The sequence below is a fragment of the Pseudonocardia nematodicida genome, from assembly GCF_040105385.1.
In the GTDB taxonomy this organism is placed as follows: Bacteria; Actinomycetota; Actinomycetes; order Mycobacteriales; family Pseudonocardiaceae; genus Pseudonocardia; species Pseudonocardia nematodicida.
On record NZ_JBEDNQ010000008.1, the window covers coordinates 286,721 to 344,391 of the forward strand.

Annotated in this window: 51 protein-coding genes and 1 pseudogene (1 of these 52 cut by a window edge); 35 read left to right on the plus strand and 17 right to left on the minus strand. The window is 70.6% G+C overall.

Annotated features, from left to right (window positions below; all coding sequences use genetic code 11):
• Positions 1 to 318 precede the first annotated feature (318 nt).
• A complete protein-coding gene (locus WIS52_RS20335) occupies positions 319 to 522 on the minus strand; it encodes a hypothetical protein (RefSeq protein ID WP_349299890.1) in 204 nt (67 codons plus the stop codon).
• A gap of 127 nt (positions 523 to 649) precedes the next feature.
• Entirely contained in the window at positions 650 to 1,132 is a 483-nt protein-coding gene (locus tag WIS52_RS20340) for an OsmC family protein (RefSeq protein WP_349299891.1), read from the minus strand.
• Between the two features lie 417 nt (positions 1,133 to 1,549).
• On the opposite strand from WIS52_RS20340, the gene WIS52_RS20345 reads away from it, so the two are divergent.
• Together WIS52_RS20345 and WIS52_RS20350 are read left to right on the plus strand one after the other, a co-directional pair.
• Complete coding sequence (locus tag WIS52_RS20345) at positions 1,550 to 2,224, plus strand: hypothetical protein (protein WP_349299892.1); 675 nt, start codon at positions 1,550 to 1,552, stop codon at positions 2,222 to 2,224.
• A gap of 893 nt (positions 2,225 to 3,117) precedes the next feature.
• Positions 3,118 to 3,558: a histone-like nucleoid-structuring protein Lsr2 gene (locus tag WIS52_RS20350; RefSeq protein WP_349299893.1), complete on the plus strand. Its 441-nt coding sequence runs from the start codon at positions 3,118 to 3,120 to the stop codon at positions 3,556 to 3,558.
• Positions 3,559 to 3,596: 38 nt separating this feature from the next.
• Here WIS52_RS20350 and WIS52_RS31760 read toward each other — a convergent pair whose 3' ends face one another.
• Both WIS52_RS31760 and WIS52_RS20355 read right to left on the minus strand, forming a co-directional pair.
• Positions 3,597 to 3,809: an FDXHR family putative zinc-binding protein gene (locus WIS52_RS31760; protein WP_432422475.1), complete on the minus strand. Its 213-nt coding sequence runs from the start codon at positions 3,807 to 3,809 to the stop codon at positions 3,597 to 3,599.
• Between the two features lie 697 nt (positions 3,810 to 4,506).
• Positions 4,507 to 5,544: pseudogene (locus WIS52_RS20355) on the minus strand (IS256 family transposase); the annotation flags it as partial.
• A 466-nt stretch (positions 5,545 to 6,010) separates the two neighbouring features.
• On the opposite strand from WIS52_RS20355, the gene WIS52_RS20360 reads away from it, so the two are divergent.
• The 8 genes from WIS52_RS20360 (at position 6,011) to WIS52_RS20395 (ending at position 13,875) form a co-directional block, all read left to right on the plus strand.
• Positions 6,011 to 6,472, plus strand: coding sequence for a hypothetical protein (locus tag WIS52_RS20360; protein ID WP_349299894.1), 462 nt, complete (start codon positions 6,011 to 6,013; stop codon positions 6,470 to 6,472).
• Between the two features lie 84 nt (positions 6,473 to 6,556).
• Positions 6,557 to 7,231, plus strand: coding sequence for a hypothetical protein (locus WIS52_RS20365; protein ID WP_349299895.1), 675 nt, complete (start codon positions 6,557 to 6,559; stop codon positions 7,229 to 7,231).
• A complete protein-coding gene (locus WIS52_RS20370; RefSeq protein WP_349299896.1) occupies positions 7,228 to 9,927 on the plus strand; it encodes a ThiF family adenylyltransferase in 2,700 nt (899 codons plus the stop codon). The genes WIS52_RS20365 and WIS52_RS20370 overlap by 4 nt, the downstream gene beginning before the upstream one ends.
• Entirely contained in the window at positions 9,909 to 10,130 is a 222-nt protein-coding gene (locus tag WIS52_RS20375) for a patatin-like phospholipase family protein (protein WP_349299897.1), read from the plus strand. Before WIS52_RS20370 ends, WIS52_RS20375 begins: the two co-directional genes overlap by 19 nt.
• 149 nt (positions 10,131 to 10,279) lie before the next feature.
• Positions 10,280 to 11,542: an IS256 family transposase gene (locus tag WIS52_RS20380; RefSeq protein ID WP_432422476.1), complete on the plus strand. Its 1,263-nt coding sequence runs from the start codon at positions 10,280 to 10,282 to the stop codon at positions 11,540 to 11,542.
• A 319-nt stretch (positions 11,543 to 11,861) separates the two neighbouring features.
• The gene (locus WIS52_RS20385; protein ID WP_349299961.1) at positions 11,862 to 12,542 is read left to right on the plus strand and encodes a patatin-like phospholipase family protein; all 681 of its coding nucleotides are present in this window, start codon (positions 11,862 to 11,864) and stop codon (positions 12,540 to 12,542) included.
• A 401-nt stretch (positions 12,543 to 12,943) separates the two neighbouring features.
• A complete protein-coding gene (locus WIS52_RS20390) occupies positions 12,944 to 13,261 on the plus strand; it encodes an antitoxin VbhA family protein (RefSeq protein ID WP_349299898.1) in 318 nt (105 codons plus the stop codon).
• Positions 13,258 to 13,875 (plus strand): Fic/DOC family protein, encoded by a 618-nt coding sequence (locus WIS52_RS20395; RefSeq protein WP_349299899.1) that lies wholly within the window; start codon positions 13,258 to 13,260, stop codon positions 13,873 to 13,875. The genes WIS52_RS20390 and WIS52_RS20395 overlap by 4 nt, the downstream gene beginning before the upstream one ends.
• 57 nt (positions 13,876 to 13,932) lie before the next feature.
• On the opposite strand, the gene WIS52_RS20400 is transcribed toward WIS52_RS20395, so the two are convergent.
• Together WIS52_RS20400 and WIS52_RS20405 are read right to left on the minus strand one after the other, a co-directional pair.
• A complete protein-coding gene (locus WIS52_RS20400; protein ID WP_349299900.1) occupies positions 13,933 to 15,018 on the minus strand; it encodes a site-specific integrase in 1,086 nt (361 codons plus the stop codon).
• Positions 15,015 to 15,788, minus strand: coding sequence for a hypothetical protein (locus WIS52_RS20405; protein ID WP_349299901.1), 774 nt, complete (start codon positions 15,786 to 15,788; stop codon positions 15,015 to 15,017). Before WIS52_RS20405 ends, WIS52_RS20400 begins: the two co-directional genes overlap by 4 nt.
• A gap of 137 nt (positions 15,789 to 15,925) precedes the next feature.
• Between WIS52_RS20405 and WIS52_RS20410 the strand changes: the two genes are divergently transcribed.
• Both WIS52_RS20410 and WIS52_RS20415 read left to right on the plus strand, forming a co-directional pair.
• Positions 15,926 to 17,350, plus strand: a complete 1,425-nt coding sequence (locus WIS52_RS20410; RefSeq protein WP_349299902.1) for a coiled-coil domain-containing protein — start codon at positions 15,926 to 15,928, stop codon at positions 17,348 to 17,350.
• The gene (locus tag WIS52_RS20415) at positions 17,347 to 17,769 is read left to right on the plus strand and encodes a hypothetical protein (RefSeq protein ID WP_349299903.1); all 423 of its coding nucleotides are present in this window, start codon (positions 17,347 to 17,349) and stop codon (positions 17,767 to 17,769) included. The genes WIS52_RS20410 and WIS52_RS20415 overlap by 4 nt, the downstream gene beginning before the upstream one ends.
• 213 nt (positions 17,770 to 17,982) lie before the next feature.
• On the opposite strand, the gene WIS52_RS20420 is transcribed toward WIS52_RS20415, so the two are convergent.
• Together WIS52_RS20420 and WIS52_RS20425 are read right to left on the minus strand one after the other, a co-directional pair.
• Positions 17,983 to 18,927, minus strand: a complete 945-nt coding sequence (locus tag WIS52_RS20420; RefSeq protein WP_349299904.1) for an alpha/beta hydrolase — start codon at positions 18,925 to 18,927, stop codon at positions 17,983 to 17,985.
• A gap of 24 nt (positions 18,928 to 18,951) precedes the next feature.
• Positions 18,952 to 20,220 (minus strand): hypothetical protein, encoded by a 1,269-nt coding sequence (locus WIS52_RS20425; protein WP_349299905.1) that lies wholly within the window; start codon positions 20,218 to 20,220, stop codon positions 18,952 to 18,954.
• Between the two features lie 690 nt (positions 20,221 to 20,910).
• Here WIS52_RS20425 and WIS52_RS20430 point away from each other — a divergent pair.
• The 10 genes from WIS52_RS20430 to WIS52_RS20475 all read left to right on the plus strand — a co-directional run bounded on the left by WIS52_RS20430 (position 20,911) and on the right by WIS52_RS20475 (position 36,562).
• Positions 20,911 to 28,029: an amino acid adenylation domain-containing protein gene (locus tag WIS52_RS20430; protein ID WP_349299906.1), complete on the plus strand. Its 7,119-nt coding sequence runs from the start codon at positions 20,911 to 20,913 to the stop codon at positions 28,027 to 28,029.
• Entirely contained in the window at positions 28,026 to 29,198 is a 1,173-nt protein-coding gene (locus tag WIS52_RS20435) for an FAD-dependent monooxygenase (protein WP_349299907.1), read from the plus strand. The genes WIS52_RS20430 and WIS52_RS20435 overlap by 4 nt, the downstream gene beginning before the upstream one ends.
• A complete protein-coding gene (locus WIS52_RS20440) occupies positions 29,195 to 30,502 on the plus strand; it encodes a phthiocerol/phthiodiolone dimycocerosyl transferase family protein (RefSeq protein ID WP_349299908.1) in 1,308 nt (435 codons plus the stop codon). The genes WIS52_RS20435 and WIS52_RS20440 overlap by 4 nt, the downstream gene beginning before the upstream one ends.
• Positions 30,499 to 31,344 (plus strand): SDR family oxidoreductase, encoded by an 846-nt coding sequence (locus WIS52_RS20445; RefSeq protein WP_349299909.1) that lies wholly within the window; start codon positions 30,499 to 30,501, stop codon positions 31,342 to 31,344. The genes WIS52_RS20440 and WIS52_RS20445 overlap by 4 nt, the downstream gene beginning before the upstream one ends.
• 50 nt (positions 31,345 to 31,394) lie before the next feature.
• Complete coding sequence (locus tag WIS52_RS20450) at positions 31,395 to 31,802, plus strand: cupin (protein ID WP_349299910.1); 408 nt, start codon at positions 31,395 to 31,397, stop codon at positions 31,800 to 31,802.
• On the plus strand, positions 31,799 to 32,977 hold the full coding sequence (locus WIS52_RS20455; RefSeq protein ID WP_349299911.1) for an acyl-CoA dehydrogenase family protein: 1,179 nt from the start codon (positions 31,799 to 31,801) through the stop codon (positions 32,975 to 32,977). Before WIS52_RS20450 ends, WIS52_RS20455 begins: the two co-directional genes overlap by 4 nt.
• Before the next feature lie 67 nt (positions 32,978 to 33,044).
• Positions 33,045 to 34,631, plus strand: coding sequence for an MFS transporter (locus tag WIS52_RS20460; protein WP_349299912.1), 1,587 nt, complete (start codon positions 33,045 to 33,047; stop codon positions 34,629 to 34,631).
• A 110-nt stretch (positions 34,632 to 34,741) separates the two neighbouring features.
• Complete coding sequence (locus tag WIS52_RS20465) at positions 34,742 to 35,338, plus strand: TetR/AcrR family transcriptional regulator (RefSeq protein WP_349299913.1); 597 nt, start codon at positions 34,742 to 34,744, stop codon at positions 35,336 to 35,338.
• Positions 35,339 to 35,465: 127 nt separating this feature from the next.
• Positions 35,466 to 35,813, plus strand: a complete 348-nt coding sequence (locus tag WIS52_RS20470; RefSeq protein WP_349299914.1) for a hypothetical protein — start codon at positions 35,466 to 35,468, stop codon at positions 35,811 to 35,813.
• On the plus strand, positions 35,810 to 36,562 hold the full coding sequence (locus WIS52_RS20475) for a histidine phosphatase family protein (RefSeq protein ID WP_349299915.1): 753 nt from the start codon (positions 35,810 to 35,812) through the stop codon (positions 36,560 to 36,562). Before WIS52_RS20470 ends, WIS52_RS20475 begins: the two co-directional genes overlap by 4 nt.
• Positions 36,563 to 37,480: 918 nt before the next feature.
• Here WIS52_RS20475 and WIS52_RS20480 read toward each other — a convergent pair.
• Positions 37,481 to 37,732 (minus strand): hypothetical protein, encoded by a 252-nt coding sequence (locus WIS52_RS20480; RefSeq protein WP_349299916.1) that lies wholly within the window; start codon positions 37,730 to 37,732, stop codon positions 37,481 to 37,483.
• A gap of 330 nt (positions 37,733 to 38,062) precedes the next feature.
• Positions 38,063 to 38,767: a hypothetical protein gene (locus WIS52_RS20485; RefSeq protein ID WP_349299917.1), complete on the minus strand. Its 705-nt coding sequence runs from the start codon at positions 38,765 to 38,767 to the stop codon at positions 38,063 to 38,065.
• 280 nt (positions 38,768 to 39,047) lie between these two features.
• On the opposite strand from WIS52_RS20485, the gene WIS52_RS20490 reads away from it, so the two are divergent.
• Together WIS52_RS20490 and WIS52_RS20495 are read left to right on the plus strand one after the other, a co-directional pair.
• The gene (locus WIS52_RS20490; RefSeq protein ID WP_349299918.1) at positions 39,048 to 39,251 is read left to right on the plus strand and encodes a hypothetical protein; all 204 of its coding nucleotides are present in this window, start codon (positions 39,048 to 39,050) and stop codon (positions 39,249 to 39,251) included.
• An 88-nt stretch (positions 39,252 to 39,339) separates the two neighbouring features.
• Positions 39,340 to 40,611, plus strand: a complete 1,272-nt coding sequence (locus WIS52_RS20495) for a glucuronyl esterase domain-containing protein (RefSeq protein ID WP_349299919.1) — start codon at positions 39,340 to 39,342, stop codon at positions 40,609 to 40,611.
• A gap of 213 nt (positions 40,612 to 40,824) precedes the next feature.
• On the opposite strand, the gene WIS52_RS20500 is transcribed toward WIS52_RS20495, so the two are convergent.
• Positions 40,825 to 41,241 (minus strand): hypothetical protein, encoded by a 417-nt coding sequence (locus tag WIS52_RS20500; RefSeq protein ID WP_349299920.1) that lies wholly within the window; start codon positions 41,239 to 41,241, stop codon positions 40,825 to 40,827.
• A 167-nt stretch (positions 41,242 to 41,408) separates the two neighbouring features.
• Between WIS52_RS20500 and WIS52_RS20505 the strand changes: the two genes are divergently transcribed.
• On the plus strand, positions 41,409 to 41,888 hold the full coding sequence (locus WIS52_RS20505) for a hypothetical protein (RefSeq protein ID WP_349299921.1): 480 nt from the start codon (positions 41,409 to 41,411) through the stop codon (positions 41,886 to 41,888).
• A gap of 20 nt (positions 41,889 to 41,908) precedes the next feature.
• On the opposite strand, the gene WIS52_RS20510 is transcribed toward WIS52_RS20505, so the two are convergent.
• The 5 genes from WIS52_RS20510 to WIS52_RS20530 all read right to left on the minus strand — a co-directional run bounded on the left by WIS52_RS20510 (position 41,909) and on the right by WIS52_RS20530 (position 46,314).
• Entirely contained in the window at positions 41,909 to 42,352 is a 444-nt protein-coding gene (locus WIS52_RS20510; protein ID WP_349299922.1) for a helix-turn-helix transcriptional regulator, read from the minus strand.
• Between the two features lie 51 nt (positions 42,353 to 42,403).
• Positions 42,404 to 43,687, minus strand: coding sequence for a cytochrome P450 family protein (locus WIS52_RS20515; protein ID WP_349299923.1), 1,284 nt, complete (start codon positions 43,685 to 43,687; stop codon positions 42,404 to 42,406).
• An 84-nt stretch (positions 43,688 to 43,771) separates the two neighbouring features.
• Positions 43,772 to 45,025 carry an MAB_1171c family putative transporter gene (locus WIS52_RS20520; protein ID WP_349299924.1) on the minus strand — a complete coding sequence of 418 codons (1,254 nt, stop codon included), beginning with the start codon at positions 45,023 to 45,025 and terminating at the stop codon, positions 43,772 to 43,774.
• Positions 45,026 to 45,057: 32 nt separating this feature from the next.
• Positions 45,058 to 45,480, minus strand: a complete 423-nt coding sequence (locus tag WIS52_RS20525; RefSeq protein ID WP_349299925.1) for a helix-turn-helix domain-containing protein — start codon at positions 45,478 to 45,480, stop codon at positions 45,058 to 45,060.
• Positions 45,481 to 45,768: 288 nt separating this feature from the next.
• Positions 45,769 to 46,314 (minus strand): hypothetical protein, encoded by a 546-nt coding sequence (locus WIS52_RS20530; RefSeq protein WP_349299926.1) that lies wholly within the window; start codon positions 46,312 to 46,314, stop codon positions 45,769 to 45,771.
• A gap of 685 nt (positions 46,315 to 46,999) precedes the next feature.
• Here WIS52_RS20530 and WIS52_RS20535 point away from each other — a divergent pair.
• Positions 47,000 to 47,485 carry a hypothetical protein gene (locus WIS52_RS20535; RefSeq protein ID WP_349299927.1) on the plus strand — a complete coding sequence of 162 codons (486 nt, stop codon included), beginning with the start codon at positions 47,000 to 47,002 and terminating at the stop codon, positions 47,483 to 47,485.
• On the opposite strand, the gene WIS52_RS20540 is transcribed toward WIS52_RS20535, so the two are convergent.
• A complete protein-coding gene (locus WIS52_RS20540) occupies positions 47,473 to 47,916 on the minus strand; it encodes a hypothetical protein (protein WP_349299928.1) in 444 nt (147 codons plus the stop codon). The genes WIS52_RS20535 and WIS52_RS20540 overlap by 13 nt on opposite strands.
• 441 nt (positions 47,917 to 48,357) lie before the next feature.
• Here WIS52_RS20540 and WIS52_RS20545 point away from each other — a divergent pair, with 441 nt between their 5' ends.
• The 9 genes from WIS52_RS20545 to WIS52_RS20585 all read left to right on the plus strand — a co-directional run.
• The gene (locus tag WIS52_RS20545) at positions 48,358 to 49,191 is read left to right on the plus strand and encodes a hypothetical protein (RefSeq protein WP_349299929.1); all 834 of its coding nucleotides are present in this window, start codon (positions 48,358 to 48,360) and stop codon (positions 49,189 to 49,191) included.
• Positions 49,192 to 49,600: 409 nt separating this feature from the next.
• Complete coding sequence (locus WIS52_RS20550) at positions 49,601 to 50,563, plus strand: MinD/ParA family ATP-binding protein (protein WP_349299930.1); 963 nt, start codon at positions 49,601 to 49,603, stop codon at positions 50,561 to 50,563.
• Positions 50,560 to 51,729, plus strand: coding sequence for a glycoside hydrolase family 16 protein (locus WIS52_RS20555; RefSeq protein WP_349299931.1), 1,170 nt, complete (start codon positions 50,560 to 50,562; stop codon positions 51,727 to 51,729). The genes WIS52_RS20550 and WIS52_RS20555 overlap by 4 nt, the downstream gene beginning before the upstream one ends.
• Positions 51,730 to 51,777: 48 nt before the next feature.
• On the plus strand, positions 51,778 to 54,015 hold the full coding sequence (locus tag WIS52_RS31765; protein WP_379610712.1) for a transglycosylase family protein: 2,238 nt from the start codon (positions 51,778 to 51,780) through the stop codon (positions 54,013 to 54,015).
• Positions 54,016 to 54,020: 5 nt separating this feature from the next.
• Positions 54,021 to 54,968, plus strand: a complete 948-nt coding sequence (locus WIS52_RS20565; RefSeq protein WP_349299932.1) for a trypsin-like serine peptidase — start codon at positions 54,021 to 54,023, stop codon at positions 54,966 to 54,968.
• Positions 54,968 to 55,993 (plus strand): hypothetical protein, encoded by a 1,026-nt coding sequence (locus WIS52_RS20570; RefSeq protein WP_349299933.1) that lies wholly within the window; start codon positions 54,968 to 54,970, stop codon positions 55,991 to 55,993. Before WIS52_RS20565 ends, WIS52_RS20570 begins: the two co-directional genes overlap by 1 nt.
• Positions 55,994 to 56,041: 48 nt before the next feature.
• Complete coding sequence (locus WIS52_RS20575) at positions 56,042 to 56,350, plus strand: hypothetical protein (protein ID WP_349299934.1); 309 nt, start codon at positions 56,042 to 56,044, stop codon at positions 56,348 to 56,350.
• An 11-nt stretch (positions 56,351 to 56,361) separates the two neighbouring features.
• Complete coding sequence (locus WIS52_RS20580; RefSeq protein WP_349299935.1) at positions 56,362 to 57,198, plus strand: hypothetical protein; 837 nt, start codon at positions 56,362 to 56,364, stop codon at positions 57,196 to 57,198.
• Positions 57,195 to 57,671, plus strand: partial view of a TrbL/VirB6 family protein gene (locus WIS52_RS20585; protein ID WP_349299936.1) — the beginning only. It continues 1,299 nt past the right edge of the window; the window shows 477 of its 1,776 coding nt (coding positions 1-477); it begins with the start codon at positions 57,195 to 57,197; its stop codon lies off the right edge, out of view. The genes WIS52_RS20580 and WIS52_RS20585 overlap by 4 nt, the downstream gene beginning before the upstream one ends.

Sequence of the window (57,671 nt, forward strand, 5' to 3'; positions counted from 1 at the left end):
GCGCCTGCCACTCCCGCGGCATCCGACACATCACCGACCTGGACGTCTACGAGGTGAGCGCCGTCCTGCACGGCGCGAACCGGCTTGCAACGCAGCTCTCCGTGAAGCAGGGCGGCGCAGGCGGGCACGAGGTGAAGGCTGCGACCGGGGGCAGCTACATCCGCGGCGTGCTCCTGCCCACGATATGCCTGGTCTGCGGCGGACCCGCGCCCGGCGAGATCGGCCGCCGGTCCCCCGACTCCGGCCTGGGCTGCGCCGGGTGCATGGCCAAGATCGACGACCTCAGCGACCCTGCGCAATGTGCCGGACGGGGGGGTGTCAGGTCGTTCGTGGGAGCCGGCGCAGCGCGGCGCGCGCGACGGCGAGATGTTGCGCGACCTCGGCGGTGATCAGTTCAGCGTGCAGGGCCTCGGGATGGTTGCCTCGCAGCGCGCGATGTCGCCGCACGAGGGCCTCGAGGTTGTCGAGAAGCTGGGTGCCGGGGTCGGTCGAGTGGTTGGTGGCCGGAGCGAGGGCGCTCATCGTGGATCTCCTCGGGAGAGTGGGCTGGTGGGTGGGTTCGAAGGACCCGGCCGGCAGCGCATGGTGTGGGTGGCCCGTAGTCCACGGTGCCGCGCCGGGGTCGTCGAGAATCCGAGGTGCGTCGGGCTCACACGGCGGCCGGGAGCTCGGCCCGCGTCCAGTCGTTGACGAGCTCGAGGCCGCTGCGCTCGAACAGCTGGGTCACCGGGCAGCGTCGCGCGGTCTCCGACACCAGCTGGGCGAACTGCTCGGAGGTGGCATCGGTCTCGACCGTCGCGCGGACCTCGACGCGGTCGAAGTTGGCGTTGCCCTCGGCTCCGCCGACCAGGACCGGGGTGTCGAGGTCGCCCCGGGCGTCGAAGGTCCAGCGACCGAGCCGGATGCCGAGGTCCTTGGCCACCAGGCTCGCTGTGACCTGGTTACACGAGGTCAGGGCCCCGATCGCGTAGAACAGCGGGCTCGGCGCGGAGTCGTTCCCGCCGAAGGCGGGATAGGCGTCGGCCCGGAACACGTGGCCGGCGTCGCCCGCCGCGGTGAGGGTCTGGAGGACGCCGGTGCCCTCGCCGTGCACGGCGAACGGGACGACGGTCTCTTTGGGCGCAAGGGTCATGACTGGTCCTCTCGGACGGCGGTCGGCATCGTCGGCGGCGCTCCCGCGACGTGCACGGGACCACCCGGCCGGCGGCAGGGACCGCGGGAGCGGGAAAGGGGGATCTCGGATGCGGGTCGGACGGCCCGCTAGCGGAGTGCGGCCGAGCGGCGACAGCCGCTCGCCGTGACGCGGGCGAGATCGATGTGCATCCTGCGCACGAGCATCGATCCCGCCGGGGTCATGGTCCGATCGTCACACACCCGGCGCCCGGTCACCAGGGCTCCCGCGGCGGACGACGATCGCGGGCGCCGAGGGCGAGGAGGACGTCGCCCGGCTCGGGCGCCGGCTCGTCGCCGGACCTGGACATCGAGCTGGCCCGGCACACCGGCGACCAGTACGGGCCGCCCCGACGCGGCCGCCACCAGCACGGCGCGGGTGATCGTAGCCAGCCAGCACGTCCGCCGGCTGGAGAAGCCCCTCGGACGGCCGCTGGTCCGCCAGGACGGCCGGGCCAGCCGGTTCACACCCGAGGGCGAGGCGTTGGCCGGCGAGGCCCGCCGGATCCTCGCCGCGCACAACGACGCGCTGCGCCGCCTGGGCGTCGGCGACTCCTGCGACTCGCTCGTGCTGGGCTCCACCGATCACGCCGCAGACGAGCTGCTCCCCCGGGTGATGGAACGGCTGCTCGGGGAGGCCGCCTACCTCGCCGGGGTGCTCAACGCCGCCCGCGGCAGGCTCGGCGTCGCACTCGTCGCCGGGCTCGGGGCCCCGCCGGCGGGCTGGAACGGTGCGCCGACCTGCCCGCGGTCCCGCCCGAGCGGCTGCACCTGCGGGTGCGGGCCGGATCCGACCCGCGCCTGCTCGACACCGCCGTCGGCACCCTCGGCCCCCTGCTTACGCCCTGCCCCGGCCCGGCCTGACGCGGCGCTATTAACCCGGAATCGGGGCGAGGCCGAGGTCCTCCCGGAAGGTCCCGGGTGCGTACCCGGTCCGGAACGCCCCGCGCACCTGCAGGATCGGCACAACCTCATCGGTGAACAGGGTGAACCCCTCCGGGAGGTGGGACGGGCGCGGGGGCCCACCCCAGGTCCTCGTGGACGACATAGGTGAGCGGCTGGGGTCACAGGAAGACCAGGTAGGCCTGCTTCCGGAAGTGCGCGGTCGCCTGGTCCACCAGGTCCTGCTGCTCGACGGGCGTACGCGCGCCGGTGACCCGGGTTTGACCAGTTCGTACATGGTGTCCGGCTCGGCATACCGGCTCTGCCCGTTCGCGGAGTTGTAGGTCCGCAGCGGGTCGGCGGGCGCCCGGGTAGCCGGAGCTGTGGCCGATGTAGTTCGACGCCGGGCGTGTCGGCGGCGCTGCGGGTGCGCTCGACCCAGTTCGGGAAGGACCGATTGGTGATATCCACGATGATCCCGACCTCGTCGAGCTGGCGGGCGATCGCCTGCGAGACCGGGTCCTGGGCGACTTAGCTGCCGGTCGACAGGCCGAGCTCCAGGGTGACCCGCCTCGGCGAGCGGCTGCCGGGTCCGCTCCGGGGCACAGCACAGCCGCCGCGGTCACTGAGTTACTCTCGCTGCGAACATCAGGAGACTGGTCTCGGCCAGCGTTATCGACGCAGACCACTCTCCCGTGTGGCCGTTCAGCATCCGTAGTCTGGTAACGAGATTCGCGGCAAGCTGTGACCCATCGTTCGATCAATCGGGGTTCGTGGCTCGCCGGGGACTTGACGCCACCGCCCGCAAACCAAAGCATTTATTATTGGTCCAGCATGTCCGCTGTACACGCTCTCACGCAGGGAGCGGAAATAGCCAGAGACTTAATCTCTCCACACTCCCGAATCCTCGCCGTGTTCACGATTTGTCACAGCGGGAGCCGGGTCGCGCGAGCTCTCGCCCTGGCATGAGGGGGCCCAACCTGGAATCTATGATGGCGATAGCCGAGCGGCTGGGACGCGGGGTATCCTCGCTGCCACTACCCGGTTCTTCAGGAAGTGACTACCGTGGCCCAGCTTCTGACCGTCCGTCTCGTCGATGACCTCACCGGAGAGGAGGCCGCGGAGACCGTTGCCTTCGCCCTCGACGGCAAGAGCTTCGAGATCGACCTCAGCATTGACCACGCTGCGCGGTTGCGAGACGACCTCGCCCCGTTCGTCGGCGCGGCACGCCGCGCGAGCAGCGCCGGAGCCGAGACCCGGACCAGCCGCGGCGGGCCCCCGAAACTCGACGGCGCCGCCTCCAGCCGCCAGCGCAACCAGGGCGTTCGGGCCTGGGCTCGCCAGAACGGTTTCAAAATCTCCGACCGTGGACGCATTCCCGCCGAGATTCTGATCGCCTACCGGAGCAGCTCTTCCACGGCAGAATCTCCCGGGCCCGATCAGACGCACCGGGATAAGCCAGCCGAGCGCGCCCCAGCGTCACATCATCTGCAGTTCAGCGGCTGACTAGATCTAGATATCACCAGGTATCCCGGCTCGAATATTCAGCTGTGGCTTGTTGGGGACATCCAGATTCCGTTCTTTGTGCGATCGAGCCCCAAAGTTGCCGGGTCAAGGCAAGCGCCGGACCGCCGGTGGAAATCCCATACCACCGCGTCGTCGAAAACATGACCGCAGCCAGCGGTACGTCGACAGCAGTGGGCTCGATCAGCGCCTACCCAGCTTCGGCCGCAACACGACAACCGCACGATACTCACTGCACACCGGCTTCCACACAAGTCCTGTCACGGCCCCCTGCTGGGGCCGTGGGCTGGGCGCGACCGCAGGAATTGTCCGCGGCACGCGCTCGGCAACAAGGGGTCATAGTTGCAAACCCCGGACCAGATCGGCGAGCCGCTCCACTCCTCGGCCCGGTGCAGGGCGTGGGCGAGCGCGAAGGCCAGTGCCAAGCCCCGGGTTCGGGCGGAGGCCGGCAGGCCGTCACATCGGGTAGGGCATGGCAGCACGCTGGTCGGCAGCTCGTAGCCCGGCGCGGCAGTGGGCGGAACCAGTCACCGGGACTCGGCCCTCGACGAGCTGTCGGCCGAGTGCCGGTCGACGGCAGTGACGCGGACGATGAAAGTCTGGGCGCGGGCGGGGCCGTTCGGCGCGTGCTTCGTCCAGGTCACCGTCCACCCGCTGCTGGGGCGCCTCGAGTCCGGCGGATCCTTTCGCCAGCGGCTGTGGCCGGATCCTGAACCCGCTGCCGGGCACGAGTCGTGACGTCGGAGGCTCGGTCCGGTGGGCTCGGCGCGGCACTGTTCGAGAAGGTTGTCACCGGGTCGCGAACGGCACTGTCTGCTAGTGGCTGTTCCGATGTACGCCGACGTGCCGGACGCAACGCTTGGCCCACCCCCCGCAGGTGGTGTCCCCTCGGATGGTGTAAGTCGCTCGCGAGGGTCTCTGCAGGTCAGATCATGCCGTGATGAGTTGGGGTCCGGCCACTGTTTCGTCACCGGCCGGTGGCGGGACAAGCAGTGCCATGGTGGCTTCGCCGAGGTGGCGGCGGTCACCGGCCTGCCACTCGTCGTGAGCTTCGACCAGGACGGCGCCGGCCAGGCGCAGCAGCGCTTCGGGGTTGGGGAACACCCCGACCACGTCGGTGCGGCGTTTGACCTCCTTGTTCAGCCGTTCCAGCGGGTTGGTCGACCAGATCTTCTTCCAGTGCGCGGCAGGGAAATCGGCGAAGGCCAGCAGGTCAGGGGCGGCGTCGCGCAGCATCGTCTCGACCTTCGCTGATTGGCGGCCGAGCATCCCGGCGATCACGTTGAGCTGTTCGCGGACCATTTCGGCCTTGGGCTGGGCGAAGATCGTTCGGGTCGCGGCGGCGACCATCTCAGCGTTGGCCTTGGGGACCTGGGCTAGGACGTTGCGCAGGAAATGCACCCGGCAGCGTTGCCAGGCCGCGCCCAGCACCGCCGAGATGGCCTGCTTGAGCCCGGTGTGGGCATCGGAGATCACCAGTTGCACCCCGCCGAGGCCGCGGGCCTTGAGGCTGCGCAGGAACGCAGTCCAGAACGCCCCGTCCTCGGAGTCGCCGATGGCGAACCCGAGAACCTCCCGCCAGCCATCGGCGCGGACGCCGGTGGCGATCACCACCGCCTGGGACACGACCCGGTGATTCACCCGGGCCTTGCAGTAGGTGGCGTCGAGGAACACGTAGGGGAAGCGCTGCTCGGCCAGCGAGCGGTCGCGGAACGCTCCGACTTCGGTGTCGAGATCGGCGCAGATCCGTGAGACCTCGGACTTGGAGATCCCGGAGTCGGCGCCGAGGGCCTTGACCAGATCGTCGACCTTCCTCGTCGAGACGCCGTGTAGGTATGCCTCCATCACCACCGCGAACAACGCCTGGTCGACCCGGCGTCGGCGCTCGAGCAGCGACGGGAAGAAGCTCCCGGTGCGCAGCTTGGGGATCCGCAGCTCCAGATCGCCGGCGGTGGTCGACCTGGTCCTCGTGCTTGGGGCGACTGCGCTTGCGACCAACGGTGTAGGGCTGGCGCAGCTCACCTAGGGGGCATGCTCCTCGCGATGGGGCGACCAACTCGGTCGTGCACCACCCCACACGTCTGTGGCCGGGTCTCGCGGTTCGAGGAGTCGACCTGCCCTTGGGCCGCCTCTTGACCTTTCGCGGGACCGAACACGCTGAGATGCCCGGTCCCGCCCACGGTCACAGCGGGCCAGGTAGGAGCCGCTCGACGAGATCGGAGAGCGTGTGGTCGCGGCCTGCTCTGGGCGGTTCTCAGCTTCGGGCGTCGTTGTCGGACCCTCGATCTACGATGCGTGCGGGGCGCTGCGTCGTGCCTCAGCACAAGCGAGAGGACCATCGTCATGCCCGAGGAGCTGCCCGAGCTGGGCGCGGTGTTCTGGCCGGTGGGCACCCGGGGACAGCACGACGATCGTGGTCAGCGACCAGATCGTCGTGCAGATCGACCTGCACGACATGGCGAAGGCGGACGACGACGTTAACCCCGAAATGCCGGTCGTCGACCGTCTCGTCGAGGTCCTCCCCGAGGTCGACGACGAGCCCTATCTGGCGGTGTTCGCTCTGACCCACGCGGACAAGGATCACTGCCTGGGCTTCGCGGACCTACTTGAGAAGGTCACCATCGGCGAGCTGTGGGCGACGCCGCGGCTGTGGCGCGAGTACCTCGACGCCCCCGATGGCGAGGGACTCTGCGCCGACGCCCAGGCCTTTCAGGAGGAGGCCGAACGGCGAATCGCCGCGGTCAAGGCCGCGCTCGGGCGCAATGAGGCTCCCGCTCGCGGGGACCGGATCATCGTGATCGGCTACGACACCGAGCACGACTCCCACGCCTACGACGAGCTGCCCGCCAAGTTCAAGTCCGGACCGGGGAAACTGATCACCTCGCTGGACGACTAAGACTGCGCCGGCCGCTTCGAGGCCTTCATTCACGCCCCCTTCGCCGACGATTGCGCCGCCGAACGCAACGACACCTCGCTGGCCATGCAGGTCACCCTGACCGCTGACACCGGGCAGAGCGGTCGCGTGCTGCTGCTCGGTGACCTCGCCCACGACACGATCATGAAGATCGTCGACTACAGCGAGGATCACGGCCGGTCCGAGCGGCTGTCCTGGGACGTGCTACTCGCCCCGCACCACTGCTCAAAGAAGGTCATGTACCGCGTCGAGAACGGGCAGGAGGTGCTGCAGCGCGACATCCTCGAGGCCTTCGAGCGCCACGCCACGGACCTGGACAACGCGGTGATCGTGGCCAGCAGCGCCCCGATCCCGGCGTCGAACCCGCCCGGGGCGAACCCGCCGCACCGCCTCGCCGCCGACCGCTACGAGGAGTCCGCCGAGCTGGTGTGCACCATGTCCTGGCCCACCGCGACCGCCCCGAGCCCGGTGGTGTTCACCGTGGACGACCAGGGCCCGGGCCTGCTACGGGAGCAAAAGACGATCGAGCTGGCCCACCTCGCCGAGACCAAGAGCACCGCCGTGTCGGGGGCGGGACGCCTGGCCCGGGTGGCTGGCGCGGCCGCCGGCGTTCTGCATGCCAGATCCGCGGGGCCGTCGTCGGACGCCGCTACTCCCCCGGGGACCGACCGGGTGCGCGCGGCCGTCGAGACCGACCGCGGTGGCCACCGCGCGCCGGAGACCCCGGTGGCCTTCGGGTGACGGGGTCCGACCCGGTCGGAGGACACGAGCTCGCTGCACGGCAACTGCACGCCCTCGCGGCGACGTCCGACGGCGCGATCGAGGTAGTCGAGGACGCCGGACCGTCCACCGGGTTGTCGGTCTCGCTCGACACCAGCGGCGTCGAGCGCGGGGCGGGTATCCGCCTGCGCCAGCGGGAGCGGTTCCGGCTCACGGTACCTGAGACCTTCCCGTTCCAGCCGCCGCGGGTCGCGGTCGAGCACCGCCGCTGGGCCGGGACACCGCACGTCCAGTGGGGGCGGACCCTGTGCCTCTACGGGTCGATCTCAGTGGAGTGGGTGTCTGGCGACGGCATCCGCGGGTTGATCGGCCGGCTGGCTACCTGGCTCGACCGCGCCGCGGCCGGCGAGCTCGACCCGCAGGACCAGCCCCTGCACCCACCGGTGGCCTACACCAGCAGGGAGGGCGGCACGGTGATCGTCCACCCGGACCTCGCCGCTCACGTGCCCTGGCCCGAGTCCACCCGCTCCCCCGCCTGCTCGGCGGCGACCACCGCGACGCCTGACATCGACCCGGCCGCCGACCCACCCGCGCCAGCGAGCCCGCCGCTGCGGCTGGTGCTCGGCTGGTCGCGCTACCGCCCCGGGCCCGACGGCGGACGGATCGACGTCCTCGACTGGCTTACCGCCGACGAGGCGGTGGATCGGGTGCTCGCCCCTGTCCCGGAGGACCAGCAACGTCATCTGCTGGTGCTGGCGGTCCTGCTCGACACCGACCTGGGCTGGGAGTACCCCGCGCACGCTCGTGATCTCTCCGCCGGGCTGGCCGAGGCGGGACTCGCCCGCGATCGTCTCCTCGGGGCGCTCATGGCTACGGCCCGGCTCAACCGCGCGTTGAGTCACGCAACCGAGCACGATCCCGACCCTGTGCTGGTGTTACTCGGCACCCCGGCGCGACGCGTTGACGGCCGCCGCCTCGCCCACCTGGCCGCGTGGCGGTTCGACGACCTCGGCTCCGACATCACCTCCGCGCTAAGCAGCACCCGGCGGCTCCACGACCAAGGCGACGCCGAGATGGGGGAACTGCACGAGGAGATCCGCGAGATCGCCCACCGATGGCTGGACTCCGCGCAGGTGTGCTGGTCACGGGTCCACGAGAAGCGACCCGAGGTGACCCGCCGCCGCGACCGGCGTACCTCCGCGACCTGGCTGGCCGGCCGTCGTGTGCTGCTCTTGGGAGCCGGAGCGATCGGTGCCCCGGTAGCCGAGCAGGTGGTTCGCGCCGGCGTCTCCGAGCTCGTGGTCCTCGACAACGGCGCGGTGACCCCCGGCATCCTGGTCCGCCAGCCCTACACCGACGCCGACATCGGTACTGCGAAGGCCACCGCGCTCGCCGCCCACCTCAACGCCCTCGACACCACGCACCCAGTCCTCGGGCTGGTGCGTGATGCCACCAGGCTCTTCGTCAGCAGCGGGTCCGACCCGCTGCTGGAGCCTTCTCGCTTCGACCTTGTCATCGACGCCACCGCCGATGTCGCCACCCGCGCCGCGCTCGAGCTCGCTCGCCGCACCCGTCGCGCGGCCTGGCCGCCGACCGCGACCATGCTCGTCGGACACCGCGCCACCCTCGGCGTCAGCACCCTGTGCTTGCGCGGCGCGTCGGGCTCGGGCCACGACATCCTGCGCCGGCTGGCACTTCATGGCCGCGGTCCCGGCGCCGGCACCTGGGGAGACGTCGTCAATGACCTGTTTCCCAACCCGCCGCGCACCGAGGTGTTCCTCCCCGAGCCAGGCTGCTCGGCGCCCACGTTCGTAGGCTCGGCCACCCAGCTCGCCGCCCTGAGCGCCGGGATGCTCGAGGCCACCACCCAGCTGCTGGGCGCTGCGTACGACCCGGACACCCAATCCGACGACGCCCGCGCCACCGACGCCACTTCTGATTCCGCCCCCGGCGCGGTCCTCCCGATGACCGCAGTCGCGGTCCGAACGCCGGAGGTGGTGCGCGACGGAGGTCATCGTCGCGGCGGGACCACCGTGATCGGGTGGCCGAATGACCTGCACACCCGTGACGTGCACAGCGGGTTCGAGGTCCGCATCGCCGCGGCGGCCGCGGCGGCCATGCGTACCGAGACTCGCCGCGGCAACCGGGTCCGCGGGTCGCACATCGAGACAGGGGGCATGCTCCTCGGGTCCTTCGACGACGCCACCAGAGTGATCTCGGTCGATCTGGCCACGGGCCCGTCGCCCGACAGCAGACTCTCGGCGTCGTTCTTCGATCACGGCGTCGAGGGCACGCAGGAGGTCCTCGACGAGCACCTGGCCCGCAGCGGGGGTCTGATCGGCTACGTCGGGCTCTGGCACACCCACCCCGAGGGCCCGGCCTTACCCAGCGCCGTCGACGAGGCAGCCATCGCCACCCTGACCTCGCTGGCCCCTCGTGCACTGATGCTCATCCTGGGCGGCCCCGCCCCGACATGGCGACAGTGGCGCGACGGCGACGGGGCTCCGGAGCTATACGGGCGTCTCGAGCACGCCGGCAACCATCGCGGGCCGAGGGAAATTCGGCGCCCCGACCGGCGCGCTCTGCTGGATCCCGGCGGCGGACCGACCTTCCTGGGGGGACTTCGCGAGCAGGCCGCGGTGGCATCTCCGTTGGGCCCGGGCCCGCAGTCAGGTCGCTCTCGACGCTGGGGGTGGCCGTGGCTGCAGCGCCGGTGATCCGGCCGCGGGTCGGCATCGCGTTCTCGGGCGGTGGCTTCCGCGCCACTGCGTTCGGTCTCGGGGCGCTGCGCGCGCTGCACGATGTCGGGCTGCTCGAGCACGTCGAGGTCGTATCCGGAATCAGTGGTGGTTCGCTGCTGACCGCGATGTGGGCCTACGGACCGAGCGAGTTCTCAGAGGGTGTCAGATGGTCTGTGTAACAAGATCCTCTTGAGCTGAGGAGTACACAGTGACCGTGACCGGTGATCAGCAGTCCAGTCATCCGCTCGGTGTCGGGGATGGGGCGGGGCCGGCCACGGCGCGTGACGCGGTCAACGCGATGGTCGAGGCCGGTCTGTTGGATCAGGTCATGTCCCAGGTCGATGCCGGTGAACTCGTCCTGACCGGAGAGGGCGGCTTCCTTCCGGAGATGATCAAGGCGGTGCTCGAACGCGGCCTGGCCGCCGAGCAGACCGCGCACCTGGGCTACGAGAAGGGCGATCCCGGCGGGCGCGGCACCCCGAACTCGCGCAACGGGTCGAGCCCGAAGACCCTGCACACCGAGGCCGGCGAGGTCGCGCTCGAGGTTCCGCGCGATCGCGCCGGCACCTTCGAACCGCGACTGGTGCCCAAGGGCTCGCGCCGGACCGGCGGCCTGGACGAGATGATCATCTCGCTCTACGCGGGTGGGATGACGGTGCGCGACATCGCCGCTCATCTGCATCGCACGCTGGGCACCGAGCTGTCTCACGAGACGATCTCGAAGGTCACCGACAGCGTGCTCGAAGAGGTCCGGGCCTGGCAGTCGCGGCCGCTGGAGGAGATCTACCCGATCGTCTACCTCGACGCGTTGGTGATCAAGGTCCGCGACGGCCATCAGGTCCGTAACAGGGCCGCGCACATCGCCGTCGGCGTCGACCTCGACGGGATCAAGCACGTCCTGGGAATCTGGGTTCAAGCTACCGAGGGAGCGAAGTTCTGGGCCGGTGTCTGCGCCGAGCTGCGCAACCGCGGGGTCCGTGACGTGTTGATCGTGTGCTGCGACGGCCTGACCGGGTTCCCGGAGGCGATCGAGGCGACCTGGCCCCAAAGCGTCGTGCAGACCTGCACAGTGCACCTGATCCGGGCCGCAATGCGATTCGTGCCCTATAACGACCGCAAGAAGGTCGCCGCCGCACTCCGACCGATCTACACCGCCCCCACCGACGAGGCCGCCCGGCTCGAACTCGACGCCTTCGCCGACTCCGAGCTCGGCCGGCGCTATCCAGCGGCGATCATGACCTGGGAGAACGCCTGGGAGCGGTTCATCCCGTTCCTGGCGTTCCCGCCGGAACTTCGCAAGATCATCTACACCACGAACGCGATCGAGTCGCTGAACTACCAGCTCCGCAAGATCATCAAGAACCGCGGTCACTTCCCGAACGACGACGCGGTGATCAAGCTGTTGTGGCTGGCCATCCGCGACATCGAAGACAAACGCGCCCGCGCGAGGGCGAAGGAGAAGGGCCTACCGCCGAACGCCCGCAAGGCGCCCGGCCGGCTCGTCGAGGGGGCGGTCGTTCAAGGATGGAAGGCCGCCCTCGGGCAGCTCGCGCTGGCCTGTCCCGAACGCGTCAACCACTACCTGACCTGACGTCTTGGATCTTCTTACACAGAAATCTTGACACCTCCAGTTCTCAGCCTTCGACCTCTCGGTTACCGGCCTGCTCACCACAGGTCTGCAGCTCGAACTCGCCCGGCGAGCAGCTTCCCCCCGCCAGCTGCTTGGGGTTCCAGGACAGACCACACCGCGTCGGCACCTTCCTGGCCACCCCACCGAGGCACTCGCACGCGCCTTCGCCGCCCGCGATTTCGGCGCCCGCGACCTGACCGACCCCAGCCACCCCGGACTCGCAGTACTCATCTCAGCGACCGACCTCGCCAGCGGCAACGCGGTCCGCTACGGCAGTAAGATCAGCTCCTGCTCTGCCTACGGGGAGCTCATCGATCCCGGCACAGTCGCCGAGGCCGTCGCCGCGTCCTGCGCCTATCCGCTGCTGCTGCCTCCGCTGAGACGGGACTACACGTTCCGGTCCTCCGACGGCGCCACCACTCGTCGGTCGCTGCGAGTGACCGACGGCGGGGTCTACGACAACCTGGGCGTCTCGCCGCTGATGCCCGGCCGCTCGCTTGCGCACACCAGCCAAGTCTATGACCTGGACTACCTCATCGCCGTTGACGCCGGCCACGGCCGATGGGACGAGCACTCCCCGCGCGGGCTCCTCCGGATTCCACTCGCGCGCAGCTTCGACATCACCCACGCTAAGAACCAGGACGGCAGCCGCGCGCAGCTGCACACCCTCGCCGCCACCGGCCAGCCTCAGGGCTTCCTGCACGTCTACCTCGGCATGCGCGATCGTCGTCTTCCGGTTCCGATGAGCGACTTCGTCGCCCGTCGAGAGATCGCCGACATCGGGACCAACTTCCGCGCGCTGACCAGCACGCAGCTCGACCTCGTCTCAGTCCGAGCCGAGCAGCTCACCCGCACCCTTATCGACCACTGGCTACCCGAGTTGACGACGCTAAGCACTACCGCCAGAGCGGCCGCTAGGCGATCGCAGCGGGCCCCGGTCAACAGTCGACCAGGCAGGTGAGACAGAGCCCCCTTCGAAAAGGCTGCACTGCGGGCGGTCGCGGCCGGGTCCCGGGGGAATATTCCGGCTCACACACCCTCTGAGCACCGTCTCCGCGAGCCACGAGCTGGTCCTGTGCTTCGCCGACGGCACCTCGACCCCCGGTCACGATCACGACCACCGAGACGCGGACTCTGACGTCCGTGGACACAGTCGCGATCACCGCCCCGCTGATCGTTCTCACGCCCGCAGGCGAGCGATGCTGGCAGGTCACCACTGCCACCCCCGGCAAGCAGATGTCGTCAACCCCTCCCGCCTCCGCAGGTCGGTGACCGCGAGGCAGGGCTTTGTCTGGCCTCTCAGACGCGTGGCCAGGCGTGTACTCGAATGTGTACGCCCCCGGGTATGCTGAGCCTGTGTGGGTGCCTGAGGTGCTGTCGTTCCGTGAGTTTCGTGCGGGCTTGGCGGCAGCGTTGAGGCGTGTGCAGGACCCGGATGCGGAGCCGGTGTTCGTCGGCGCGCACCGCAAGCCCGAGGCGGTGGTGATGTCGGTGGCCCGTTATGAGCAGCTGGTCGGGGCCGCTCAACGACGGGCTGACGTCGACGAGGCACTCGCGTCGGTGCGCGCCGAGGGCCTCGAGCCCAGCGTCGAGGGCCTGGCGTTGCTCGACGGTGTCGCCGCCGGCTCGTGGAGCACGACCGAGGCCCGTGAGCGTGTCCTGGCCCGCTACCGCCGTTGACCGGACCGGACCCCTATCTCGATCTCGATGCCGGAGTCCTGCGTAACCGGCTGCGCATCACCGACCCGGCCGAGCTCGCCCAGGTCGAGGCCGAGCTCACCGCACTGCGTCTGATCGAGCTGCGCCGGCAACCGCTGCCCGGGCGCTACGACCTGGACCACCTGCAGGACTTCCACCACCACATTTTCAGCGACCTCTACGACTGGGCCGGGCAGCTGCGCACCGTGTCCATCGGCAAGGGACAACTGTTCTGCCTGCCCCAGCACCTCGAGACCTTCGCCTCCGACATCTTCGACCGCCTGCACGACCAGCAGATCCTGCGCGGGCGCGATCTCGACGGCTTCATCGACGGCCTGGCCGAGCTGTTGGGCGACATCAACGCACTGCACCCGTTCCGCGAAGGCAACGGTCGCACCCAGCGCGCGTTCCTGGCCCAGCTCGCCGCCGACGCCGGCTACGAGCTGCGCTGGACCGCCATGGACCCCGCCGAGAACAACCGCGCCTCCGCGCTCTCGCTCGCCGGTGACACCTCCGACCTGGGCACCATGCTGGCCCGCCTTGTCCGGCCGCTACCCCGGCTACCCCGGTCACGGCCGGCGTCTAGCGACAGCTGAGCGCTGTCTCCGCAGTGACCGCGCTGCCCTTCCGAGCTCTTCGCCCCGATCAGCTCGTTACCGGCCCAGCTGCAGGACGGCGTTGTCGGTGAAAACGTCGTCGAGGCGGATGTAGGTGGTGATGCTGTCGATGGAGCGGTGGCGGGTCTGGTGGGCGATGGCGCGGTCGGTGGCGCCGCGTAGGTGGGCGTAGGTGACGAATCCGGCGCGCAGGCTGTGCGCGGTGTAGGGGCCGCCGGGGATGCTGGCGCGGGTGGTCGCGGCCGCGACGAGGTCGTTGATCGACTCGGGGTGCAGGGGTGTGTCGAGGATGCGGTTGCCGGTGGAGACCTTGCGCAGGATCGGGCCGGTGCTGATGTCGGCGAGCTGTAGCCAGTGCTCGAGGGCGGTCAGCGGGCAGTGGGCGGGGTTTTCGGCGCGGGGCAGGCCGACGAGGTCGGGGTGCTCGCCGGTCTGGTTGGTCTTGGAGCGGTGCAGGGTTAGGACGCGGCCGCGGCGTCCGCTGCGCAGCTCGCGTTCGGGGCTGAGCTGCTCGACGGTGAGCTCGGCGAGCTCGGCGCGGCGCAGCGCTCCCCAGAATCCGATCAGTAGCAGGGCGCGGTCGCGGGCGCCAGTCAGCGCGGGCTCGGTGGGGCGGGCCTTCCAGGTGCGGGTGGTGGGGCAGGCGGCGATGACCTGGTCGAGTAGGGGCGGCATCAGCGGTGGGGCCTGCTCGGGCGGGGCGCCGTGGGTGCGGCGGATGCCCTCCCAGACGGTGGAGACCCGGGCGGTGACCGCGGGGTCGGGCAGGTCGGCGGTGCGGTGGGCGGTGCGGATCCCGGACAGGTGTTTGGCGATGGTGCGGATCTTGGCGCCGCCCTGGGCGAGCGCGATCAGGTAGGCGCTGACGGTGGCCGGGGTGGCCGGTAGTGCGTCGAGGTCGTGGGCGGTGCAGAACGCGGTGAAGCTGGTCCAGACCGAGCGGTAGCCGCGGCGGGTGTTGTGCGCGCGGGCCGCGGCGACGTAGCCGGCCTCGTCGGGGCTCAGCGGGGTGTCCGTGCCGGCGTGCGGCCAGCCCGGCGCGGCGGCGAGGTGGTCGAGGGCGCGGGCGGGCGGCGCCGGTGCGGGGGCCGCGGTCGGGTCGTGCGGCGTCGGGGCGGTCATGGGCAGTTCGCCGCAGGTAGGTGCTGGTCGGCCCAGGCCAGGATGAGCCGGTCCAGCTCGTGGGCGACGTCGTGGACGAATCCGATCCAGGCGCGCACGCCGTCGGTGCGCAGCAGTCCGGGGGTCTCGCCGCGGTGCACGCTGGCGTTGCGGACCTCGACCAGCACCTCAAGCCAGTCCGCGACGTAGTCGCGGTGGCACCTGGGCAGTCGGACCAGCTTGATCAGCCGCTCGCCGTGAATCGTCTTCTGGTAGTCCGCGACGACGTGGAGCCGGGGCGCGCCCATCGCGCCGCGCGGATCTGAGCCGGAGTTGTCCCAGTAAGGCACCCCGACGACCCGGCGGTACAGCTCCGCCTCGAGGAGTTCGGGCCACGGGCCCGTCAGCATCTTCTCGTCGCGCGCCCGCGACCGGTCGAACCTCTTCGACCGGGAGGGGGCGGCCGGTCTCAGGCTCTCGTCGCAGCGCGTCGGCTCGTACGCGGCCTTGAGCTTCTGCGGTGCGGCCTTGGCCAGCGCGGCTAGGCGGGTCGTGCCGGGCGGGGCGAGCTGGCGGCCCGCCCGTCGCGCGGAGGAGCCGGCGCGCCCGGCCAGCCAGACCAGGCTGTCCTCGGCGTAGGCCTCCCACGCCAACGCGCACAACACGAGGCACGCCCGGCGCAGCGGCCGCTCGCGGTCGGTCTTCCCGCCCGGCTCGGGCAGGTGCGTGTCCGCGATCGTCGTCGCGGCGTCGAGGGTGGCGTCCAGGGCCCCCAGGGCGGTCTGCGGCACCGGCGGAGCCTAGCCGCTGCTACCCGGGATCTTGTGGATGATCCCGCCAAACACGAAAGCGTTTCGTTGCGTTTCGTTGTTACGAAACAAAAACAGAACAGTTGACACAACAGAACTAAACACGTATCGTGACTTTCGTGAGCGAGCAGCCCTTCACCGACGAGCCGGTCGCCAACGATGCCGCGGCCGCGCGGTCCGACGGCGGCGACGGTGTCGTGATGGACGTGACCGGGCCATCCAGGCCGGGGCCGTCCTGGGCGGCGCGGCGGGGACCGGAGCTGGAGCGGTGTCAGTTCCCCGGAGGCTGCGCGCACACGATGGAGTACGCCGGGTCCGGGCGACGGCCGAAGTACTGCTATCAGGTCGTCGGCGGGGTGATGCACGACCGCAGCAACGCCAAGCGCATCGCCGACGGCGCCACCCCCGCCCGCCGGCGCGGCGAGACCGACGACGCCCAGGCCCGCCCGATCGCCCGCGCCGGGCAGACCGTGACCGACCAGGTCGCCGCGCTCACCGCGTTCCTCGAGGAGCGGACCGGGGACCTGCGCGAGGCGCTGGTGACCCTGGCCGACCCGGACGCGGTCGCCGCCGAGATCGCCGCCGCGCAGCGCGCCGCGCGCGCCCAGGTCGACCAGGCCCAGGCCGCCACCGACGACGCCCGCGCCCAGGCCCGCACCGCGCAGACCGCCGCCGAGGCCGCCCGCCGCTCCGCGGCCGCCTCCGACGATGAGGCGGCCGAGGCCGTCTACGCCCGGGCGGCCGCCGAGCAGGCCCGCGACGAGGCCCTGGCCGCCCGCGAGCAAGCCGAGACACAGCTAGCGCAGCTCAGCACCGACCTCGAGGAGCAGTCCGGCGAGCTGGACACGGCCCGGGCCGAGACCGACCGGGTCACCACCGAGCTCGCCGCCGCGCGCGCGGAACTGGAGGAGGCGACCGCCGCGCGCGACACCGCACGGGCCGAGCGCGACACCGCGACCGGCGACCGGGACCAGGTCGCCGCCGAGCTGGCCGCAGCCACCCGCGACCACACCCGAGCCCACACCGAGCTCACCGAGGCGCGCGCCCGGGTCGAGGCGCTGGCCACCGACCGCGACACCGCCACCGCGGACCTGGCCGGGCTCCGCCGCGACCTCGACCGCGCCGAGACCGACCGGGCCCGGCTGGCCGATGACCTCGACGCCGCCCGCGAGCAGGCCGCCGAGCACCGAGCCGCCCGGGCTGGCGCGGAGAGCACTCTGACCGCGCTGCGCGCCCAGCTCACCCACGACGTCGACCGCGAACGCGCCTACGGCCACCAGCGCCTCGACGACGCCGAACTCCGCCACGCCGCCCAGCTCGCCGACCTGCGCGCCGAGCTCGACCGCCTCCGCGGCCAGGCCGCCGGCCACTCCCCCATGCCCGATCGAGCCCCGGCCGAGGACGGGGAGCCGGACAGTGACGTCCCCGCGACCGACCCGACGCGCACGGCCGCGGCCCGACGAGCCCGGCCTCGCGCGGCCCGGCGCCGGCCCGGGCCCGACTCCCCCGACGACACCACCGACGAGCAGGAGCAGGACCTATGAGCTCTTCGTCCCCCACCCCTGATCAGGCCACCCCTGCTCCGTCGCGCCAGCGGACGGAGTCGGCGCGGCCGGTGATGGCGGGTCCCACCGCCGGCGCCCCGGGTGACCGGTCGCGGTGCTGCGACCGGTGCGGGCAGGCCCCGGCCGACCCGATGCAGCAGATCCTGATGAGCGCGGTGTGGCTCGTCGCGGGCCCCGCCGGACCGATCCAGGCGTGCTACTGCCGCGCCTGCCCGCCCGACGCGGCGATCACCGACCTGACCTGCCTACGCTGCGGCGACGGTCCGCTGCTGGCCGGCGAGCTGGCCGCCGACCCGCACGGGCAGCTCCCCGCCCCGGCTCAGGAGTGGCTCCTCGCCGCGGGGTGGCGCCTCGACGGGCCGCTGTGCCCTGGCTGTCAGCCGAGACAGACTCGCTGATCTGCCCCGCTCATCCGGGCCCAGAGCCAGCCGCGGCAGGAGCATATACAGATCGAACTGCCCGCTGGCCTCGGTTCTGCCCGGGCTTCCGCTCCGCCATACGCCGGACCAGAATGGGTAGATCAACGGTCACCGGGGACGACACCCGCTACCACATCCTAGGAGAGACGCTGGTCCGGTGCCCGTCGCGATCGAGGTGGGGTGGAGCAGCCACTACAGTGCGCGCAGCACCCGGACGCGGTCGGCCACCGCCCGCCGGGCGATGTCGGAGTGCGGGGCCCAGAGATCGAACAGGTGCGGTACGCCTGCGTGCAGGTGGAACTCGACTTCCACTCCTGCGCGCCCCAGCCGTTCGACGTACTCGACAGTCTCTGCGCGGAAGAGATCGAGCTGGCCGATCTCGATGTAGGCGGGCGCGAGACCGACAAGGTCCGGCTCACGGGCGGGCGACGCGTAGCCCGGAACGTCCGGGCCACCCGCGGCATCCCCGAGCAGGCAACCCCAGCCGGTGCGGTTATCGACACCCGTCCAGACCAGCCACGGCTCGAGGTGGGCGTCGGCACTGGTCGTTCGGTCGTCGAGCATGGGATGGATCAGTATCTGGCGAGCCAGGACGGGCCCGCCCCGGTCACGGACCATCAGTGCCACAGCCGCCGCCATCCCGGCGCCCGCACTGTCGCCCATGATGGCGATCCGGGACGGGTCGACGCCGAGTTCGCCAGCGTGTTCGACCGCCCAGCACAACGCCGCGTAACTGTCTTCGACCGCCGTCGGGAACGGGTGCTCGGGTGCCAGCCGGAACGCGGCCGCGAGGACCGGTACCCCGGACGACGTGGCGTAGCGCCGGCACACCGCACCGTGAGTGTCCAGGCTGCCGGAGAACATCCCTCCACCGTGCAGGTATACGGCGAGGGGACCCCGCGTGGTCTCGATGCTGCGATAGAAGCGCAGCTCGATCGGAGTCCCGTCGAGGGCAGCGGCGGTGTGTCGGGTGGCTTCGGTTCCCGTCTGACCGGGCAGCGCGCGGGCGAAGTCTGCGAGCAGTGCATCTCCCGTCTCGCGACGCGTGCGCCAGTCCCCGGCTGGAGGGATGGTGGTAACGGCGACCGCGAGCGGTGCGAGCGCGTCGGCGACCTGGGCGTCCATCTGTAGGGCCATCCGATCTCCTCCTGCGTGGATAAGTCAGTACTGGTCGATGAGGCGCGCCAGCGCGTCGCGCGCTGGGCCCAACATCTCCGCGACTCGGTCGGTCGCGTTCTCCGGGCTGGCGATGAGGATCGAGATGCGCTCGGCCGCGGCGAGCGGCATCACGGCCACCTCCGTGCCCGGCGCGAAGACCCGACCGATGAGATCGTCGGATCTGAATGCCTGTCCGTCGGCGACCTGGAATCGCACGGTGTCGCGGGCGTGCAGAGCCTGGCGAATCGCGGCGGTCAACGGATAAGAACCCGCGACGATCCGGTAGGCACGCTGGACCGGGGCGAGCACAGGGTCGTCGGTGAGGTGCGCCCGCCGTAGTACCCGCGTGACGACGTCGTGGTCCACCGGCAGGCAGACGCGCTGGCGGGTCACGAGCAGCAACCACGCGTCGTTCCCGGCCAGGGCGCCGAGCGGGCCCCGCAACTTCCCGTACAGAGCCCGATCGAACGACGACTCCATGGCGACGAGCGCGGCGCCGGCCCGGCGTTGCAGCACGGCATACCCCGTCTCGAGGGTCACCAGGAGTGGGGCGCGAACAGCGTCCAGCATGTCGGCTTCCAGCTCGCGTGGCAGGGTAAGGCAGATCTGGTCGAAACGTCCGACGCTGCCGTTGATCTTGCAGGTGTGGTTGACGTAGAGGTCCGGCGCCGTCAGATCTGGCGACGCGACGTCCTGAAGACTTGTCCGCAGTGTGCGCTCGCGCTCCAGATCCGGGCGGAGCTTGAGTGCGAGCACACGCCCGGCAACGTGCAGCAGATGCACCCCCGGCCCCGCAGGTTCGGCACGTTCCCCGAGCACATCGAGGACGGCCTGAACACACAGCGCGAGCAGCACCTGCTCGAAGCGATCGAGCTGAGCTCCGATGTCGCCGTACGACGCGCTTCCGAGCGGTTGGTCGAGGCTCCGGGTTACGCGCCTGCGCAGCGTGTTGGCCAGCGATGGCGGGAGCCGTGGCGCCATCAGGGGTTCCGCCGCCGCCTGCGACCGGGAGACGACGTGTGCGTGGCCAGGCCGGTGCCTGTCCAGGGGCCCGTTGCCTCGTCCACCCCGGACGCGCGACGGCGGGTCGGCTGGTGCGGTGGGCGTACCGGTATCTGCCGTTTGCGCATGCCCGGAGGCCTCGCCCACGAGTGACGGGCCGCCGCCGGTGGCGCCGATCCACAGCTGGCGAAACTGCTCGACATCCCCGCGCAAGAATTGCACGACGCGTTGAATGCTATCCCAGGCCGGCACGTCCGGCGAACAGAACACTCGAGACAGGGTGGTGTGGCTGCAGCCGACTCCCCGTGCCATTCGGCGCAGGCTCGGCCACCCCGCCCTGTGGTGGAGTTCATGAAGTGCCTCGTGCAGATCTCGGGCTGGTCCGTACGGTAGATGCGGTCGAGTTAAGGCTTTCATGCAAGTGGACCCCGCACGTGTATCGGATAATCTCTGAAGCGATGTCGGCCATCATCGATCCGAACTGTGATCGGGCAGCGATGCCGCTATTCGGCCCGCGTGACCGGCAGGGGCCACTCGTGCCAGGCATTGCCGTGTCGTCAGTCGAATATTCGGTCAACGAGACACTCACCAGGCAAGCGACATGTAACCACCAACTCGGACGGATGTCCAACTAAACTGCGTGACTGTCGAGAAATAGCTGCTCAGCGTGTCGAGCGATCCGAAGTGGACCGGGATCGCCGGCGATCGACATGGCGGCCTCGACCTTCTTCTGACGGTCGCCGGCGGCCCCGGAAGGCATGGCTGGCGGGGTCGCTTCCGCTCGTGATCCGGACCGGCTGGCACGTGACTGGTCGATCGTGGCAACTCTGTTCTCGATCCGGCCATCGCTGGTGTCCCTTTGGATCGACCTATGCGCCGACCACCACCGCGGTGTGAAGATCTGATTGATGTCGCGGCAATTTCGTCGAAGAAGCCGGACAGCTGGGGAGGGGAGCTCGGTTGAAGAATTCATCACATGACGTCCATGAGCTGTCTGCGCACCAACGGGATATCTGGGTCGCTGCGGCGAGAGATCCGCATCACCCGCAGTTCACCGTGGTCGTCGCGGAACAGCTTGACGGTCCTGTCGACGTCGCCCAGCTGCTGCGTTGCGCACGCGAGCGGCTGCGCTACACCGACGCGCTGTGCCTGCAGGTCGGCGAGGGAGGCGGCGAGCCTGTGCAGTGGGTGGACCGGGATGCCGCGACCGTGCAGGTCCACTCATCGCCGGTCGACTCCGGCGAGCCGGGTGAGGACGCTGATCAGTGGGCAGCCGCCGCCGCAGAGCGAACGTTCGTGCTCGGCGACGGCCCCCTGGCCGAGGTGGTGGTGCTGACCGCCGGACCGGACCGGTGCATCCTCGGGGTGGCCGCACACCACATCGTCGCTGACACCCGGGCCCTGGTTCTGTTTACGGACGCGGTACTGGCTGACTACGCGGGTCGTGGTCCGGAACGCGAGGGGCGGTCATACCTGGAGTCCGTCGCCGACGACGTGGCCTATCGCAGCTCGGAGGCCCACGGACGCGACCGCGCCGCTCTGGCCGGGGAACTCGCCGATGCCGTCCCAGCGCTGTTCGCACGCGGCTCGAAGAGCCCCGGCGAGCGCTGCCGCTTCGTGCTGGACGCCATGTTGGTCAGCCGGATGTTGGCGCTCGGCGAGTCCCCGTTCTCGTTCGTCGCCGCTGGCGTCGCGGCTCATCTGTCGCGCGTGCACAACGTCGGCGAGGTAGTCCTGGGGGTTCCGCTGGCGAACCGACCGGGCTGCGACAGCGCCACCGTCGGGCAGTTCGCCAATACGCTGCCGTTGCGAGTGTGGACCGACGGGGAACGGACTCTGCGCGCCTTGGCGTCGGAGATCCGGGCGTCGACATCCTTCCTGCGGGAACACGGGCGGACCGCGCTCGGCGACCTGGTCCGCGAGCTGGGGCCGAGCGCCGGCCCGCGGATCCCATTCGACGTGACGGTGTCGTCGATGCGTCACCCTAGTCCGGTCACGCTTCCAGATGTGCGTCGCCTGACGGCGCACCGTGCCTCGGCGCACCGCCAGGACGCACTTGCCATCCACATGCACGCGTTCGAGGGACGCGACGAGATCGAGGTGCATCTGCACTTCGGCGACGGCGTCGCGGACAGCGACCTGATCGCCGCGGCGATGACCAGCCACCTGGAAACGCTGCTGCGCGCCGGCATCGAGCAGCCGCTGATGCCGATGGGTCGGCTCACGATGACCGATGCCGGGGAGCGGGAGCGTCTCATCGGATTCGCCACCGGCCCGGACGTCGCGCATCCGGCAGAGCGAACCCTGACCGCCCTGATCGAGCAGTGCGTAGACGCCGCGCCGAGCGCGCGCGCCGTCGTCGGGACGGACCCGCTCACTCGGGTCGAGCTGGACGGGCGCGCGAATCAGGTCGCCCGTGGCCTGCGAGCCCGGGGGGTGCGCCGGGGCGACCGCGTGGCGGTGTTGCTCGAACGCGGCCCGGAACTGCTACCCGCCGTGTTCGGCGTACTCAAGGCGGGCGCGGCGTACGTGCCTGTGGACCCGGCACACCCGCCGGAGCGGATCCGGTTCGTGCTCTCCGACTGCGGCGCGCGCGTGGTGCTGACCGGCGCGGACACGTCCTACACGCCGGAGAACGCGGTGCCGGTGGCGGACCTGCTGCACGGCTCGCGTGAACGGTTGGGCCCACTGGCCGGAGCCGCTGACCTGGCCTACGTCATCTACACCTCCGGCACGACCGGTCGCCCGAAAGGCGCGATGATCGAGCACCGTTCGGTCGTCAACCGGCTCGGCTGGATGCAGCGCGACTACCCGATCGACTCCGACGACGTGCTGCTGCAGAAGACGCCGATCTCCTTCGATGTGTCCGTGTGGGAGTTGTTCTGGTGGGCGGTAGACGGCGCGGCCGTGTCGGTGCCACCGGCCGGAACGCAGCGGGACCCCCACCTGCTCCTGGACGCCGTCGAGCGGGCAGGATGCACGGTCCTGCACTTCGTGCCATCGATGCTCGAGCCGTTCCTCAGCGCCGTGGAGACTTGTCCGGACGGACGGACGCGGGTCGCGTCGCTACGCACAGTATTCTGCAGTGGTGAGGCCCTGCCGCCCGCCCGGGTCGAGCAGTGCGCCCGCGTGCTCGGCCCACACGTGCAGGTGGTGAACCTCTACGGGCCGACCGAGGCGTGCGTCGACGTCTCACACCACGACTGCACCACCGTGCCCGGCAGTACGCCGCAGCAGGTACCGATCGGCCGGCCGGTCGACAACACGTCACTCTTCGTGCTGGACCCGTACGGCAACCTGCAGCCCGCGGGCGTGCCGGGCGAACTGTGTATCGCCGGGCGCCAGCTGGCCCGCGGCTACCTCGACCGGCCGGAGCTGACCGAGGAGAAGTTCGTCGGCTGCACGTTCGCCCCGGGCGGGCGCATCTACCGCACCGGCGATCTCGCCCGCTGGACAGGCGATGGCGAACTACTGTTCCTGGGCCGCCTCGACGACCAGGTCAAGATCCGCGGGAATCGCGTCGAACTCGGCGAAGTCGGGGACGCGGTGCGTCACCTGCCCGACGTCCGCGACGCAGTCGTCGTCGATCGGACCACCGCCGAGCGCGGGACCCACCTGGTGGCCTACGTCATCCCACAGGCCGAGCCGGACCCGGCCCGCTACCGCGCCGGGCTGGCAGCGCGGCTACCCGACTACATGATCCCGTCGCAGTTCGTCCCGGTCGAGCAGATCCCGCTCACCGTCAACGGCAAGACAGACCGGCGTGCACTGCCGTCCCCGGAGACAGCGACGGTATCCGCCGGCGCTGCCGCGCCCTCCGGCCCCGTGGAGACTGCGCTCGCCGACGCCTGGGCCCGGGTGCTGGGCACCGGACCGGTCGGCGCGCACGACGACTTCTTCTTGCTCGGCGGCGACTCCCTGCTGATGCTCCGCGTGCGAGCGGAGGCGGCTGCGGCTGGCGTGCACTTCTCGCTCACCGACCTGCTGCGGCAGCCGACCGTGGCCGCGCTTGCCGCCATCGCGCGTCCCGAGAGCACCGACGGCGCGCCGGTCCAGCCGTTCGAGCTGGTATCGCGCGTCGACCGGGCACGGCTGTCCGGCGTCGAGGACGCCTTCCCAGCGCCGCGGCTGGCGCTCGGCATGCTCTTTCACAGCGACCGCAGTGCCGAGACCGAGCACTACCGCGACGTGTTCCGTTACAGCCTGCGTATGCCGTGGGCAGAGCGGGAGTTCCGGCTCGCGGTCGACGCACTGGTCCGCAGGCACCCTGGTATGCGTGCCTCGTTCGACCTGGCAAGCTTCTCGGAACCACTGCAGCTGATACATCCAAGCGTCCCGCCGGTGGTGGACGTGACGGACCTGCGTGGCCACCCGGACGCAGATGCCGAGGCCGAGATCAACCGGCACGTCGCCGAGCGCCGCAATTACCGATACGCCGTCGATCAGCCGCCGCTCTACCACCTACGCGTATTCGTGCGGGACGGGGCCGTCGAGCTGGTGGTCAGCTTCCATCACGCCGTGTTCGACGGCGGCAGCGTCGCCAATCTCGTGGCAGAGCTGTTCCTCGATTACCGGCACGCACTCGGCGAACCGGTGGCACCGGTCACGACGAGTGAGCTGCCCTCGCCCGCAGAGCACGTGCGGGCCGAGCGGGCAGCGTCGGGCTCCGAAGCGGACCGCCAGTACTGGGCCGGTGTGCTGGACGGCGCACCGCGCACTCGCGTCGAGGCGCTCGCGCTGGCGTTCCCGCCCTCCACCCGGACCCACTTCTCCCGGACGGTCGAGCTGGACGAAGCGCTGGCGGACGCGATTCGTGCGCTCGCCGCGGAACACGGTGTTCCGGTGAAGTCCGTGCTGCTCGGGGCGCACGCGCTCGTCCTCGGGCTGCTCACCGGCCAGAAGGAAGTGGTGACCGGGCTGGTCACACACTGCCGGCCGGAGCGCAGACACGCCGACCGGATGATCGGGCTGTTCCTGAACACGGTGCCGGTACGCCTACCGGTCGACGGGACTGCACTGGAGACCGTCGTCGCGGCGCTGCAACAGGAGCGCGAGGGGCACCCGCATCGGCGCTACCCACTCAGCGCCGTCCAGAGTGACCACGGCGCGACACGAGTGTTCGACACGGCTTTCAACTACGTACACTTCCACGTGCTGCAATCGTTGCACAACGGCGACCGGGTGCGGCTGGAGCGGTTCCGGACCTGGGAGCGCACCGAGTTCGCGCTGCTGGTAAACGCGTTCACTGATCCCGGGCACGGCGGCATATCGCTGCGGCTGGACTACGACGGCGACCTGTTCGCCACGGAACAGGCCGAGCTGGTGGAGATCACGTGGCGCAGCGTGCTGCGTTCGCTCACCGCCCGCCCGCACCGCTCGGCCGAGGGCGCCGAGGTCGCACCGGCGCCGCGCACCGCTCCCGCAGCGTACCCGGCGGAGACCGTCGTGCGGGGGCTCGAGGACCAGGTTCAGGCCGCACCGGACACGCCCGCCATCGTCGACGGCGAACGCACCTGGAGCTACGCCAGGCTCGACCGTGCGGCCCGTGCTGTCGCCCGCGGGCTCATCGCGGCCGGGGTGCGCCCCGGGGCCGCAGTCGGGGTGACCGTCGGGCGGTCGCCGGAGCTGGTCGCGGTGGTCGTCGGCACGGCGTTGGCCGGCGCCGCGTGCCTGCCGCTGGACCCCTCCTACCCGCAGGCCCGGATCGCGATCATGCTCGATCGCGCGCGCCCGGACGCGATCGTCGTGTCGGACGCAGAGGCGCCGGCCGGGACCGACTGCCCGACGCTGCACCTCGCCGACCTGCTGTCCACTCCGGACGTCCCGGGCACCGTGCTGCCCGGACCGTCCGCCCAGGATCCGGCGTACGTCTTGTTCACCTCAGGTTCGACCGGGGAGCCGAAGGGTGTCGTCATGCCGCACCGCGCCCTGGCCAACCTGGTGTGCTGGCAGAACTCACGTGACAGCGGTGCCGTCGGCGGCCGGACACTGCAGTTCGCACCGATGAGTTTCGACGTCTCGTTCCAGGAGGTCTGGTCGACGCTCTGTGGCGGCGGAACGCTCGTGCTGATCGACGACGGGTTACGTCGCGATCCCGGAGGCCTCCTGCGACTGCTGGACGCAGCCCGGGTGGAGCGGGTGTTCCTGCCCTACGTTGCGCTGGAGCAACTCGCCGACGCGGCGGCCCTGCTCGAGATCGTCCCGTCCGCGCTTCGGGTGGTGGTGTCCTCCGGCGAGCAGCTGCGCATCTCGGGATCGGTGCGGGCGCTGTGCGCGGCCCTGCCCTCGCTGGTGCTGGAGAACCAGTATGGCCCGACCGAGACGCATGTCGTGTGCGCGCACCCTCTGTCGGGCGACCCTGACGACATCCCTGCGCTGCCGCCGATCGGGCACCCGGTGGACGGCACGGAGGTTCGCGTGCTGGATCGGCACGGACGGTCCGCGCCGGCCGGCACTCGGGGCGAGATCCATGTCGGAGGAATCTGCCTGGCCGACGGCTACGTCGGGCGGCCCGACCTGACCTCGGAACGCTTCATCGCCCACCCCACCCGTCCCGACGAGCGGCTCTACCGCACAGGGGATGCCGGGCTCGCGCTCGCTGATGGGACGGTCATCTACCTCGGACGGCTCGACGACCAGGTCAAGGTTCGCGGGTACCGGGTCGAGCCTGCCGAAGTCGAGCTGGCGTTGCGCCGGGTGGCCGGCCGGATCGCGCGCGATGTCGCCGTCGTGGCCGTCTCCGGCGACGGCGCCGACGCTCGTCTGGTGGCATTCCTGGTGGCAGCCCCGGGCGGGCCCACCGAGGGAACCGAGGCGCTGGACGGAATTCGGCGTGGGCTACGCGCCGAGCTACCGGAGCACCTGGTGCCCGCCCACCTGCAGTGGATCGAGGCGATACCAGCTACCTCGAGCGGTAAGCGTGACGACGCGGCGCTACGCGCGCTCCCGCTCGCCGGGCCGGCCGACCGGGCCCCGGTCGCGCCGCGCGACGAGACGGAGCGGGTGCTGGTCGCGATGGCGGGCGAGCTACTGCATCGCGACGACCTGGGGGTGGATGACGATCTGTTCGCAGCCGGAGCCACTTCCCTGACCGCCATGCGTCTGGTGGTCCTGATCGAGCAGCGCTTCGGCGTCGCGGTCCCGCTCGCGACGTTCGCCGCCGCCCCGACCATCGCCGATGTCGCCACGGTGCTGCGCGACGGCCTGGCCGAGGCGGAGTACGACCCGCTGGTGCCGCTTCGTATAGGCGGGGACGGACCGCCGCTGTTCCTGGTGCACCCGATGGGCGGCAACGTGCTCTGCTACTTGCCTCTGGTCCGGCATCTGCCACCAGGTTTCCCGGTGTACGGCCTGCAGGCGGCCGGGACCGAACCGGGAAGCGAGCCTGCCGACTCGGTGGAGCGGATCGCCGCGGCCTACATCGCGGCCCTCCGACGGGTCCGGACGCGGGGCCCTTACCGGCTGGCCGGCTGGTCGTTCGGCGGCTTCGTCGCGTTCGAGATGGCGCGAGTGCTGCGCGCCGACGGCGAGGACGTGAGCGAACTGGTTCTGATCGACTCGATCGCGCCGGACCGGCACGGGCAGCGCACGGCAGCCGACCCTGACGCGCTGATGCGCTGGTTCTTCTGGGAGCTGCTGTGGCTGCGCCACGGCAGCGACGCGACCGTCACCGACTTTCCGGTGGACATGGACGAGCACGGGTTGTTCGAGCATCTGGCCGCTCTGGCGGTGGACGCCGGAGTGCTCCCGCCGGGCAGTACGGGAGTGCTGATCCGGCGACTGTTCGCGGTGTTTCGAGCGCACTGGACCGCGCTGGACTCCTATCGCCCCCCGGCCACCGACCAAGATCTCACGCTGTTGCATGCGACCGGGCCGCTGCCGCCCGTGCTGGAGCCGCTGCATGCGTCGCTGGAGACCCAGCACACCGACCCCACCAACGGATGGAACGAGTGGACCTGTGGCCGGCTCGACGTCGTCGACGTCGACGGAGACCACCTCGACCTGATGGAGGAACCTCACGTGCGTCATGTCGCCGACGTTCTCGCCCGCTTGTTGAGCCCGGCGGAGGCGAGTCGATGAGCCGGCCGTCCGTTGCCGTCATCGGCGCCGGCATCGGTGGCCTCACGGCCGCCATCGCTCTGCGACGGGTGGGCATCGACGTGCATGTCTACGAGCGTGCGACGGAGTTGCGCCCCGCTGGAACCGGACTGTCCCTGATGAGTAACGCGATCTCTGCCATGGACGAGCTCGGCATCGACCTCGGCCTCGCGAAGCGAGGTGCGGTCGTGCGGCAGTTCGACATCCGCAGTCGACGCGGCCGGCTGATCCGGCGAATGCCGTTCACCGAGATCTGCGACGATCTGGGCGCGCCGAGCGTGTGCATCAGCCGGTCGGACCTGCAGGCCGCGATGCTGGACGAGCTGGGCGACCCGCCGCTGACCACCGGGGCGGCCGCGACCGGGTTCGAGCACGAGCCGGACGGCCGGGTCCGGGTCGACTTCGCCGATGGTCGCAGCGCACGTGCCGACGTGCTGATCGGTGCCGACGGCTTCGGATCCCGCGTCCGGAACCAGCTGGCCGGGCCGGAACCGTCCCGGGACAGCGGCTACGTGTGCTGGCTCGCCGTCGTCCCGTGTGACCATCCACGTCTGACGCCCGGCTACATCGGACACTACTGGGGCGCCGGCCAGAGATTCGGTCTGATCGACATCGGACACGGACGAGCCTACTGGTGGGGGACCAGAAACATGCCGGAGTCCGCGTCGCGGAACTGGACCGGCGGCAAGGCGGGCGTGCAACGAGCGTTCGCCGGGTGGGCGTCCGAGATCACCGAGATCATCGCCGGGACTCCGGAATCGTCGATCGTTGCCGTGCCCAGCCGCGACCGCAAGTTCCTGGAGCGCTGGTCCTCGGGCCGGGTGACATTGCTGGGCGATGCGGCGCATCCGATGCTGACCAGCCTCGGTCAGGGCGCCGGGATGGCGGTCGAGGACGCCGTCGTCCTAGCGCACAGTCTGTCTCGCGCCCCGGACGTGCCTGCAGGCCTGCGCGCCTACGAGGACGCACGCCGCGACCGCACTCGCGCGATGGTTGCCAACTCGCGGTCGATCAGCGACATGGAGCAGATCGAGCAGCCGATGCGCCGTGTGCTTCGGGACTGGTACATGCGTACTGTCCCGCGCCGGGTGCTCGCCGAGCGGGCCCGCGCGGCACTCGCGTTCCCGGGGTTGGCGGGGGTGCGGGGATGACCACTCGTGCACTGAGCCCTCTGGAACGCTGGTACGACGTCGCCGACCGAATCAGCCCGCTGAACGTCACGGGCCGGCTGACGGTGCACGGTCGGGTCGATGTCGCAGCGCTACGTCGTGGACTGAACGCGATGCAGTGCATCCATCCACTGGCGCGGGTCGCGGTCGCCGGGGACGGTCCCGGGCGGCGGTTCGTATCCACCGCCACGCCCATCCCGTTGCGGGTGGTCACTGCGGCAGACCCGGACGAGATCGTTGCCCGGGAGCTGACCGAGCGAGTCGACGCCGGGACGGGGCCGCTCCTGCGCGCCACAGCCGTTCCGGCGGCCGACGGCACGACCACCGACCTGGTCCTGTCCGTCTCGCACCGCGTCGCGGACGGGACGACGCTGCTGTCGCTGCTGCACGACTGGGTCGAGTGCGCGGCCGGGATCGCGCCCCCGCCGCGGGCGGGCTTGCCGCCGACCGAGGAGCTGTTCCCGACGCTCACGCAGGGCCTGGCCGGCGAGGCCGCGGCCGACCGCAAGGCCCGTGACGATCGCGCGGACCTGGCGCGGTACCGGCCGGGCCGGGTTGTCGCGGACCGGGTCGTATCGCACTCCGATCGGAGGACCGGGCTGGTCCGCCGGGAGATCACGGGAACGCAACTGGCCACGCTGGTCGCCGCGTGCCGGGCGGTAGGCGTCAGCGTGCACGGTCTGCTCGGAGCCGTCCTGGCCCGGGTCGTCGGCCGGGAGTCAGCGGCCGGTTGGGTGACGCTCGGCTCGCCGATCGACTTCCGTGCTGAGCTGGACCCGCCGGTGGACCGCCACGAGATGGGCAGCTTCGTCGCCACGCTGCCGACACTCGTCGACACCACGCAGGACCCCTGGGCCGCCGCCGCGGCTGTCAGCACCGACCTGACCGCGCGCCGAGGGCGCGGCGAGCACTTCTCGATGATCACGGCGCTGGGTCGCGCAGCGCCCGCGACGCCGGAGGAAGCCGGACCGTTCCTGGACGATCTGGACCGGAACGGACCGATCAACCTGTGTCTGACCAACCTCGGTGTGTGCGGCGTGCCGGACCGGATCGGTCCCTGGCCGGTCACCGGTGCGCAGTTCGCGGCCGGGATCTCGGTCGTAGGGCTGCTGGTTGCCGCCGTCACGACGCACGGCGGAGTGCTGTCGGTGAATCTCACGTACGTGCTCGGCGCAGTCGGGACTGCCCGAGTCACCCGACTCGCCGACGAGTGGCTTGCCGAGGTCGCCCTCCTGGTGGCCGGCGTCGTCAGGACTGACGGTGAGCCGTCGGGAGCGGCCCGGTGAGCGCCCGGCATACGGTCCTGGTCACCGGCGCGTCCTCCGGCCTGGGCCGGTGCTGCGCACTCATGCTTGCCCGCTCCGGGTACACGGTGCTCGCCGGCGTCCGCCGCGACGAGGACGGTGAGCAGGTCGCAGCCGCAGCAGCACCGGGAACGGTCCGACCGCTGCGTTTCGACGTCACCGACGCGGACTCAGTGCGAGACGCCGCCGCACAGGCCGACCGTCTGGGCGGTGTCTGGGGGCTGGTGAACAACGCCGGTATCTGTGTCTCCGCGCCGATGGAGTGCCTACCCGTCGACGAGCTGCGCCGCCAGCTCGAGATCAACGTCGTGGGGCAGGTCGCGGTGACCCAGGCACTGCTGCCCCAGCTGCGCGGTCACCGCGGACGGATCGTGAACGTGACCTCCGGCCTGGGCAGTCTGGCCGTGCCCTACATGGGCGCCTACGCGATGGCGCAGTTCGCCAAGGAAGCGATGAGCGACGCCCTGCGACGCGAGCTCGTCCCGCACGGTGTCCGTGTCGCGGTGGTACAGCCCGGCGCGATCCTGACACCGATCTGGGACAAACTCGAGAACACCGCGGACGACGTGCTGGCCCGAAACCCAGACGTCGCAGACACCTACCGCACGGTGTTCACCCGGTTCGTTCGCAGCAACACGCAGGGCGCTCGGGACAGCGCCACCACCCCGGACGACGTCGCCCGCGCGGTCCTGCGCGCGCTGAGTGCGCGGAGGCCGCGGACCCGCTACCCGGTCGGCCCGGATGCCCGGTCCGCCGTGCGCCTGTCCCGGCTGCTGCCGGACAGGCTGCTGGACCGTCGATTCGTCCCCCTCACGCACGCCTGACACCGGCCGGGCACCGTGCTCGGCCTAGTGAGAAGAAGGAAGAGGACACCATGTCGTTCGTCAAGTTCAGCGGCGAGGACGCCACCTGGGTGCGCTTTGCCGACAGCCGCATCTACATCGGCGACGTCGTCGACGAGTCGAAGTCGTCGTCGATGGGCGTCGGACTCGCGCACTTCGGCGCGGGCGAGGAGATGCCCTGGACCCCCAGCTACGACGAGGCGATCGTCGTGCTGAGTGGGGAGTTCACCGTGGAACGTGGCTCCGAACGGATCACGGCTGCCCGCGGCGAGATCGCGTGGGTCCGGCCGGGCCCGGAGGTCATCTTCCGAGCGGGCGATGAGCCCGTGACGCTCGCGTTCGCCTCGCACCCGGTATGGAAGCACTCGGAGGCAGCGGCCGCCGCCTCCTCGGTACTTCACCCCGTGGGGCTCGCCGAGGTCGAAGGGGTGATTCGGTGACGACCGTACAACCGGTTTTCACGTCAGAGCTGGTAGACCGGGCGCGCCGGCTCGGCCCACTGATCGCCAAGGACGCAGTTCAGGGGGACCGGGACCGGCGGCTCACGGATGATGTTGTCGAGGCATTGACCGGCGCCACACTGTTCGACCTATCCGTCCCGCGAGCGTACGGCGGGCCGGAGCTGCCAGTGCGCAGCGTGATCGAAGTGTCCGCCGCTGTCGCCGAGTCCGACGGTGCCGCCGGCTGGGTGACCGCCATCTACAACTCGTGCGCCTGGATGGCCGCGTTGTTCCCGGAGCAGGCTCGACAAGAGGTGTTCGGCGGCGACCCCCGCCGAGTCGCCGGCGTCGTAGCCGGAGATGCTCGGACCTCACCGGTGGACGGCGGCTACCGGGTGAGCGGGCGCTGGCCGTACAACTCCGGCTCCTGGCACGCGGACTGGGCAGTGCTGGGAATCCCGCTAACGGGCGACGACGGCACCGTGCTGGACCAGGCACTGGCGCTGGTCCCCATGTCGCAGTGCCGGATCGAGGACACGTGGGATGTCGCCGGCATGCGCGGCACCGCGAGTAACACGCTGGTCGTCGACGACGTAGTCGTACCGGTGCACCGGACCTTCTCGGTCTCCGGCGCGTTACGCGACGAGCACGTGCTCGGCCCCGGGTCGCCGTACCGCTCGGCGTTCCTACCGTACGTCTCGGTCGTGCTGACCGGGCCGCTGCTCGGCCTCGGCCGGGCCGCGCTGTCCCTGGTCACCGCGAAGGCACAGAGCAAGGCCGTCGCCTACACCACCTACCAGCGGCAGGCAGACTCCGTCGCGTTCCAGCTCGCCGTCGCCGAAGCCGCGACGTCGCTGGACACGGCGAGGCTGCATGCGCTGCGTGCTGCGGACGATGTGCACGTCGCCGCGCAACAGGGTGAGGTGCTCCCGGAACTCGTTCGTATGCGGGTACGAGCGGACATCTCGCGGTGCGTGCAGAGCGTGCTCTCGGCCGTAGACGGGCTCGTGTCGGCCCACGGGTCCGGATCATTCGCCATCCCGAATCGTCTACAGCGAATCTGGCGGGATGTCTCGACCGGTGGTCGGCACGCCGTCCTGGCCCCCGCACTCGGTTATGAGCTCTACGGGAAGGCGCTGTTGGACGTGCCGAACACGACGTCTCCGTTCGCATAGCGTTCTCGGACGATGGTACAACTAGTACCATCGTCCAATTTACCTCGACTGCGAGAGCGAGAACCTCATGACCACCGCCGCCCCGCCGCGGGCCGGAGCACGGGAGTGGGCAGGCCTCGGCGTCCTGGCGCTGCCCACGGTCCTGCTCGGCCTGGACGTCACGGTGATGTATCTGGCGATCCCGGTTCTCTCCGCGGATCTGAACCCCAGTAGCATCGAAACGCTGTGGATCATGGATGCCTACGGCTTCCTGATCGCCGGGCTGCTGATCACGATGGGCACGCTCGGGGATCGCATCGGCAGGCGCCGGCTGCTGATGATCGGCGCCGCCGCGTTCGGTGCCGCCTCGGTCGCCGCGGCGTTCTCGACGAGCGCTGCCATGCTGATCGCCGCTCGGGCCGCGCTCGGGGTGGCCGGCGCAACCCTGATGCCATCCACTCTGGCCCTGATCAGCAACATGTTTGCGGACGTCCGGCAGCGTGCGCTGGCGTTCGGGGTCTGGGCCACCATGTTCGCGCTGGGCATGGCTGCGGGTCCACTGGTCGGCGGGCTGCTGCTGGAACGGTTCTGGTGGGGGTCCGCGTTCCTGATCGCGCTGCCGGTCGTCGCCCTGGTGCTGATCGCCGCACCGGCCATGCTGCCGGAATACCGCGACGCGCGTAGTGGTCGAATAGACCTCGTGAGCGTGGTGCTGTCACTGGCTGCAATCCTGCCCGTGATCTACGCGATCAAGCACGGTGCCGCGGAGGGCGTGGACGCGATCTCGGTGGCAAGCCTGCTCGCCGGGCTCGCGTTCGGCGTCGCGTTCGTCCGGCGCCAACGGCGGCTCACGGACCCGTTGCTGGACCTGCGTCTATTCTCCGCACCGGCGTTCAGCTCAGCGTTGGCGATCCTTCTCGTCGGCTTGATCGGCGTCGGCGGCGCGATGTTCCTGGTGACGCTGCATCTGCAGCTCGTCGAGCAACTCTCGCCGCTGCACGCCGGCCTGTGGATGGGCCCGCCGGCGCTGATGATGTTCGTCGCCGCGATCGGGGCGCCGGTCCTGGCCCGCTGGGTGCGACCCGGCATGATCGTGGCCGGCACACTCGCCCTCTCGGCGATCGGGTACATCTTGCTGCGGTCTGTCGACGGCCCGGGCAGCATCGGAATGGTCGTCGCCGGCTTCGGCCTGGTGTACCTCGGGCTCGGCGCCATCGCTGCGCTCGGGACGGACCTGGTCGTAGGCGGTGCACCCCCGGAGAAGGCCGGGTCGGCCTCGGCGATGTCGGAAACCGTGCAGGAACTCGGGCTCGCCGTGGGGGTCGCCGTGCTCGGGAGCATGGCAGGCGCGGTGTACCGGAGCCAGGTGGTTACTCCGGCCGGATTGTCGGAGCCTCTGGCTGGCGCGCTGCGGGAAAGCATGTCCGGGGCCTCGACCGTAGCCGTGCACCTGCCGCCCGGCGTCCTCGAGCAGGCCATGGCCGCCCAGGTCGCCGGACTGCAGGTTACGGCGACCGTGTCCGCGGTCGCGATCCTCGCGCTCGCCGTGCTGTCCGCCATCGTGCTCCGGCATATCGGTCGGATCGGTGAGGACGACGGGAACGGGGAAGACGACGACGTTCGCACCGCCGCCCCGAAGGCGGACCGGCCGCACTCGGCCGAGTCCGGCTGCTGAGGCCTCCGGCGTGTGGGGGCGGACGGTGAGTGCGGCCGCCCCCGCGACCGCATACGCTCGGTCGCCGGCTCCGGTGGCCGACGACCGGAGCCGGGTTGAAGGGAGGATCGGTGAGCCGAACCAGTGAGCGTGGGTCCCCGCCCACGGACGGACGTCGCGCGCGCGGCGAGCGACGCCGCGCGGAGATCATCGACGCCTGTCTGCGTGTCGTCCAGCGCGACGGTGCGTCCGGGGTCACGCATCGAACGGTTGCCCGGGAGGCGGGCGTGCCGACGAGCCTCACCACTTACTACTTCACGACACTCGACGAGCTGCTAGTCGCTGCGCTGTCCACGGTCACCGAGGACTACGCCATCACACTGCGTGGCATTATCGAACGCGCGGGCGACGAACTCGGCGAACTAGCCGAGCTGATCGCTGCCGCTGGCGTGGATGAGGGACGCGGGCGGGCGCTAGCGGAACGGGAACTGTCGACGCTTGCATCTCGGCGGCCTGCGCTACGGCCGATCGCGCAACACTGGCGGGAGGAAGTCGCTCGGATTGGTCGCCGGCGCACAGACGACCCGGTGGCAGTCGAGGCCCTGGTGGCAGCAGCCGACGGTCTCTGCGCAGCGATTCTGGTGTCCGGGAAGGTGCCCGAGGTACCCCGGATCCGTGCGGTCCTGGCGCACGCGCTCGGCCTCACCACGGAGAGCACGCAGGTCTGACGGCGAGTCGGCTCGACAGGCGACTTAAGCACTGAGTCATGTTCGACCGGCCGCCGGGCACGTCTGGTTCGGCGACTACGCCCGCACTCGTTTCGCCGCCCACACCGCCCCGGGTGCGGTGTCGCAGATGGCGTGGCTGCCCACCACGATCCCACCCGGCACCCGCCCGGCCGCGCACCCCGCCCTGGCCGCGGCGCTCGACACCGACCGGCCGGTGATCAGCCTCTACGGCTACGCCGCCCCGTTGAAGGACGCCGCCCTCTTGCTCGAGGCCCTGCAGCGGGTGCAGCGGCGCGTGCGGGTGGTGCTGGCCGGGGATCCCGTCGCGCTGGCCTCGGCGCTCGACGACATCCTCAACACTGCCACGGCGGCGGCCGCGGCCAGGGAGCGCGCGGCGCGGTTCACCGCGGCCACGCACGCGGACCGCTGCCTGCGCGCCTACCTCGCCGCCACCGGCCAGGCGGTGCCCCGGTGAACGGGACGCGGCTGCTGCTGACCCGCCACAGCCAGGCCCACTGCAACGTCGACGGCGTGAGCGGCGGGCCCCGCGGCTGCACCGGCCTGACTCCGCACGGCCGCACCGAGGCCACGCTGCTCGCCCACCGACTTGCCCACCTGCACACCGCCACGCCGATCGCCGCGGTGTACGCGAGCCCGCTCCGGCGGGTCCGCGAGACCGCGGACCTCATCGAGTACGCCCTGGGCATGCCTGCGATCACGGTCGACGGGCTGCGCGAGCCCGACTACGGCACCGCCGACGGCCTGCCCTGGACCCCAGTCGTCTCCCGCTTCGCCGCGATCCCGGCCCACCACCCCCGACCTGCCGATCGCCGAGGTGCCGAGACCTGGGAGCAGCACTACGACCGCGCCGCGGCCGCCCTCCAGTCGCTGCTGGCGCGCCACCGCGGCGAGAGCATCGCGGTGATCGCGCACGGGGGGACCGTCACCGCGGCCGCGCACCTGTTCCTCGACCTGCCCGCCACCGCCCGCGCCCAGGTGCTGTTCACCGCCCACAACGCCTCGATCACCACCTGGGAACAGCAACCACTGTCCTGGACCCGACCTGACGCCGGCCAGCGCTGGGCCCTGATCGGCCACAACGACACCGCCCATCTGGCCAGCCCTCAAGTGCCCGCCGCCAGCGTCCATGCGGACTCGAACTCCCCCTTCATCAGGCCGCGCTGCTCATCCCACCTGGGCGGCGGTGACACACCCCGGGTGTGAGTATCGAAGTGGAGTGATCACCGCGCGGCCAGAAGATGTCCCGTCGAGGCGACCGCCCCTTACCGGCGGCGCTGTGATCCTCGACGACGCTCGATCAGTTCCGCCTAAACGATCAGGCAGCCGTTCGGGGTAAATGATCTGTTTCATTTAGATATGCCGAACAATACCCGTTCAGGCGAACCACTGAAGTCGCCCACCAGCTAGCGTCGGCCACCCGAAACGTCCGTTATAGGCATTTTGAGGAGAGCGTACGAATGGGTGCGAGGCGTGTATCATCCGTTGCTGCAAAACTGCGACTCTGGCTGGTCGCGGCAGTTTCATCTGTCGCACTGGCCCTCTCTGTCACGCTCCTTGCGGCGCCAGCATCAGCCACCGAGGAGCCTGCGGTACGGCAGGGGTAGTGACCCTGTCGACACCATTCGAGGGCGACGGCGCGCTCTGCTTCCGCGGGACCGCATCGAACAACGTGGCTTCTATCGCTTCGGCTGTAGACGGAATCGTCCCTGGAAACAACAGTGGCTACCTGCTCATCATGGCCAACGAGAGAATCCCGTTCAGTGCTGGGGAAACCGTCACGCTCCCTGCACCTATTGACGTCACTGGAGTCTTTGTCAACTTCAGCGTTCGTTAGTAACGATCCAGAGTAGACGTTCCGGTTACTGCTTTCCACGAGGAGCGTCGCGCGGATCGCAACGATTCTCTACGCACCACCACCGTGTACCGATAGGCTCTTTTCTGAAAGGGACCTTGACAGGCTCCGACGCAATACGCCCGCCACACACACGGCATCTTTCGGGAATCCGCAGCAGATCTTGTAGCTCCTCGCGGTTCACGCCCTCGATGTTCCTCCTGCGAGCGTCAGCGCACTACCCCGGCTGTCCGGTGCGCCAGACATGCCGGCAAGGACTGCCGGCACCGTTACTCGTTGCCGAACCGGGTGGTGGTGTTGGTCTGCAGGCGTCGGGCGAGCTCGGCGGCGATCGTGCGGTCTCCGCGCATGTAGCGGCTCATCAGCCGGGCTGCGACCGGATCGTCGAGACAGCGGACCAGCATCTCACGCAGCGCAGGGTCGTCGTTTCCGCCGGCCTCGAACGCGTCGATCATGAGCTGCAGGGTGTCCGCATCGGACAGCAGGCCGGCGGCGGGGGTGCAGCCGTGTGGGCAGGGCATCGACTCCGCGGCGCCCCAGAGCCGGCACACCATCGGCCGGATCTCGTGTACCCGGCAGTGCCCGGTCCCGCCCAGCGCCCGCGACAGCGCCGGACACGCCCCGTCCGGGTGGCTGCGTCGAGATCGACTCCACGCTCGGCCAGACGGTGTCGCTCCAGCGCCGAGGCGTCGATGTGCTCGCCGCAGGCGACCGGGCCGCACAGCCCGCGGCACTGCAGGATCGGCACCGACCGGTGGAGCGCCTCCAGGGTGGCGAGATCGGTCTCCGCAGCCGGCTGTGCGGTGCGGCGCGAGCGATCAGGCATCGGCTACACGGACTCCGTTCAGCGACTATCGGGTCAGGTACGCGGGCCACTCCTTGAGCACCGCCTGGACCGGGGAGAGATCGGTGAGGTGGTCGCGCAGCGGCACCGCCATCAGGCCGGCGACCGTGAGGACGTCGGCATGACGCCCGGCAAGGTCCATCCGGATCAGCGGCTCGTTGTGGGCAACGCGATTGCGCAGCAGATGCAGCCGCCCCACCGGATGGTCGACATCACGACGGTCGGTCCCGGGCCGAAATGCCGTGCGCAGGTAGGGGATCCGGAGAGCGTCGGTGCGGCGGGCGATCGTGAGGTAGCGCCAGAACCCGAACCGGAGTTCAGCGATGACTTTCCCCGGTGGCGTCGGGGCCCGCCCCTTGGTGTCGCGGCGGGCGGAGCGGATCGCCTGCTCGATCTGGGCGCGCGGCTTGTCGTTGGCGTCGACGACGACGCCGTTGCGGGCTCGCTCCTCCTGGATGGGGAAGTGCCGCGAGGGGTCGAACACCCAGTGCCGAGCCTCGGACTCGTCGCGGTGGCGCAGCGCTCGGTCGTAGGCGTTGCGCAGTGCGACCTCGAGGTGGCCGAGATCGTGGTGGAACGCGGCGGCGGCGCGGGCGTTCCACTCATACAGTGCGAGTGCGCGGCCGCGGTCGCCGCCGGCGGCGTCGAGGTAGACAGCGAACCGGAGCGTCGACAGCCAGCCCTCGATCCACTGGCCGGGGTCGGTCATCATCGCCTTTCGCTGTGTGTCGTTGGTGATCGTCGGAGACTAGTGGTGTAGTCTGAACGAGAATTGCCCCGGATGGCCTCTGACCGCGTAGGTCACGTCGCCGGGGCTTTGTCTTTGAGTAGGCCCGCCTCCCCAGAGGGACCGGCCCTCCACTGGTTTCGGCGATCTCGACTGCGCTGAGCCGGTCGGGGGGCTTCGCCGGCCAGACGGGCGACCTCGGCGTCGCTGTCGGTGCGACCCGGTAGAACGAGGTCTGGCCGTGCCCCGCCCGAGGAGGATGCCTGTGTCCGCCCCGTCATCGATCGACCAGACCTCGGATCCGCTCGTTGCTCAGCTCGCCCGCATCCTGGACCCGGTCGCCTTCGACGACCGCGCCGAAGCGCGGACCCTCGGACAGCTGTGGGACCAGACGTGCCGGCGCATGACCGCCGAGCAGCACGCCCGCCGCGCGATCGCCGCCGGCTGGAGTCCATCAGAGACTCGGTGAACGCTGGCGGGCGACGGCCCGGACCTGAGCCGTGGATCTAGCGAACCGGATCCGATAGCCTCATCCGTATCACAGAATGGAAACCAGGATGAGGGTCGCTCCCCGCCCGCGCGCCCGCGGAGCGGTCGCCGCGCTGGCCGCTGCGTCCGCGTTGGTCGCCACCTCGCTGGCCACCGAGGTCACCGACACCGCGGTATCCCGGGCTGTGCAGGTCGGCCCGGCGCCGGCGGCCGCACCGGTCGTCCCGGCCGCGCAGGTCCCGGCTCCGTTAGCCGATCTGGATGCTCCGGATCCGCTGCGGTCGGACTCGGGGGCGGCGATCACCAGCGTGCGGGAGTGGGAGCAGACGCGCCGCCCCGAGCTGCTGGAGGCCTTCCAGGAGCACATCTACGGCACGAGTTTGCCCGCGCCGTCGAGCATGACCGTCGACGAGTCCGGCGGGAACGGATCGGCCCGGCGGGTCACCATCACCGTGGCCGGGCCGGAGGGCGAGGCCAGCTTCACGTTGCGTCTGTTCGTGCCCGACTCGGGAACCCCGAAGGGCACGTTCCTGCTGATCGATCACCGCGGTTCGGTCGGCGACGATCCGGGCTCGGGTGGGTATGCCCCGGTCTCGGCGATCACCGGCGCCGGGTACGCGCTGGCCGCGCTCGACGCTAGCGAGGTCGCCCCGGACGATGCCAGCTCCTACCGCGACGGCGTCATCGACGCCTTCTACCCCGCCGGCCAGGACCTGCCCGCCGACGCCGGGCGCACCATCAGCGCCTGGGCCTGGGGCGCGAGCCGGGCGATGGACTACCTGCAGACCGACGCCGCGCTCGAGATGGGCATCGACCCGGGCGCGGTCGCGGTGATCGGGCACTCCCGCGGTGGGAAGGCCGCGTTGTGGGCTGGCGCGCAGGACCCCCGCTTCCCGGTGGTCATCTCCAACAACTCCGGCTCGACCGGCGCGAAGCTGGCCCGGCGCGACGGCAGCGGCGAGTCGATCGCGGCGATCAACAACCAGTTCCCGCACTGGTTTCCCGAGACCTATAAGGACTACGCCGGCGACGCCGACGCGCTGCCGGTCGACCAGCACGCGCTGCTCGCGCTGATCGCCCCGGGCCGGGTGGTGGTCGGCTCGGCGACCGACGACGGCACCGCCGACCCCCACGGCGAGTTCCTGTCCTACCTCGGCGCGGCCCCGGTCTATGAGCTCTACGGGCTCGGCGACACCGGCCTGTCCTCGAGCAACTGGCCCCCGGCCACCGGCAAGGGCTACCGGGGCCCGGGCATGAGCTATCACCTGCGCTCGGGAGGACACGGCCTTGAAGACGCCGACTGGGACATCTACCTCGGCAGCGACCTGTTCCTCCGGTAGCCCCCGGCGCCGGACCCGCGCCACCGGCGCGATCGCCCTGATCGCCGCCGTGGCCCTGGCCGGCTGCACCACCCAGCAGCAGGACGACCCGCCTGCTCCTCCCCCGCCCGATCTCATCAGGCCCTCCTTCGACCCGCCGATCGCATTCGGGCCGGCCGAGCTCACCCTCGGCCGCGACAGCGAGCTCCCCACGCCACAGGTCCTCGACGGCATCTACAGCTGGTCGCTGGCCGACAACGGCCTGACCCGCACCGACCTCACCACCGGCGACATGATCACCGCAGGGTTCGCACAGGCACCACTGTTCACCGGGCTCGACCTGACCCGCCCGACCGCGATCGGCGCTCCGTCGGTGCTCGGTGCCCCGGTGCTCGCCGAGCTCCCCGAGGGCCGACGGGTGCTCGCGGCCTGGCCGGTCGAGCAGCCCGGCCAGGGCACCACACCCCCGCAGCGCGGGATCGAGATCGTGCTCGCCGACCCCGACACCGCCCGCATGCTCTCCTCGGCCAAGAGGTGGCTCGACGAGTCGATGGCCGGGGTCAGGGTCGTCGTCGCCGGAGTCCTCGACACCACGGCCATCGTCAGTGCCTCGACCGCCGCCACCGCCCACACCGCTGCCGTCGATCTCATCTCCGGGCAGGTGCAGTGGTCAGCGCCCGATGTCGCCGCCCGCCTCGTGACCCCCGACATCGTGGTCGTCGACGTCCGCGACATCGTCACCAACGAGCTGTGCGGGGGCTGGACCCGGTCGATGGCAGCCCCCGCTGGGCCAGCTCGCCAGCAGGGCTGTCTGGCCGGTGGGGGCCTCCCGGATCCTGGTCGACCTGCGCACCGCATCCCGCCCCGCGGGCGGCAGCCAGGTCATCGACCTGATCACCGGCCGCGAGATCGACAGCCCGCTCAACGGGCAGCCGGGCTGGTCACGCCGCTCGGATCAGCGCGAGCTCACGATCTGCTCGCTGGCCCCCTTCGCCGGGACCGACGCCGTGCTGGGCTTCGACCAGGCCGGCGACGAGCTGTGGCGGATCACCCACGACTCCGGACGCGTCCCGCCGACGATCACCGCGACCTGGCACGGGAAGGTCTACGGCTACACCGACGCCGGACCCCTCATTCTCGACGGTCGTACCGGCGACGACCGCGCCGCATCCACTGTGACCGCGCCGCTGCTGGTCAACGAGTACTTCGCGATCGCCGCAGCGCCCGCAACCACACCCGAGCAGAGCCCCACCTACTCACAGCCCCACGGGCTGGCCGCGCACCCCACCACCGACTGAGCAGCGACCGATCGAGCGGCTCAGCTGCGATCGGACGGGTTCTGTTGCCCGCCGGCCTGCATGGACCAGAGATCGTCGACGATCTTCTCCAGCGCCTGGCGGGTCGCTGGGCGCAATCGTCCGATCGACCGCACCAGCTCGACCATGCCTGTTTCACGCACCAGCACCAGCAGTTCCCGGTCCTCATCGCTGATCTCGGGGTGGGGATCGTCGTGGAGGTAGCTGACCGGCACCTCGAAGAAGCGCGCGATGTCCTCGAGCGTGGCCTTCGACGGGTTGGTGTTGCGACCCAGCCGGATGCTGTTCAGCGTCGCCCGTGACACCGATCCACCGGACTCCCGGATCCCGGCGACGAGCTCGTCGAGGGTGTAGGAGGCCCGCTCCTGGGGGTGAGCGACGCTGACCAGGTAGTTGAGCTTGTCCGCCAGAGATCGCGACGGTGCTCTGGCTCCGCGTTCCGGCACACTCCCCTCCATCTGGCCCTTTGGCCGTGTCCTGCCCTGGTCGAGGGCAGCTCAGCGCGCTGCCAGGCGCCCCACCGGCAGTGACTCCAGTCCGTTCACCAGCATGCTCCGGCGGTAGACCAGAGGCTCGGAGGTGTCGAGGGCGAGATCGGGTACGGCGGTCAGCAGTGTCTCGAAGATCGTCACCGCCTCCATCCTGCCCAGCGCGGCGCCGAGGCAGTGGTGGATGCCGTGGCCGAAGGGGATGGCTCCGCTGGTGTCGCGCCTGATGTCGAGGACATCCGGATTGGGGAAGCGGGCAGGATCCCGGTTGGCTGCCAGTGGCGAGACCACAACGGGGTGCTCGGCCGGCACCGTGACGCCGTCGAGCTCGACGTCGTCGGTGGTGAAGCGGAAGGTGACGGTGCTTGTGGGGCCGTCATAGCGAAGTAACTCCTCGACCGCGGCCGGGATGAGCTCGGGGGTGGACCGGAGTTCGTCGGCCGATGCCGGGTTCTCGAGCAGAGCTCGCATCCCGTTGCCCACGAGGTTCACGGTCGTCTCGTGCCCGGCGACCAGCAAGAGCATGGCCATCGACACCATCTCGTGGCCGGTGAGTCGGTCGTCGCCGTCCTGGGCGGTCATCAGGCCGGTCAGGAGGTCCCGGCCCGGGTTGCTCTTCTTCTCCTCGAGGGTCTGCATGAGCACACCGGCCAGCGTCTGAGACGCCCTGTCGATCTTCGCCGGGTCGCCGATCGAGAGCAGGTCGGCGATCGCGCTCCGAAGGACATCTCGCGCTGGTTCCGGGATGCCGAGCAGCTCACAGATCACCGCTGTTGGGACCGGAAGCGCGATGGCATCGAGCAGGTCGGCGCTACCCGTGGTGTCGAGTCGTGCGCGCAGCTCGTCGGCGTGGGCGCTGGTGATGTCTGCGATGCGGGGGCGGAGGTCCTCGATGATGCGCGGGCTGAACGCTGCGGCCACGAGCTTGCGCAGGCGGGTGTGCTCGGGTGGGTCGGTGTTGAGCATGTGCGCGTTGAGACTCTGGGCGAAATCCCGGTCTCGGGCTGAGGGGTCGGTGTGGCGCTCGTAGACGCGCTGAGCGACGGTGACGTCCTTGCTCAGCCGTGGGTCGGCCAACGCCATGCGTGCCGCCGCGTGACCGACGACCAGCCATACCTTCTGCTGGTTCGGGGTGACGACGTTGTGGACTGGTGCTTCCGCGCGCAGGCGCGCGTAGACGCGGTGAGGGTCAGCGAAGAACTCGTCGGTGAACACGTCGTCGCGAACCCGCACGGGGTGCGCCATGGCTACTCCAGCCAGCTCGAGGTCTTGGTCGGGACTGCGCACCGTCACCGTACAACAGTGATCAATCGCAGTTATTGTGGAGGTGGAACTGCAGGAAGTCCGTGGCTTCTCGGTCAGGAACAGTGCCCGGCGTCATCGGCTCGGCCCGCCGGTGGCGGCACTGACGGAGTTGGTGAGCCGGCGCACGAGATCGATGCCGAGGTATGCCGCGGCGACCCGTTCGAGTCGGGTCGCCTCACGGTCCAGATCGATTCCTTGCAACGCGTGCCGGGATGTCAGCTCGGATGGTGACACGTCGAGCTGGGGCGCTGTGCCGTTGTCGTCAATTGAGGAGAGACCGGCCATCAGCACGACAGCATCGGCGATCGCTTCGCTCTCCTCGACAGAGTAACCCTCGGAACGGGCCGCATTGAAGGCGGCATTTCGCTGCTCAGGCGGAAGCATCGGCCTGCTCAGCATTTCGGCATCGCAGATTTCTACGACTCGACCGTAGAGTCGTAGACTGGGCCGCGTCCGGCTGTCGCGATCTTGCAGGTAGGTGCGAGGCAGGACGCGGTGAACCTCGGCCCATAGCGGCGCTAGGCGTCGATAGGCTCGACGGTGGCGGATCGTTCGCGCGATCGCGACGACCGGAGAAGCGACTACCGGCCCCCATCGCCTCAGGGTGAAGCCGGCAATGGCGAGAAGCACCGAGCACGCGGGCAAGACGGCGGCAACGATGAACTCAAGGATTCCGTAGGTCTTGTCTCCGGGGACCTTGACCTGCACTCCGGTGTAACTGATGGTCAGGTTGACCATCCGCGCGACGGTATAGAGCAGGCCGACGCCGCAGGCGAGCGATACGGTACGCATGCCGGCGCGAACCCATCCATCAGTCTCCCCCTGGGCTCGGCGTCGAATCAGCACGAGTAGGTCGACTAGCGCATATGCCAGATAGGCGAGATAAACGAAGTAGTAGACAATGATTCCCACCGGCGCCGCCGGGTCGGTGAATTCTTCAGGCCTGGCCGGGTTTGCCAGGAACATGACTGTCATCAGCCCGAGCGATGTAGCAAGTAGAATCTGGCGTATCCGCAAGCGGCGCCGGGCCTCGTGAGGGTCATAGAGGGTGAACAGCACCATGGCCGTTGCCGCGCACGCGGCGACCAGCGTCAGGCCGTTGCCGAGAAGCTGGCCGAGATTGATCTGTATCAGATTGAGGACCGCGCGAGTAGCGGGAGCTTGCACAGCGAACGACGCAGAGAGCAGTAACAGCAGCCAGACCAGCGCAGTGACGTCGGGCTGTCGGGGCGCTGAACGGATTCCTCGCGCCCGATAGATTGCAGTCGCCAGCAGGGCGAGACTGACTGCGAAGAATAAGGTGCTGATGATTGATCGGCTTGGCACGTCGCATCCCCTCCTGTGCGGGCGGCGGAAAGCTAGGAGGATGTGTCGTGAGAACCGCCGAAGCGCTTCACGATCCCCAGAATCGTCGATCGGTCTGGTTTGGACAGCCGGGTGCTCCTCAGCATGATCTCGCGGACCTCGGCGTCCCTTGCCGCGGTGAGCAGCTCGAGCTGCTCGGCGACCTGCTTGGCCATAGCATCGTCGAAGAAGTAGGCCGGCGGCACTCCGAAGAACTTCGCCAGGGCCTCGAGGTGGCGCATGGTGGGGTTGTCCCGTTGACCACTGCGCAGGAGCCAGAGGTACGCGGCCGAGATGCTGACACCCGCCTCCGAGATCGCCGCCGCGACCTCGGGGTTGCTGTAGGGCTTGCGCCCCGCGGGGTAGACCGTCGCGAACAGGTAGTTGAGTCGGTCGGCGAACGTCGCGAACGTCCGGTCCTCACTCTCCTTGCTCATCCTGGCTCCCCCTACCGTGCGCGCGAGCCCGACGACCAGCGTCCACCCCGACCACCCTCAACAAGCTCACTGTGCGTGACTACGCAGCGATACTGATATTGACACGCTCTTGCGCAACCAAGCCATGTCCAGTGGCGTGGCTTCTCGATGAGCGGTCTCATCCGTGGTTCGATCAGCGATAGCAGAGGTGAGCGGCTGCGCCGACGACCTCGACGCACGTTGACCGAACTCACATACTGCCGGTGGCCGGCAGCGACATCGTGTCGCCCATGTCGGCCATCGAGCCGATCAACCGCCGAAGACACGTCGCACCCGATGCGCAACGGCGTCCCCGGCCACGGGAGCCGGTCCCGGTCCACGCGATCCATCTGCTCGACTCATGATCAGCGAGGCGATGAGCTCTGCCTCCCGCTCCTCGACATCGCTGTAGACCGAACGCCCGAGCACAGCTCGCACCATGGTGGGGTCGAGATCGGGCATGAAGCTGGCGATCTGAGAGTCCGCGACGGGCGCGCGTCCACGGTGCCCACGCAGCATGTGCCCCACCTCGTGCAGCACGATGTGCAGTGCATGTCGGGCATCGACGGGATAGCCGATCACGTCGCTGTCGGAGCGGTCGACCCAGATCCCGCACACCCCACCGGGAACGTCACCCTGGTTGAACGGCCGGAGCTCGATAGGCCGGCCGCGGTGTTCGGCCAACCGTGCGAGAAAGCTCGACGCGTCGATCGGCCCGTTGAGTCCGACCGCCCGGTCCAGCTTGCGGACTTCGGTCCGGCAGCGACGCCAGAGACCAACATCAGGGCCTCGCACGCCTCTCACCTCGCCTTCCACCGGTCTCCACCGCGGCACAGCCCGCAGGCACGCCGCTGCCCCACGCTCGATCGATCTAGTCGGTGGGGCGTCACCCTCCCCGCTCCTGATGTGATCATGCAACACCGGTCGGACGTCACCGCTCCACAGACCAGCTGACGCCGCCGCCAGTCTCGTCGAGTTCCACGCACGCAGCGCCGCTAGTAGCTCGAGCTGCGGGGCCACGGCTGCCGGATCCTCGGCGCGGGTCAGGAACACGGGCGGAACACCGCATCGACACGCAACTCGCGCTCGTTGGTCCATCCCGGCCGTAGCGAGTCCACTGAGCTCGTCGTCCTCAAGATGTCCCGGCCTACGGACGACATCGACGAGCAGCTCCACGCGACGGCGGAGCTCGGTGCTTGTCAACGGCATCGGGATGACGACCCCCTCCTAGCAGCAAGGGTGTGAAGGCCACGCGCGCAGACTCCTCGTCGACCACAACTCATGTTAAGACGTGCGCAGCAGTTGGTGGAGGCCGTGCAACAGACTGGCGATGTCCAGCACGGAGAGCTGGTGGTTCATGGGTTACTGGCCTGGATGGCTCAACAACCTGGGTTGACAAGAGTAGTCACTAGTACCAATCATCAACTCGCGTTGATGATCGCGCGTTGACGCGGCGCAACGAGTGCCTCGACAGAACAGTCGCGTCCCTGCGGAGGATCACATGACGGGCGACCGGATCGACCCCGGAGCTTCGAGCCGTGTCCCCGCCACACACCACCATGGCGACGACGAGATCGAGGGGTATGAGGCGGCCGCCGGGGCGGCTCCGGTACCGGACCAGCGACGCGAAGTGGGCGGGGTCGGCATCGACCCCCTGCTGATGCGCGAGAAGGCTCGGCATCACAGCGAGTGGAGAGCAACGTGCGATGAGCTGCCGGCCTTGAGCGGCGCGCCCGCCAACGTCCTGGTCGAACGTCTGGAGCAGGACTTGTCAGCAGTGGCCACAGCGGCGATTCACGCTCTTACCGCTGTGCGCGAGTCCAGCGCCTTCGGCGAGGGCGAACCAACCTCCGGCGATCTCTCGGAGATCGGGGACGCCGCAGGCTCCTGGCTGGCAACGATCACGAGCTCGCTGCGATCCGCGCTGGTAGCGCACATGGCACTCGGGGTGGTTCGCCCCGAGGACCGGCCGAGTCAGGACGAGTGATCGCCTTGTTCGGACGCATCTTGCATCGCTCGCAGGTCGGCGACGATGCGAACCAGAGAACGTTGGGTCTCGGGCCGCAGGCGGCCGATGTCGCGGACCAGCTCGTGCAGCTCCGCTCGTCGCAGAATCAGCAGCGACTCGTGCTCCTGCGACGTGATCTCCGACCGGGGGTCGTCGTCGAGCAGATAGGCCGCCGGCACGCCGTACCACCGTGCGATGGCCTCGATGGTCGACTTCGACGGGTTCGTCCGGATGCCGGTGCGCATGGCACTGAGGTGTGTGCGGGACACGGCCCCACCTTGGGCGCGGATGCCGGCCACCGACTCCTCGAGGGTGTAGGGCCCACGGCCCGGCGGGTGGCAGGTCTCGTTGAGGTGATTGAGCTTGGCGGCCAGCGAGCGCGACGACGCGGCGGCCTCGTGCTCTGCCACCTCTCGCCTCCAGACAGTCTGCCAACGGACATCCGCGAATCAACGCTCTGTAACCGTATCCGCTACCGACCCGGCGTCGGAACCGCGCCACGCTGTGCCTCACACGGTCGCGGTCGAGACCAATCGTCCCGGTGATCCGGTCTGTGACGTGCTGAACGAACCGTAACGCTGTGGGCGGATCCGTTGACTCACCCGTCTGAGCGGCGGATAGTCGTCAGCGATGTTCCCCTATTGAGGAGATAGAGCTTTGATTTTCCACAGAAAGGACAGCGATGTGGCACGTCGTGGGGCCGGCGAGTCAGGGCCCTCCTCGGCCCGGGGAGAGCACTGATGCCGGTCCGGTCTCGCCCTGCCGCCACGGGTAGTTCGCCGAGGTGGCGCACCGCACCTGGTCTCGGCGCCGCCCAACCCGAAGAGGCTGCGCCCGAACCATCCGAAACGGTGGAGCCCGCTCGAGCCGCCAACGCCGTACCCCCAGCGCCAAGTGAGGAGCCGCCCCAGCGCGCCGAGCGCCGGGCTCGACTCAGCCCGCTGCAACCGCGGCCGCTACGTGACCGGGTCGCCGCGGCCAACGCGGTCGCAGAGCCGGTAGCGCCGGCCGAACAGCCGTCGATCCCCGACCCGGCCCTGGTCGAGCAGCAGCCCGAGCACGAACTCGCCGCGCCCCAGCTCCCGCTCGATACCGCGCTGCCCCGCGCCGACGTGCGAACTGAACCCCAGCTACAGACGGCACACCTGCCGCGGGCCACGGTCGCCCGCTACGCCCCCGCGCAGGAGTCGTTCACGCGTTCGGTCCGGTCGTTGGAGCCGATCACGGATCTGGAGGCGGCCAGCTTCGCCGGCCGGTTCGCCGCGGACTTCCAGTCCTTCGACGAGGACAACCTGACCCGACGGGCAGAGGTGCTGCGCACCCTGCTCGCCGACCCCCAGGCCTGCACCTGGGGGTGGTCGGGCGCGGCCAGGCAGCGCGCCGACTCTCCACTGCCGGGCCGCCTTCACCGGGTCTCGGACACCGTGGTGTTCGTCGAGGTCGTCGTACGAGCGACGACCTACGCGCGCGCCTGCCCGCCGCCCGACGAACCAACCCGGCACGCCGCGGGCGAGCAGCGCGACCCGGTCGGCCTGCTCGGCCCGTCGTGCGCGCCCTCCGACGCCGATCCCGGTTGGACCGCGGTCGCGGCGAACTGGGTGCGCATGACCGTGCCGATCACCCGGCACCTCGACGACGGCCGGCTGGTCGTCGACCCCCACCTGGTTCCCGACCAGTCCTCCTGACCCCCACCAGAGGTAGCCGCTCATGTCCTCGACGAACCACACCGACCGCCCCGCCGCAGACCAGCCCCCGTCCTGGCTCACCGGCGCCGGAACGGCCTGGGCCACCCCCTCATCCGGCCACGACGGCGCCGAGGCCCCGCCCCGGCGAAGCCCGGACACCTCGACCATCCCCGCCCCGACCGACTCGCCGCAGCCACGCCCAACACCGGCGCCGGCGCCGGTAGAGAGCAACGCCGAGCCGGCGTCTGCACTGGGCGAACGACCCGATGCGCAAGTGGCGGCAGCCACCGAGGCCGAGCGACCCGCGCCGCCGGCACCTCAGGAGAGCCCCAACGGCGCGCGGCCGTCGAGTCCGACGGGCCCGGCGGATCCGCGGCCTTTCGGTCCGCAGTGGAACGACGAGACTGGGGTGCTGTCCAACGCGGTCCGGGTCCGGCGGTCTCGACCCAAGCAGGGCTGGCGGGCAGCGGTCTACGCGCTCAGCGGTGGCCGCTGGAACCCGGGGCTCTCCGAAGCCGAGGCGCGGCTGCGCGATCAGCTGCAGAAGATCCGCACCCCGCTGGCGGGCCCACACAGCGTGGTCGTGGGCTCGATTAAGGGCGGCATCGGCAAGACCACCGTGTCCTCGCTGCTCGGGCTCGCACTGGCCGAGTCCCGCGGGGACCGCGTCATCGCGATCGACGCCAACCCCGACGCCGGGACCCTCGGCGACCGTCTGGTCGGCGAGGAGCAGGCCTCGAAGACCACGGTGCGCGACCTACTCGATGCTCTTCCCGACATCCGGTCCTCGACCCAGCTGGCCGGCTACACCCACCTGGCCGGTCGGCTGCAGGTGCTGACCTCGGAGCAGGAGCCGGAGCTGTCGGAGATGTTCTCCGACGCCGACTACGAGCACGCGCTGCGGCTGCTGGCCCGCTTCTACGAGGCCATCATCACCGATTCCGGCACCGGGATCATGCACTCGGCTATGCAGGGCAGCCTGCGCCACGCCGACTCGCTGGTCATCGTGGGCGCCCCGACCCAGGACGGCGCCTCGCGCGCGGCGAAGACGTTCCGCTGGCTTGCCACCAACGGCTACCAGCGCCTGGCTGCCGACGCCGTGGTGGTCCTGTCCTACGACCGGCACAGCCCCGATGTGAACGACACCGTGATCAGGGATTTCTTCCGCGAGCGGTGCCGCGCGGTGGTCGAGCTGCCCCCGGACCCGCACCTGCAAGCCGGCGGGATCATCGACTTCGACGCGCTGTCCCCGGCCGCGCGTGACGCCGCGCTCGAGCTGGCCGCGACCGTGGCCGAGGGCTTCCAGGGCCGGCCCACGTTCGGGTTGGCCTCGCACGGCTTCCGCTCCCGCCCGCCTGGGGCACGACCGTGAGCTCCTCCTTGCTCGCCGGCGCCGCTCTCGTGCTGACGACGTCGCTGGCCGCGACCGGTCTGAGCCCCGCCGCGGTCCAGCCCGACGTCGCGTGTGGATGGCGGATCACCGCGGTGCACGTGCTCGCCGAGCTCACCGGCGACGACTCCGAACGCGCCGAGACACTGCGCGAGGCGCTGCTCAGCGTCGGTGCGAACCGCGCCGGGTTCGTGCCCGACTCCTGCTACCAGACCGGATCCAGCGGCAGCGGCAGCGGCAGCGGATCAGGGTCGATTGGCTCGGGCTCGGGCTCGGGCTCGGGCAGCACGGGATCTGATCCTGAGCCCGATGAGGGGGGCGACGGCACACCGTCGGGCTCGGGCGGGAGCTCCGGTGCGGTCTCGGGCGGGGACGACAGCCTGGCCACCGCGGGGGACACCTTCGGCTGGGGTGAGCCCGACGTCGTCGACAACTTCGACGACGGCCTGAGCGGCTGGAACATGTACGACGGTCCCGGGCACGCCGGCAACGGTGTCCGCTCCCCCGATGCGGCTTCGGTCTCCGACGGGGTCCTGACCATCAACGGCACGGGTGATGGCACCACGGCTGGGATGGCGTGGAGCCAGTATTCCCAGCAGTACGGCCGCTGGGAGGTCCAGATGCGGGCCCCGGTCGGCGACCCGGCCTACAACGCACTCGCGCTGCTGTGGCCGACCGCGGAGAACTTCCCGGTCGGCGGCGAGGTCGACTTCGCCGAGATCATGGATTCCGACCGCAACAAGGTCGAGCTGTTCCTGCACTACGGCGAGGACAACAGCCAGGTCCACGGCGAGGTCGAGGTCGACGCGACCGCCTGGCAGAACTACGCCGTCGAATGGACCCCCGAGGGCATCACCGCGTTCCTCAACGGTGAGGAGTGGTGGAAGACCACCGACACCTCGATCCTGCCGCCCGGCCCGATGCACCTGTGCCTGCAGCTCGACTGGTTCCCCGGCAATGGCGGCGGCGACAGCGGCGAAGTGAGCTACGCGTGGGTCAAGCAGTGGTCCTACGACGGCGACGGATCCTCCACCGACTCCGAGGCCAGCGAAGGCTCGGGCGACGAGGACTCCAGCACCACCATCACCGATGAGATCAACGGCGCGTCCGCGCGCATCTTCGGCGGCCTGATGCAACGCCTCTGGTGACCGCCCCGCCCTCTTCGTCGCCGTCCTCTCTGCCCCCGGAGCCTCATCATGCCTCGATCGCCCCGGCCCTCCTGGGCCGCTCACCTGCCACGCCGATCACACGCCGCCGTCGCGCGCCGCTCGACGGTCGCGGTGCTGACCGCGGGCGCGCTGCTCGGCGCGACCGCGTTCACGCTGTCCCCGCTGCCCGCCGAGCTCGGCCTGGCCGCCGAGTCGTGCAACGAGGGCAAGTCGATGCGTGCGCTCGCCGCCGCCCAGGAGACCCGCACCCAGACCCGCGCTCTGCTCGCCGACCTGACAGTGAGCAACGACCCCCGGGCCCAGGGCCTGGCTCGCGAGATCGCCGGGCTCGGGTTCACCCCGGCCACCCAGCCGGCCGGGTGGCGGCAGAAGGCCGTCGACGTCTCCGATCAGCTCAACCACCTCGCCACCGAGGACCCGCAGGTCCGCGAGGTCGCCGCCCGCCTGGCTCGGGCCGGGTTCGGCCCGACCCCGGCCGACCTTCTGCCCAAGGAACCCCCGCCGGACCGTGGTGGGCTCGGTGACCTGGGCGAGTCCCTCGGCGGGGCCGCCGAGTCCGCGGTCGGAGCGGTCACCTCCGCCGGTGACGCGGTCGCCGAGGCCACCAAGCCCGAGCCGGCAGCCCACAGCTCCGGGTCCGGCTCGGGCCCGGCCGCGGCGAACCCGGCCCGCCAGGCCGAGCCGCCGCTGCCCGAGACCTGCATCGACCAGGCCGAGGCCACCGCCGCCCCCGCGGCCGCGAGCCCGCCCGCCCCGGCAGCACCCGCTCCCGCTCCGGCGGCGCCTGCGCCCGCGGTTCAACAGCCCGAAGAGCCCGACGCCTCCGACGATGACGACGCGTCGGAGCCCGAGGCCGACAGCGATCCCGGCACCGACGAGGAGGGCGCGGGGTCACAGGACACCGGCCCGACCGAGACCACCGAGGAGCCCGAGGCCGACGAGCCGGCGGACGCTGACCAGTCGGAGGCCGCCGAGCAGCCAGAGACCGACGGGTCGAGTCGGGATGCGGCCGGCTCCGGGGACCGCTCGGCCGACGCCGACGCGGCGGAGACCGGGTCTGCCAACAGCACGTCCCGGACGCAGAACTCTGACTCGACGTCGAGCTCGGGCAGCGGCCCCGGGTCTGTCGAGGACCTGGAGAAGGCCCGGATCGCGATCGAGCTGGTCGGCGAGCTGATGCAGGCCCTGGGCGCGAGCTCGGACACCGATGCCGAGAGCGTGCGCGACTCGGTGCTCCAAGTCCTCGACCGCAACCAGCTCACCAAGCTCGGTGTCTCCCCGGCCGACCTGCGCCGCCTCGAAAACCTTGAGTCGACCCCCAGCACCAGCCGCGACTCGGACACCAACCGCGACACCACCAGCTCCGACGACCGCTCCTCGAACAGCAGCGACCGCGACACCACCACCGACACCGACGACATCGACCAGGACACCCCCGGCTCCGGCAGCGGATCGGCGCCGGGTGGCTCGAACGACGACGCCGACTCGACCGTCAGCACTCCGGAGAGCAGGTCGGGGGGTGCGGACCAGACCGCGTCGGATGACGGGTGGGAGGCCGGCGCCGAGCGGCTGGCCGAGCAGGTCGCCGAGGCGGCCACCGAGGACCCGCTGGCAGCGGAGCTGGCCGAGCGGCTCGATGCCGCCGGCATCGGCACAGGCACCGCCAGCGGGACCGGTAACGCCGAGCCGGCCACCGACGACTCCTCCGATGAGGACACCGGCTCCGGCAGCGGATCGCCTTCGGGCGGAGAGCAGACCGGCTACGAGCCCGGCGAACCCATCCAGCGCGGCGGCTCCGACGACACCGCCAGCGGCGACGATCAGGACGCAGCCGAACAGCCAGGCGACGACGAGCAGAGCGACGCCGGCCAGGGGGCTTCGGGCAAGACACCCGAGCAGAGCGGCCCGGGCGACGAAGCGGAACAGTCGCCGTCGGCCTCTGACGACGACGCAGACGAGGGTGAGCAGCCGCGCGATCCCGAAGGTGCGGCGGCGCCGGTAGAGAGCACCGGCGGTGGCCGGATCGACGCGGCGACCTGGGACCGGCTCGCCGAGTGCGAGTCCGGCGGTGACTGGTCGATCAACACCGGCAACGGCTACCACGGCGGGCTGCAGTTCGCGCCTGCCACCTGGCAGGGCTTCGGCGGTGAGGGCAGCGCGCACCAGGCCAGTCGCGAGGAGCAGATCGCCGTCGCCGAGCGGGTCCAGGCCGAACAGGGCTGGAACGCCTGGCCGGCGTGCAGCTCGAAGCTGGGGCTGCGCTGATCGCGATGGACATCAGGAAGTGGAGCGCGGCGTCGGTGACCACGGTGCTCACCGTGGCCATGACGTGCGCGCTCTGGACCACCGGCGCCCCGCAGGGCAGCCGGGTGGTGGGGCTCGGGTCGGTCGCGCCGTGGGGGCCGGCCGACCCGAGGTCCCCCAGCCTCCAGCCACCGGTGCGCGGGCAGGCCGGCCCGATCGTCGGCGGCCTGTCCTCCTCCTCGGTCGGAGTGCTCGTCGTCGACGGCGGCCGGCACCGCTGCTCGGCCACCGTGATCGCCTCGGACTCCCGGCGGCTGCTGGCCACCGCCGCGCACTGCGTGTGGCTCGAAGGCGACTGGCGCGTCGACGGCGCGTTCTTCATCCCCGGCTTCGCCGCCGGCGAAGAGCCCTACGGGCGCTGGAGCGTCGACACCGCATACGTCTCCCCCGCCTGGCAGGACGCGAACTCCCCGATCTCCGACGTCGCGGCCAACCTCGACTACGCCTTCGTCTCGCTTCTGCCCCGCGACGGGGTGCTACCCGAGCAGGTCCTCGGCGCCCAGGGCATCCGCTTCACCGATCCGGCCGCCGGCGAAGCGGCCGCGCTGGGCTATCCCGCCGCCGGTGTCTACGACGGCGGCTCGCTGCGCGGCTGCACCGGCCCGGCCGCGATCGAGCCCTTCGCCCGCACCCCCGAGCTGCCCGGCGAGATCCTCGCGCTGGACTGCGACATGACCCAGGGCGCCTCCGGTGGGCCCTGGCTGGCCGGCCCCGACGCCTCGAGCGGGCGCGGGCAGGTGATCGGGGTGGTCTCCGGCGGCGATGACACCGCCCTGGTCTCCCCGCGCTTCGGGCCCGAGGTCGAGCAGGTCTATGCCGCCGCCGACACCGCCGCCCAGGCCACCGACCCGTCGCCCGGCCGGGCCGCAGATCCGATGTCTGCCCAGATCGCTCCACGAGGAGGCAGCAGCTGATGACCACCGCCGAACAGAACCGGGCCGGACCACCCCGGCCGCCGCGCACACCGTTCGAGCTCAACCACCACCTCGGCGCGGCGGCCCGCTCGCAGGCACCAGAGCTCGAGGCGGTCGACAACGAGGCCATCGTCGACGCCACCTCCGCGGCCGCGGCCGCCGGCGGACCCGGCGCCGACCCAGCCGAGACGGCCGCCGAGCTCGGCGCCGCCGCCGAGGCGACTCAGGAGCGGGTACGCACCGAGTTCCCCGAGACCCGGCCGGTGTCGTGGGCGGCGTTCGGCGCCCTGATCCCGGTGCTGGCCGGATCCGCCGGCGCCGGCGCCTCAGCCGTGGCGACCGCGATCACCGACGCGCTGCAGGCCGATCAGCGCTGCGCACTGCTCATCGACGCCGACGACCCCGCCCGCTCCGGCCTGGCCTGTGCCTCCTCCCAGGAAGGACCCTGGCTACGCCGGGTCAACGACCAGATCGCGGTGCGCTACAGCTGGCGCGACAACGCCCTGGTCGCCCGGGTGGAGACCCCGCTGCCCACGATCACACCGGGGATGGTGCCGGTCCCTCCGGACTGGCTGCCCGACCCGGCGCCGGACCCCCTGCACACCACCGTGGTCGACCTCGGCCACGGCGGCTGGCGCGCCGGCGCCACCCCGATCTACGGAGCCGGGAGCTGGCTGCGCCGAGGCCTGCCCGCACCCCGCCCGATCCTGGTCGTGCGCGCCACCCGCCCCTCGCTCCGCCAGGCCGAACAGCTCCTGGCCCGCCTCGAGCCCTGGGTGCGCCGCGGCGTGGCGACACCGGCGTATCAGCTGGTGGTCAACGGGACCCGCAAGTGGCCCGCCGGGGTCGCCGGCGCCGCCGGGCCGCGGATCGCGGCCCTGCTCGACGACGCGCTGTTCGTCCCCCACGACCGCGGCTGGGAGGTCGCCGGAGTCACCGACGACCCCAGTCCGAGCCGCGCCGTAGACGCCTTGCGGCCCCTGCTCGCCTCATGGGGCCTGGTCACGTCCCCACGACGCCGCTGACCACACCCCACCGCCCGCCCACCCCCACCACCTGCGGAGGCACCGCTCATGTCCGTCCCCCACCTGCTCTATGACCACCTTGCCCAGCTCTCGCAGGCCATCCCGAACCCGGACCCGGTCGCCCCGCCGGGCTCCGGCGCGATCGAGCAGGTCGTCGGGTACGTGCGCTGGATCGCCGGGCTGTCGATCCTGGGCCTGTTCTTCGGCGGCATCGTCGCCGCAACCGCCGGCCGGTTGTGGGATCACCACGGCTCCGGGCGCCTCGGTGCCCGGATGATCGTCGGTAGCCTCGCTCTGGCCCTGCTGTTCGGTCTCGGCTACACCCTGGTCAGCCAGTTCGCGGCCTCGACGGCGTGATGGCCCGCCCGATGACCCCGGGACACGACCGGGCCGGCGGCCCCGGGGGACGGCGGCGCGCGCTGCTCATCCTCACCGGCGCCGCCCTACTGGTGCTGGCGCTGCTGGTCGGCGTCATCGTGTCCCTGACCAGCATGTTCACCGGCGACGACCCGCCCAACCCCGACGCGTCCGAGACGTCGGCAGCGGCACCCGCTCCAGACGGAGCGAGCGTCGGCAACGGTCCGCAGGCCGAGGCCGCGCTCGCGGGCAGCGCGATGCTCGACCTTCCAGTCGAAGCGGCCTCACCGCGCACGCTGAGCACCCGCACCGCCGGGCCCCCGATCGCACTGCCCGAGCCCTCCGAGGTCGTGGGCACCGTGGTCGCCGCCGGGTTCGACAGCAGCGAAGAGGGCGCGCTGGCGCAGCTGGTCGAGCTGACCAAGGTCGGCCTGAGCGGTGGGGACCCGCAGACCTGGGCCGGCGCCTACGCCTCGATCGCCGAGGCCGGCGCGGCCCCGGCCGAGCAGACCCGGGTGTATCGCGACCTGGTCGACCTGCGCCGCGGAGCGAACATGCGCCAGAGCGGCCCGCTGCGCGCGGGCATGACGATGTCGTGGACCCCGACCAGCGCGATGATCAAGGGCAGCACCGACGACGGCACCTACACCGTGGCCTGCGTACTCGGCGAGTTCGTCGCCGACAACAACGGCCGCGTCATCAACGCCGGGTGGGGCAACTGCCTGCCGATGCGTCGCGTGGACGACCAGTGGCGCGTCGCCTCCGGCCCCACCGCGGCCCCCGCGCCCTCGGCGTGGCCGGGCAGCGACGAAGCCGTCGCGGCCGGCTGGCGGGAGATCCAGCGATGATCCCCACCGCAGCTCCCGCACCCGCACAGCCGCCGCCCGACGACGGTGGAGGTGGCGGCGGCCCGGGCATCGGGGACTACCTGTCCGACCCCATCGGCGCGGCCGCCGAGTCGGCGTTCGGCTCCGCCATGCAGGCCGTATGGGACTCGGCGATCTGGCTGCTCAAAGGTGGCTTCGAGCTCGCCGACCAGGTCTCGCAGGTTCAGCCGTCGACGATCACCGGCAACGACGCCAACGACCCGGACTCGATCGGCGGCGCGGCACCCGATGGCGCCGAAGCGGCGCTGGATCTGAGCTCACTGTGGTCGACGATGATCTGGCTGGCCGCGCTGATCGCGCTGGGCCTGTTCTTCTACCAGCTCAGCTCGGTCGCGCTACGCGGCGGACGCGGGATGCTGCGCGCGGTCACCGGCCCGGTCCAGTTCGGCATCGCCCTCGCGGTGACCACCGGGGCGGTCGCCGCCCTACTCACC

Coding starts and splice junctions, on each gene's coding strand:
- WIS52_RS20335 (WP_349299890.1), bottom strand. CDS start 522: ATGAGCGCCCTCGCTCCGGCCACCAACCACTCGACCGACCCCGGCACC.
- WIS52_RS20340 (WP_349299891.1), bottom strand. CDS start 1,132: ATGACCCTTGCGCCCAAAGAGACCGTCGTCCCGTTCGCCGTGCACGGC.
- WIS52_RS20365 (WP_349299895.1), top strand. CDS start 6,557: ATGCAGGTCACCCTGACCGCTGACACCGGGCAGAGCGGTCGCGTGCTG.
- WIS52_RS20380 (WP_432422476.1), top strand. CDS start 10,280: ATGTCCCAGGTCGATGCCGGTGAACTCGTCCTGACCGGAGAGGGCGGC.
- WIS52_RS20400 (WP_349299900.1), bottom strand. CDS start 15,018: ATGACCGCCCCGACGCCGCACGACCCGACCGCGGCCCCCGCACCGGCG.
- WIS52_RS20415 (WP_349299903.1), top strand. CDS start 17,347: ATGAGCTCTTCGTCCCCCACCCCTGATCAGGCCACCCCTGCTCCGTCG.
- WIS52_RS20420 (WP_349299904.1), bottom strand. CDS start 18,927: ATGGCCCTACAGATGGACGCCCAGGTCGCCGACGCGCTCGCACCGCTC.
- WIS52_RS20435 (WP_349299907.1), top strand. CDS start 28,026: ATGAGCCGGCCGTCCGTTGCCGTCATCGGCGCCGGCATCGGTGGCCTC.
- WIS52_RS20440 (WP_349299908.1), top strand. CDS start 29,195: ATGACCACTCGTGCACTGAGCCCTCTGGAACGCTGGTACGACGTCGCC.
- WIS52_RS20450 (WP_349299910.1), top strand. CDS start 31,395: ATGTCGTTCGTCAAGTTCAGCGGCGAGGACGCCACCTGGGTGCGCTTT.
- WIS52_RS20460 (WP_349299912.1), top strand. CDS start 33,045: ATGACCACCGCCGCCCCGCCGCGGGCCGGAGCACGGGAGTGGGCAGGC.
- WIS52_RS20470 (WP_349299914.1), top strand. CDS start 35,466: ATGGCGTGGCTGCCCACCACGATCCCACCCGGCACCCGCCCGGCCGCG.
- WIS52_RS20480 (WP_349299916.1), bottom strand. CDS start 37,732: ATGCCCTGCCCACACGGCTGCACCCCCGCCGCCGGCCTGCTGTCCGAT.
- WIS52_RS20485 (WP_349299917.1), bottom strand. CDS start 38,767: ATGATGACCGACCCCGGCCAGTGGATCGAGGGCTGGCTGTCGACGCTC.
- WIS52_RS20495 (WP_349299919.1), top strand. CDS start 39,340: ATGAGGGTCGCTCCCCGCCCGCGCGCCCGCGGAGCGGTCGCCGCGCTG.
- WIS52_RS20500 (WP_349299920.1), bottom strand. CDS start 41,241: ATGAGATCGACGGCAGCGGTGTGGGCGGTGGCGGCGGTCGAGGCACTG.
- WIS52_RS20525 (WP_349299925.1), bottom strand. CDS start 45,480: ATGAGCAAGGAGAGTGAGGACCGGACGTTCGCGACGTTCGCCGACCGA.
- WIS52_RS20535 (WP_349299927.1), top strand. CDS start 47,000: ATGACGGGCGACCGGATCGACCCCGGAGCTTCGAGCCGTGTCCCCGCC.
- WIS52_RS31765 (WP_379610712.1), top strand. CDS start 51,778: ATGCCTCGATCGCCCCGGCCCTCCTGGGCCGCTCACCTGCCACGCCGA.
- WIS52_RS20565 (WP_349299932.1), top strand. CDS start 54,021: ATGGACATCAGGAAGTGGAGCGCGGCGTCGGTGACCACGGTGCTCACC.
- WIS52_RS20570 (WP_349299933.1), top strand. CDS start 54,968: ATGACCACCGCCGAACAGAACCGGGCCGGACCACCCCGGCCGCCGCGC.
- WIS52_RS20575 (WP_349299934.1), top strand. CDS start 56,042: ATGTCCGTCCCCCACCTGCTCTATGACCACCTTGCCCAGCTCTCGCAG.
- WIS52_RS20580 (WP_349299935.1), top strand. CDS start 56,362: ATGACCCCGGGACACGACCGGGCCGGCGGCCCCGGGGGACGGCGGCGC.